Below are 57,671 nucleotides of genomic sequence, written 5' to 3'. Positions count from 1 at the left end.
TTGGGCGTGGCGCTGGAACAGCCGCCATCGGCGCAACTGCTGCCGCCCGCCGCCGGCCATTGCGATATCGAACGGTCGGCGGTGCTGACGCCTTCCTGCTTTACATAATTGCCGCCGACGACCACCGACACCCGGTCGCTCTGGAAACCATAGCTGGCGTTGAGGTCATAGGTATGGCCGTCGCCCTGACGGTAGGTGCCGAACTGGGCCGACATGTCGAGGCCCTTTTGCGACTGGCGGGTGATGATGTTGACCACGCCCGCGACCGCATCCGACCCGTAAAGCGGGGAGGCGCCCGATTGCAGCACTTCCACCCGCTCGATCATGCTCTGCGGAATGGTGTTGAGGTCGACCGAGGCCGGGATGCCGCCTGCCGCCGATCCGTTGACGTAGCGCATGCCATCGACCAGCACGAGCGTGCGCTTGGCGCCCAGATAGCGCAGGTCGATTTCGGCCGAACCCGATGACACGCCGGTGCCGTCCGGCGGCCCGCCGATATTGCCGGCATTGTTGGTCTTAGTGTTGAGGCCGCCGGCCGCGCTGGGGATGCGTTGCAGCACGTCGGCGACGGAGGTCAGGCCGGTGCGGGCGATCGCCTGTTGATCGACCGTGACGATCGGCTTGTCCTGATCGAGTGGATCGCGGCGGATGCGTGACCCGGTGACAATGATCGCGGTGCCATCTTCGGCTTGCGGTTCGACGGATTGGGCGAAGGCGGGAACGGTCCAGGCGACGACGGACAGCATGACGCCGCATTGCAAGGCACTTTTAAAGCGCATGTTACACCCCTTATTTCAGCGACCTGTCTGGCACAGGTTCTGAAAAAGGAGTGTTTGCGCTTTACAACAGTATAGCAATCGGGGCGGCGGCTGACCGGACAGAATGTAGCGCTAATATTGCAAGTTGTTGCTGCTCTGCAACAAAATGCAACCATTCGTCTCTGCTCAGGCTCTATTTGTCGGACGGCGCGCCGTCGCCTTCCGTCACCTCGATGATGCAATCGCCGGTCTGGAGCCGCTGCGCGCCTTCTTCCCAGAAGCCGATCGGGCGATCGTCGCGATAGATGCGCAGGCCAAGCCCGGTCCTGATCGCCGACAGCGGTCCGCCAATCTCCTGTGGCAGCACCGCGCGCTCGTTCAGCTTGATGCGCCCGCCGGCCGCCGCCAGATCCGTCATATAATCGGCGAGATGCCGCCCGCTGGTACTGCCTGCCAGCAACAGGCCGGCAAAACTGACCGGGTTGATGACGGTGGTGGCGCCTGCCTGCCGCGCGGGCAGTTCATTATCCTCGTTCCGCACGACGATGCTGATCGGCAGGCGCGGGGCCAGATGCCGCGCGGTCAGGGTGATGAGGATGGAGGTATCGTCCCGCCCCGCCGACACGATCATGATGCGGGCGCGGTGGATGGCGACGTCCTTCAACGTCTTGTCCCGCGTGGAATCGCCGCACAAGATGTTGCACCCCTGCGCCTCCGCCAGTTCCAGCGCCTTCTCGCTGCCGTCGATGACGACGATCTCGCGCGGGTCGGTGCCACGCGCCAGCAGCTCGTTCACCGCCTCCTGCCCGCTGGTGCCGAAGCCGGTGACGACGATATGGTTGTGCAGATCGGCCTGAATTCGCGCCATGCGCCACCTGTAGAGGATGTTGCGGAGAAAGAGATTATAGGCCGTGCCAAGGAAGATCAGCCAGACGAACAATCGGATCGGCGTCACGAAGATGGATTCGAACAGCCGCGCTTCCGGCGTGACCGGCACGATATCGCCATAGCCTACCGTCGTAACCGTTACGGTAGTGAAATAAAGAACGTCGATGAAGCTGATCTGATTGTCGTAATTATCTTTGAGGCCATCGCGACCGACCCAGTGGAGCAGCAGCACCAGCGCGATCAGGCCGAACACCAGCCCCAGCCGCCAGACCAGATCGGCCCAGAGCGGCATGGACGATCGCCGCCGCAGGAAACCGGCTGTGGCCGAAGAGGCGGCCGACGACGGGATCGGCGGCTTGATCCTCATGCCGGGGGCAACTGGGCGATCGGGTTCACCGGCACGCGATCCTTGCGCAGTTCGAAATGCAGCTTGGGCTTGCTGGCATAGCCGGTGTCGCCGGTCAGGCCGATCACCTGCCCCTTCGTGACCTTCTGTCCGCGCACCACATCGACGCGGCTGGCATGGCCATAGGCGCTGACCCAGCTACTGCCATGGTTGATGAGGACGAGGCCGCCGAACACCGCCACCTTGTCCCCCGCATAAGCGACGACGCCATCGGCGGTCGCGCGGATCGGCGTGCCCATGGGGGTCGCGATGTCGATGCCATTATTCTTCGCGCCGCTCTCGCCGGGGCCGAAGCGCGACAGGATCATGCCCTTGACCGGCCAGGCGAAGCTGCCGGCGAAGCGCGCGGGCTGGGCCGCCGGGACATTGGAGGGCAGGGGCTTTGGCGCGCTCGACGCCACCGCCTTGGGGGCATTGTCTGCCGTGGCGGGCTGGCCGCCGGTCAGCACATCGTCAATGTCGATGCGGAAGGCGGCGGCGCGCTGCTCGATGCTGCTGGGCGCGCGGGCAGGGGTGCCGCCGGGCAGCAACAGCCTTTGGCCCCGCCGCAGGATGTAAGGCTCATCCAGCCCGTTGACGTCCACAATCTGCCGCCATGGCACACCATAGGCCGCGGCGATGGCGATGCCCGTCTCACCCTCCGCCACCAAATGGTATCGGCCGCCGGGGATTTGCAGCCTCTGTCCGGCGCGCACGCCATAGGGCGCCGCCAGTCCATTGGCCCGCGCGATCGCTTCCGATCCGGCACCGGTGCGATTGCCGATGCCGCGCAGCGTGTCACCCGGCTGGACGACATAGGTGGATGCGGGGACGGTCCGGGCGCCGGGCACCACCTGCTGCGCGGTCCAGACAGGCTGCGGTTCGGCCAGCTTCACGGTGGCTGCATCGGCATCCATGCGCGGCGGTGGGGTGGGCGCGGGGTCGGCTCGCTCCGCCTGATTGGGAATACAGGCCGCCAGCAAGAGCGGACCAAGCGGCAGGATCAGGAGGGACGGGCGCTGCATCGGCATTCATTTACCGTATCGCGCAATGGTTTCCACTCCTTAACCAACCGCCCTTTGGTTCTTTTACCAAGTTCCGTTCGGTTCGAGCCTGTCGAGAACCCGTGCGCATGGTTCTCGACAGGCTCGAACCGAACGGCAACAGGAGCAAATTCGTTAGCCTGCTAACGAATTTGCTCTGCGCGTTTACCTGTCCAACTCGCTGTCGCACAGTACGTGGACTGCCCTGTCAGCGCGGCTCCAGCGTGGTGATGCCGCCCATATAAGGCGCCAGCGCGGCCGGCACGATCACGCTGCCATCAGCCTGCTGGTAATTTTCCAGCACCGCCACCAAAGTCCGGCCCACGGCCAGCCCCGACCCGTTCAGCGTATGCAGGAAGCGAGTCTGCTTCTCGCCCTCCGGTTTGTAGCGGGCGTTCATCCGCCGCGCCTGAAAATCGCCGCAGTTGGAAACGGAGCTGATCTCGCGATAGGTCTGCTGGCTCGGCAGCCAGACTTCCAGATCCCATGTCTTGCGCGCGCCAAAACCCATGTCGCCGGTGCAGAGCAGCATCTTGCGATAGGGCAGCTCCAGCGCCTGCAAGATACCCTCGGCCGCCGCGACCATGCGTTCATGCTCGGCGTCCGACTCTTCGGGCGCGCAGATCGCGACCAGTTCGACCTTCTCGAACTGATGCTGGCGGATGAAGCCGCGCGTGTCGCGCCCGGCCGACCCGGCCTCGGACCGGAAGCAGGGCGTCAGCGCGGTCAGCCGGATCGGCAGGCTGTCGGTCGGCACGATCTGCTCCGCCACCAGATTGGTCAGCGAGACTTCGGCGGTCGGGATCAGCCATCGGCCATCGGTGGTCTTGAATAAGTCTTCAGCGAACTTCGGCAATTGCCCGGTACCGAACAGCGCGTCGTCCTTCACCAGCAGCGGCGGATTGGTTTCTTCATAGCCGTTGGTGCCGCTCTGGGTGTCGAGCATGAACTGCGCCAGCGCCCGGTGCAGCCGCGCCATCTGCCCGCGCAGCGCGGTGAAGCGCGCGCCGGACAGCTTCGCGCCACCCTCGAAATCCAGCCCCAGCGCCGGGCCGAAATCGGCATGGTCCTGCGGCGCAAAGTCGAAGCTGCGCGGCGTGCCCCAGCGGCTCACCTCGACATTGTCCGCCTCGTCCGCCCCTTGCGGGACATCGTCGCCCGGCAGGTTGGGGATGGCGGCCAGCATCGCGGTCAGCGCCTCGCCGACTTCCTTGTCCTGCGCTTCCAGCGCGGGCGTGCCTTCCTTCAGCGCTGCGACTTCCGCCTTCAGCGCCTCGGCTTTATCCATGTCCTTGGCCGCCATGGCCTGACCGATCGCCTTGCTGGCCTCGTTGCGGCGGGCCTGGCCCTGCTGCAATTCGGTCTTGATCGCCCGGCTCTTCTCATCAAGCGCCAATATGTCGGTGGACAGGGGCGCCAGCCCGCGCCGGGCAAGGCCGGCGTCGAAAGCGGCGGGGTTTTCGCGGATGAAGCGGATGTCGTGCATGGGGCCGTCCTATGCCGCCGTGCGACGAACCGCGCAACCCTGCGCGCTGCCGTCCGTTGGTCCTGCATCCATGAAAAAGCACAGGAGACAGCGATGCAGATCGACCATGATGCAATGATATTGGTGGCGGACGGCCGCAAGCTGCTCTTTTTTCGCAACAAGGGCGATAGCGCTTACCCGCAACTGGAGGCGGAAACGGTCGAGGTGCAGGATAATCCATCCCATCTGGAACAGGCGTCCGACCGGGCCGGTCAATCCTCCTCCACCGGCACCGCGTCCGGCACGATGGGCGAGAATAATTTCCACGAATTGGAGGAGCAGCGCTTCGCCGCCCATGCCGCCGACCTGCTGAAACGCCGCGCCTTCGCGCAGGATTATGAAAAGCTGATCATCGTCGCGCCGCCGTCGGCGCTGGGCGAAATGCGCAAGCATCTGCACAAGGAAGTGCAAAATCGGCTGGTGGGGGAGATCGCCAAGGATCTGACCAATCACCCGGTCACGGAAATCGAGAAGCTGATCGCGGCCAACTGAGTGATGCGGGATTAGACCGAAAATATTTTACATCCGTTCGGGCTGTCCTTGTCGAAGCCCGCTCTTTTTTATTCGCCACGTTGAGATGGCGACGGCCCTTCGACAGGCTCAGGGCGAACGGATCATGTAGACAGGGTCATTTCCAGATCGCCGGACATGAAAAAGGGGCGGTCCCGTTGCCGGGGCCGCCCCTTTTTCATGCAGCTTGGCGCCCGTTACGCGGCGGCTTGCGCCTTGCGCTCGGCAAAGCGGCGGCGGGCGACGAGCGCCACAGCGGCCGCGCCGAACAGGAGCACCATCGGCGGCGCCGGAACATCCGTGCCACCAGTGCTGCCGCCCGAGCCCCCGCTCGAGCTGCTGGATGACGAACTGCTCGACGAAGAGCTGCTCGAAGAAGAACTGCTGCTGGATCCCGTGCTGCCGAAGCTGGACGAACCGCCCGACGACGAGGAACTGCTCGAAGAGGAACTGGACGACGACGAGGAGCCGGACGAACCCGAACTGCCGCCCGACGAACCGGGATGGTCCGGTTTGCCCGGATGGTCGGGCTTGCCGGGGTGATCCGGCTTGCCGCCGCTCGAACTGCTCGATGAGGAACTGGAGGACGAGGAAGAGGACGAACTCGAACTCGACGAAGACGAACTGCTGCTGACATTGCCCGACGAGGTCGAGACGTTGCCGGAGGATGTGGACACGTTACCCGAAGAGGTCGAGACGCCACCGGTTGAGGTCGAAACCCCGCCCGTGGACGTGGACACGCCGCCGGTCGACGTCGAAACGCCACCCGTGGTCGAGCTGGTCGAGCTGCTGATGCCGCCGGTCGAGCTGCTGGTCGAGGAGATGACGACCGAGCCGCCACCGCTGCCACCACCGCCGCCGCCGAAGAAGCCGCCGATGAAGCCACCGCCGCCAAAGCCGCCGCCGCCGCCCATCACGACCGGCACGGCGCCACCGCCGCCCGACATCATCGGCATTTCCGCCATCGGCATCGGCGCGGGCAGGGGTATGGGTGCCGGCTGCGTCGTAACTGTCACGACTTGCGGCGCTGCGGCCACGCGGACGGTCTTGACGACCTTGCGCTTCAAGGTGCGGACGGCCAGGCGCTTCTTGGGCGCCGCCTTCATGCTCTTGGTGCTGTGAACCACGGCCGGGCGCGCATTCTCTGCGACATGGACAGCGCCGCCGCCGATGATCGCCCCGCCACAGGTGCAGGCGCACAATTTTGCCAAAGCCATCCGAACCGACATAGGATCTACTCTTTTCTCATTACCCCTGCACCTTTTGCCGAATCCCCTTCAGCGCCAGGTTTCACGGGAACTTCCTATGCGTATAGAACGCAAAAAAAAGGGTTAACTGCAATCCCGTTAACCCTCAATATCATGTTCAAGGTGCAGGAAAAGCTACTGTTTGCTGAAAGCAAATGGTTAACGTCCCACTATGGAACGGTCAAAGGCGCAGGTCTGAACGTGCGGGCAGGGCAGTTCATCGCAACATGGCGCAAAAGCACGGTTCATGACAACTCCTGTCATCCATTGGGAAAAATGGACTAAACCATGATCCCGACCGTTGATTGCCCGCTTGTGTCGGTCTGCGCCGATGGCTATGAGGCCCGCACAATCAATATTTGGGCGCCCGGAACATTCAAGCGCCGGGGCCTGACGAGTCGGAGAGCCAGATGGCATCGGTCCTGAATTCCGATAAAGACGGCGAAAAGCCGCCCAAATCGACTGTGACGCTTCCCGCCGATTACCGCCCGTCGGCTGACGAAGAATTTATGAATCCGTTCCAGCAGGAATATTTCCGGCAGCGTCTGTGGGACTGGAAGAAGCAGATCCTGGCCGAAGCGGAAGGCACGCTGGCGGTGCTGCAAAATGAACCGCTGCGCGAACCCGACCTCAACGACCGCGCGTCGAGTGAAACCGACTGGTCGATCGAACTGCGCACCCGCGACCGCCAGCGCAAGCTGATCTCCAAGATCGACGCCGCCCTGCGCCGCATCGACGATGGCGAATATGGCTATTGCGAAGTGACCGGCGAACCCATCTCGCTCGGCCGGCTGGAAGCGCGTCCGATCGCGACCATGACGGTCGAGGCGCAGGAACGTCACGAGCGTCAGGAAAAGATCTCGCGCGACGATTAACGGTTTTTCCATCACCCCACGGCTAGGATGCCGGCATCACCGCTATCTTAACCGTGGGTTTGTGCATGGACGACGAACAGGATATTTCGGACCGGGGACCGGCGCGCGCCGCGCCGCGTGACAGCCTGTTCCTGCTGACCACGCTCAGCACGCCTGATGGCGCGCAACTGGGCAAGGCCCGCGTGCGCAATCTGTCGGCCACAGGTCTGATGGCGGATTGCGAGCGAGCTGTTCCGTCGGGAATTCAGATCATCTGCGAATTGCGCGGTATCGGGCCGGTTACCGGATCGGTCGCCTGGTCGCGGGAGGAAAAGATCGGCATCGCCTTTGACGAGCCCATCGATCCGCAACTGGCGCGCAAGCCGGTGGGCAATGGCGCAGGTAAAGCGAATGTCCCCGACTATCTGCGGATGCACCAGCGCGGCGCGACCCGCCGCTAATCGCATCTTCATAAGATAATAAAATGCCCCGCAAGCCTGCCGGCTCCGGGGCTTTTTGCGATCCTGAAGCCGTCTGTTGCGCGGCTGGGCGGAGGGAGGACCGGCGATCGGCATCGCCCGGCCCCAGCCTCCTTTACGGACTTTGCCAGCGTCTCAGTGCTGCGCCGCCAACTCTTCCTTCAACCGCAATTTCTGCTTCTTGAGCGAGGCCACGAGGATGGCGTCGGGCATGGGCCGACTCGACTCGGCCTTGATTCGGGCTTCAAGGCCGGCATGCTTGGCTGAAAGTGCTGAGATGTGGCTATTTTCCATGACATTCTCCTTACGAGGGGTGATGGATGATCAAATAAATCATGATTCGTCCCGCTTGTCTCGCGGTGATTCGGCCTTTGCGACGGGCCGCGCGTAAATTTGCGATGGTCCGCACCGCCCGCCCGCGTTATCAGGCATGGCTTAGGTAGCGAAGTGAAGGGCAGGGAGGCGCAGTGAGCCGGGAAGACATCATGCGCCGACTGGAATTGCTGCGGGTCGAGCATCGCGATCTCGACAGCGCGATCGCCGCGCTGGTCGATGCAGGCGGTGGCGACCAGATGCAGATCGCGCGTCTCAAGAAGCGCAAGCTGCGCCTGCGCGACGAAATTTCCACACTGGAAGATGCGCTGGTCCCCGACATCATCGCCTGAACAAAGTTTTTCGGTTAACGCCGCGCTAACCGATCCCAAATGGGACAAAGGGCGCCGACAGCCCGGCAATGGGCCTGACAAGGTTGCGAAAATATGGCAGCAACGGGTGATGCAGAACCCCGCTTTCCTTGATCCTGGCCTCCATCGCCGGTTGGTGGACGGACTCTATCTGGAAGCCATGGTGATGGCGGATGAGGCGCGCGCCTATTTCGACGGCAGCGCCTCGCTGGACGATGGAGTGGACGATCCGATGCGCCGGGTCGCCTTCGCCTGCGAATCGCTCAAGGTGACAACCCGGCTGATGCACATCATCGCCTGGCTGCTCAGCCAGCGCGCCTGGCAGCGCGGCGAGATCGAGCAGATCGACCTGAGCGACGAAAAATACCGGCTGGGCCGCGCGTCTCAGACGGATCGGGATCTGGCGGCCAGTTTCCCCTTTGCCGCGCGCGCGCTGATCGATGCCAGCCAGGAACTGTATGAGCGCGTCGCCCGGTTGCAGGATCGGATCGACGTGATGAGCAGTGCGGCCGCGACGGCGCTGGCCAGTCCTGCGCGTGCGCTGCTCGACCGGTTGAATACCGCATTCTGACGATTGGCCCGTAAAGTAAGGCGATTCCCGTCTTCTAGGGCTGGCCTTCGCGCCCGTTTCTGGTCTAGACCGACCCTATGACCGATGGTTTGCGGACCCAACGCCGCTTTTCAGGCCGCCCGCAAGCCGTCCGGCTCCTGCTCGCGCCGCTTCTGCTGGCCGCGCCTGCTTCGGTGCGCGCACAGGAAACGCCGCCATCCGTTAAGCCCGAACCCGCCCAGAGTGCCGATCCGGCGCTCAGCCAGACGCTGGATGCCATGCCCGATATCGGCGTCGACTGGCCGGACATGGGCCAGCCCGACAGCATCACGCCATTGCCCGATGATCCGGTGGACGCACAGGCGACCGCCCGGTCATCTGCGGATCCTGCCGCACCGGCCGATCCCACGGCGCCGGCCCAGCCGGAAGCGCCCGTGCTCGCTTTCCCCGACGACGATGCCGATGCGAGCGCCGATCCGGTCGATGACAGCGCGAGCTTCGCCGACGCCAGCGAGGAACGCCGCTACACGGTGCAGTTGAGCGGACTGGACGCGATCGCCGATGACCAGTTTACCCTGCGCTTCGATGAACTGTCCGTCTTGCGCCAAGGGCAGGGCAAGTCCGCCAACCTCGCCCAGATCAACCGGCGCATGAAGGAGGATGGCGAACTGCTCGACCGGCTGTTGCGGGCGAAGGGCTATTATGCCGCGCGCATCCGCAGCGCCGTAGCCGCGCCGCCGCCGGGCAGCGACCGTCTGTCCGTTACCTTCGATATCGTGCCGGGCACCCAATATCTGCTAGAATCCGTCGATGTCACCGGCCTCATCGAAACCGCCGGGCAGGAAGCGCGGCTGCGCGCGGCCTTCCCGCCCAAGGCCGGCGATCCGGTGGATGCGGACAAGATATTGGCGGGCCGCGACGCGCTCAGCACGGCGCTGGCGGAAAGCGGCTTTCCCTTTGCCCGCGTCGATGAACCGGAAGTGCGGATCGATCATGAAGAGCGCAACGGCGATCTCGACATCATCGTCGCGCCTGGCGGCTTCCGTCGCTTCGGCGCGATCCAGATGGACGACACGAAACTGTTCGACGCCCACCATGTGCAGGAAATCGCCCGCTTCGATCCGGGTGACACCTATATGGCGTCCGATGTCGAGGATCTGCGCCGCGCCATCGTCGCGACCGGCCTCGTCTCCTCGGTCAGCCTGAAACCGGTCGATGCCGGCGATGGCGAGCATGTCAATCTGGACGTCGATCTGCGTCCCGCGCCGTTGCGCACTATTGCCGGCGAACTGGGCTATGGCACGGGCGAAGGCTATCGCGCTGAAGTCAGCTGGCAGCATCGCAACCTCTTCCCGCCCGAAGGCGCGGTGACGCTGCGCGGCGTGTTGGGTACGCAGGAGCAGACCGCCTCCTTCACCTATCGCCGCAACAATTTCAAACGACGCGACAATGTGCTGACCGGGCTGGTGTCGATCAGCAATATCCGGCGTGACGCCTATGACGCCCGCACCATTAATCTGTCCGGCGCAATCGAGCGGCAGAGCAACATATTGTTCCAGAAGAAATGGGTCTGGCGTTTCGGCGGCGAACTGATCGCGTCGGACGAAGCCGATGCGTTCAGCGGCGGCGCCCGCCGCACCTTCCTGATCGCCGCCGTGCCGGTCAGCCTGACCTATGACGGTAGCGACGACCTGCTGAACCCATCCAAAGGCTTCCGTCTCGGTGCGCGCGTCAGCCCCGAACTCTCCTTCCAGAACACGACCTTCGGCTATGCCCGCGTCCAGGTGGACGGCAGCGTTTATCAGCCGATGAGCGACCGGGTGGTGGTCGCTGCCCGCGCCCGTTTCGGCACTATCTTCGGATCGACCGTGGAACAGATCGCGCCGTCCCGCCGCTTCTATGCCGGCGGCGGCGCGTCGGTGCGCGGCTATGGCTATCAGGCGATCGGCCCGCGCTATGGCGAGGATGACGATCCGGTCGGCGGCAAGAGTCTGGCCGAATTTTCGCTCGAAAGCCGCATCCGCTTCGGCAATTTCGGTGTCGTACCCTTTGTTGACGCCGGCAATATCTCGACCAGCTTCCTGCCGCGCTTCCGCGACCTGCGCATCGGCGCGGGCATGGGCCTGCGCTATTACAGCAATTTCGGCCCGATCCGCGTCGATGTCGGCACGCCGCTCAATCCGCAGACGGGCGATCCCAAGGTTGCGGTCTATGTCTCGCTGGGGCAGGCCTTCTGATGGCCGACGACGCAGCCCCGCCCATTCCGCCGCCACCGGCTCCCGCGCCGCGCCGCCGCGCCTGGGACGGCCGCTGGCAACGCTGGCTGGCCGGGTTGCTGCTGACGCTGGTGCTGATCGTCGCGGCGGCGGTGGCGTGGCTGGACACCAGCGGCGGGCATCGTTTCCTCGCCACCCGCATCGCCACCATCAAATCTTCCTCGGGCCTGCGCATTCATGTCGGCGCGATCGAGGGCAGCATCTATCGCAAGGCTGTGCTGCGCGACCTGATCCTGTCCGATCCCAGGGGCAAGTTTCTGGAAGCGCCCCGCGTCGAGCTGGACTGGTGGCCCTTCGCCTGGCTGTCCAACCGGCTGGATATCGACCGGCTGGTGATCCCGCGCGCCACGCTGCACAAATTGCCCAAGCTCAACCCGACGGAGCGGCGCGGGCCGATCCTGCCCGGTTTCGACATCCGCCTGATGCAATTTTCGGTCGGCCAGCTCGATATCGCCCCCGGCGTCACCGGCCGGGTGCAGCGCGCCACCATGTCCGGCGACGCGGATATTCGCGGTGGCCGTGCGATCATCGACCTGTCGGCTCGCACCCTCGACGGCAGTGACGCGCTGACCATCGCGCTCGACAGCCGGCCGGACAAGGATCGCTTCGCCCTCGACGTCACCGTCAACGCGCCCAAGACCGGCGTGCTGGCGGCCATGGCGGGCCTGAAGCAGGACGCCAATCTGCGCATCGGCGGCAAGGGCAGCTGGAGCAAATGGGACGGCCGCCTCGCCGCCACGCTCGATGCCGTGCCGGTCGCCGACTTCACCCTTGCCGCCCGCAGCGGGGCCTATTCGGCGCGCGGCACGGTGGAGGGGGACGCGATCGCCGGCAACGGGCTGCTCCGCCGCATCGCCGCGCCGCGCCTGACCGTGCGCGCCGACGGCACGATGGTCGATCGGGTGATCGACGGCCGCCTTTCGCTCCGGTCCGCCGCGTTGGATATGACCGCCGATGGTGCGATCGACCTGCGCAACAATGCGCTCGACAACATGCGCGTCGATGTGAAGCTGGCCCGGCCCGAAGCGCTGATCAAGACCATGCGCGGCAAGGATATCGCTGCGAAGATTCGGCTGGACGGCGCCTTCACTGCGCTTGGCTATGAATATCTGCTCACCGCGCGGCAGATCGCCGTTGAAAAGGCGATCATCAACGATGTCCGGGCAGAGGGCAAAGGCCGCGCCACCGGCAAGGGGCCGACGCTGATTCCGCTGCGCCTGCGCGCCCGCAGCCTGGACGGGCAGGGCGATCTGGTCGGCGGGATCGTCCGCAATTTCCAGCTTGATGGCGTGCTGCAACTCGACGGGCAGCAGATCGTCAGTAATCCGATGCAGCTGCGATCGGACAAGCTGCGCGGCAGGTTGACGGTGATCGCCGACCTGGCGACCGGCCGCTATGACGCGGGACTGGATGGCCAGATCAACGGCCTGTTCATTCGTGGTCTTGGTGTCGTCGACCTGACGTCCAAACTGCGCGCCGTGCCGCGCGCCGATGGTGGCTTCGGCCTCAGCGGCAATGCGCTGGCGCGTGTGCGGCGGCTGGACAATGATTTCCTGCGGACGCTGGGCGGCGGCCTGCCGACATTGCGCAGCAAGCTGGACCTGCTGAAGGACGGCCAGTTCGCCCTGTCCGACATGCAGCTGACATCGCCCCTGCTCAACCTGATGGCGCACGGCATACGCCATCGCGATGGATCGCTCCATCTGGAGGGCAGCGGCCGGCATGGGCGCTATGGTCCTGTCACGCTGACGCTGGACGGCATGATCGAACGGCCGACCGTCGACCTGCTGCTCGCTCGGCCGATGGACGCGCTGGGCCTGCGCGATGTGCGGGCGAAGCTGATCCCGGACGCCAATGGCTACAGCTATACCGCCAATGGCGGATCGACGCTGGGCGCCTTTACCGGTCGGGGCGTGATCCTGTTGCCGCAGGGCGGGCAGGCGGTGGTGCGGGTCGCCAACCTGTCCGTATCGGGCGTGACCGCCAGCGGCGATATTCGCCCGATCGCCGGCGGCCTCGAAGGCCAGCTCAGCGTCATGGGGCCGGTCACCGGTTATATCAATTTCAAGCCGGTCGACGCCAACCAGCAGGTCCAGCTGAAACTGACCGCAAATGATGCCAGTTTTGAAGGGCCGACCGTCATAGAAGTCCGTCGCGGCACGCTGGACGGCACGATCCTGCTCGATCCGTCGGGCACCACCGTTACCGCCACGGCGCAGGCGCGCGGCCTGCGCGTTGGTGGCGTACTGCTCGGCCGCTTCGCTGCCAATGCCGAACTGGTCGATGGCAAGGGCAAGATACGCGGCAGCCTGTCGGGCCAGCGCGGGCGGCTGTTCGATCTTCAGGGCGAGGCGCAGGTCGAACCCGACCGCATCCGCCTCACTGCTGCCGGTACGATCGACAAGCGCCCCATTCGCCTGACCCGCGCCGCACTGCTGACGCGGGCGGAGGATGGCTGGCGCCTGTCGCCCGCCACGATCAGCTATGCCGGCGGATCGCTGCAACTGGCCGGCGAACTGGGCGGCACGTCGACCCATATCGAGGCGCGGATGCAGAAGCTGCCGCTGGCGCTGCTCGACATCGCTTATGACAATCTGGGCCTGGGCGGTATGGCCACCGGATCGCTCAGCTACGTCCAGCCGCGCGGCGGCTTGCCCACCGGCAAGGCGGAACTGCGCATCCGGAGCCTGTCCCGCTCCGGCCTTTCGCTCAGCAGCCGCCCGGTCGATGTCGGCGTCAACGCCGTGTTGACCGGGGAGCGGCTCGCCACCCGCATGGTCTTCGTCGCCGATGGCAAGACGATCGGCCAGGCGCAGGGGCTGCTCAACCCGCTTGGGACGGAAGGGGGAATTGCCAGCCGCCTCAACAGCGCCCCCTTCTTCGGCCAGTTGCGCTTCAATGGTACAGCGGACACGCTCTGGCGCCTGACCGGCGTGGAGATTGTCGATATCGCCGGCATGGTCGGCGTGTCGGCGGACATGCGCGGCACGCTGGGCGCGCCGGTCATCACCGGCAATTTCACGACCGACAATGCCGCCATCACCAGCCCCGTTACCGGTATGCGGCTGCGCGGCGTCAAGGCGCGCGGCCGCTTCTCCGGTGCGCAACTGGTCATTTCCAGTTTCGCCGCGACCGCGCAAAATGGCGGCACCGTCAATGGCACCGGCCGCTTCACCTTCAACGGTATCGCCGGCGTCGGCATGGACCTGAACCTTCAAGCCGACAATGCGGCCCTGCTGGAGCGGGACGATATCGCCGCGACCGTTACCGGCCCCATCACCCTGCGGTCCGACGGGGTAGGGGGCACGATCGGCGGCGATCTGGTCCTCAACAAGAGCCGCTTCACCATGGGCCGCGCCGCCGCCGTGGCGCAGATCCCCGAACTCAAGGTGGTCGAAGTCAATCGGCGCGGCGACGAGATTGAACGGCCGCGTACCAATGTCCCCTGGGCGCTGGCGATCAAGGCGCGGGCGCGCAATCGCCTGACCGTCACCGGCCTCGGCCTCGACAGCGAATGGCGCGCGGACCTCGATATCGGCGGTACCGTCACCAACCCTGCCATCGCGGGTCGCGCGCAACTGGTGCGCGGCGGCTATGAATTTGCCGGTCGCCGCTTCGAACTGCGCGAAGGCAATATCCAGTTCGATGGCAAGGTGCCGGTCAACCCCACGCTGGACATCAGCGCTGAAGCGGACGTCAGCGACCTCAGCGCCACCATCCATGTCGGCGGCACGGGCCTGAAACCCGACATCACCTTCACCAGCATCCCCGCACTACCGCAGGACGAACTGCTCTCGCGCATCCTGTTCGGCACATCCATCACCAACCTGTCCGCGCCCGAAGCGCTGCAACTCGCCTCCGCCGTTGGCTCGCTTCAGGGCAATGGCGGCCTCGACCCGATCAACGCGGTGCGCAAGGCGGCGGGCCTCGACCGGTTGCGCATCATCGCCGCCGACCCGACGCAGGGGCAGGGCACCTCGATCGCGGCGGGCAAATATCTGACCCGCAAAACCTATGTCGAACTGATCACCGATGGGCAGGGCTACAGCGCCACCCGCATGGAATATCAGGTCACGCGCTGGCTATCCCTGCTGGCGGCCATCTCCACCCTCGGGCGCGAAAGCGCCAACGTGCGTATTTCCAAGGATTATTGACGTGACGAAAAGCGCGATCGACGCCGCCACCGCGATCAGCGTGATGGACCTGTTCACCATCGGCATCGGCCCGTCCAGCTCGCACACGGTGGGGCCGATGCGCGCCGCGCTCATGTTCATGGACACGCTGCCGGCCACGCCGGTTCGGGTGCAGTGCGAGTTGTTCGGGTCATTAGCGCTCACCGGCCGGGGCCATGCCACGGACAGCGCCATCCTGCTCGGCCTGTCGGGCTATCGCCCCGAAAGCGTCGATCCCGATGCGATCGGAGCCATCCTGTCCGCGATCCGCACCGATGGCCGCATCCGGGCGGGCAGCGCCGTCGATCACTGGCTGCCGTTCGAGGAAGCCCGCGACCTCCTCTTCCGCATGGGCGAGTTTCTGGAGGCGCACAGCAATGGCATGCGCTTCACCGCCTGGCTGGACGGGCGTGACGAACCGATCGTGCGCGATTATTATTCCATCGGCGGCGGCGCAGTCCTTCCGGGCGTGGTGCCGGTCAGCGATGACGCGCCGCTCGGTCATAATGTCGTCCAGCCCTGGCCTTTCTCCTCCGGCGCGGAAATGCTGGCGCAGGGCGACGTGAGCGGCTTGTCGATCGCGACCTTGGTGCTCCGCAACGAGGGCGCCTGGCGGGTGCAGACGGAAACCGAAGCTTTTCTGGACAATGTCATCGACGCCATGAGCGCCTCGATCGACCGGGGCCTGATGCAGGAAGGGCTGCTGCCCGGCGGCCTCAAGGTCCGCCGCCGCGCCCGCGCCATTCACCAGCGGCTGCGCTTGCAGCAGGACGCCCTCGGCCCGGCGCAGATATTCGAATGGGTCAGCCTGTTCGCGCTGGCCGTGAATGAGGAGAATGCAGCCGGCGGCCGCGTCGTCACCGCGCCCACCAACGGGGCGGCGGGCGTCATCCCGGCGGTGCTGCATTATTATCGCCGCTTCGTGCCCGGCGCGGACCGGGACGGGGAACGCCGCTTCCTGCTCACCGCCGCTGCGATCGGCTTCCTTTACAAGAAGCGCGCCTCCATCTCCGCGGCCGAAATGGGCTGTCAGGGCGAAGTCGGCGTCGCCTGCTCCATGGCCGCCGCCGGCCTCGCCGCTGTCTTGGGCGGCACCAACACCCAGGTCGAAAATGCCGCGGAAATCGGCATGGAACATAATCTCGGCCTCACCTGCGACCCGATCGGCGGGCTGGTCCAGATTCCTTGTATCGAGCGCAATACGATGGGCGCAGTGAAGGCGATCAACGCCGCCTATCTCGCCCTGCAAGGCGACGGCCGCCACATCGTCAGTCTGGACGCCGTGATCGAAACCATGCGCCAGACCGGCGAGGACATGGCCAGTCGCTACAAGGAAACATCGCTTGGCGGTCTGGCCGTCAATGTCGTGGAATGTTGAAAATCGTTCCGTCGCTTCATCGTCCAAAGCGCACGCTTGCACGGTGAATGGAGGTGGTTCCGTGACATTAATGGCACATAATCAAGTGTTTATCTGAGGTTCATGAAACAAACACGGCCGCTCCGGCTTCTGCGTCTCACCCCCTTGAGAGGGTGAATGAATGACGAACGGAGTATCTGTTATGCGTAAGTTGATGGTCGCAACCCTCTTGGCCGGCGCCACTGTCGCCACCCCCGCACTGGCGCAGGATGTCGGCCCGCCCTTCACCGGCCCGCGCGTCGAAGCCATCCTCGGCTATGACCGCACTGGCGCCGGCAGCGATGTCGACAATGACAATGGTAATGATGATCAGAAGATCGACGGTCTGCTCTACGGTGTCGGCGCCGGCTATGACATCAACCTGGGCAGCGCGGTCGTCGGTGCGGAGGGCGAATGGACCAATTCGACCTCCAAGAGCAGCCGCCGCGACTATAGCGACCAGTTCGGCTTTGGCCGCGTCAAGCAGGGCCGCGACCTCTATATCGGTGCCCGCGCCGGTATACTGGCAGATCCCGCGACGCTGGTTTACGTCAAGGGCGGCTACACCAACACGAAGCTGAACGTGCTGGCCGGCAACACCAACGAAAGCACCGACGAAGCCTTCAAGCTGGATGGCTGGCGCATCGGCGCGGGCGTGGAACGGGCGATCAATGCCAACACCTTCGCCAAGGTCGAATATCGCTATTCCAAATATGAAGATGCCAAGCTGCGTTTCGCTGATGGCGCGACCACCAGCGAGTTCGGCATCGACACCGACCGTCATCAGGTGGTCGGCAGCGTCGGCTGGCGTTTCTAAAGCTAAGGATCAATCCAACGCCCGTTCGCTTCGAGCGTGTCGAGAAGCGGATAGCGCAGTCCTGTCCGGTTTCTCGACTTCGCTCGAAACGAACGGAGTTGGCTGAAAAAGGGGCCGGTCTTCGGATCGGCCCCTTTTTCCCTGCACCCGCCTATCCCCTCTATCGGGGTGCGTGCAGGCCTGTTATTGACATTCATGTGAGTAACGCGATTCCCCACCGCTTCCCGATCGGCATCGATCCGACCGACATCGACTTCATGGGTCATGTCAACAATGCCAGCTACCTCAAATGGGTGCAGGAGGCTGTGCTGGACCACTGGCGCGCGCTGGCTCCGTCCGAAGCGGTCGCCCAGCATCTCTGGGTCGCGCTCAAGCATGAAATCACCTATCGCAAACCCACCTTCCTCGACGACGACGTCATCGCGACCGTGCTGCTGGAAAAGGTGCAGGGCGCCCGCGCCTTCTACGAAACGGTGATCCGCCGTGGCGAGGAAGTGCTGGCCGAAGTCAAGTCAAGCTGGTGCTGCATCGACGCCAGCAGCCTGCGTCCGGCCCGCCTGACCCGCGAAGTGATCGACCGGTTTTTCGCTTCGGATGATGGTGACGAGCGGGGTTGATCAGGAGGCGGCTTTGTCCGAGGTGGGTGGATTGCGGACGGGCCACTTTCCGTTTGCGCCATGGCTAAAGCTGACATTGCCGACCGTCATGGCTCAAATGCCGATATGCTCGGTGAAAGTGCCCGCTATCCCAGCGAAGCACGATCCAATTAGGGTGAACCCAGCCATCGAAGCTATCGACAGATCAGCACCAAAAATCGCGTTGATGACTGCTGTGATTGGAAAAATGACAAACCCGGCAAGGAAGCAAAATGCGCCGCGTCGAGGGTTGAAATCAAAGGCTTTTGCCTTCGGATCAGGCGGGTCACGGAGCACCCACAGCGATCCTAATCCAATCACCAGCAGCGGAAGCCAAACCCACATCGGCCAATGCTGCCCTTCCTTAAAGACCCACGCTTGCACGAGGCCAGCGAGGCAGAGGAGGGCAATGCCAAAATATGCCAACGACTTTCTATTGAACATACGATCACGCGACCCTTTCGCCATAAACCTGATCGTGCCATCAACCAAGCACGTCAGCAACGGCGACCAACGAACGCTACTCTGAACGGCAGTTTCTGGTCGGTGGCGGACTTGTCCCTTCTTTTGATCTTCAACCGTCATCCCAGCGAAGGCTGGGATCTCAGGCGGGCGCACGCTGCATTGACGGATAGCGCAAGACGGCCAGCCTCCTTCTATTGTCGCCTGAGACCCGAGCCTTCGCTGGGGTGACGGCTATTGGGTAAGTGGGAAGGAGCACAATAAGTCCGTCATTGGTCGCTACCCGCCGTCCCTACAGCGTCGCCTCAATCTCCCGCGCCGCCATGTCCGGATCGTCCGCCTGGCTGATCGGCCGCCCGATGACCAGCATCGACGCGCCCCGGTCCAGCGCCTCGCGCGGGGTGACGGCGCGCTTCTGGTCGCCCATGGCGCCGCCGGTCGGACGCACGCCGGGCACCACGAAATAGCCGTCATGCCAGGCCGCCTTGGCGATCGCCACTTCCGCGCCCGAACAGACGATACCGTCCAGCCCGGCGCTCTGGGCGAGGTCGGCGAGGCGACGGACCTGATCCTCCGCCTTGCCGCCGACGCCGATGTCCAGCAGGTCGCCATCGTCCAGGCTGGTCAGCACGGTCACGGCCACCACCTTGGTGTTGATGCCGGCCGCCGCCTTGGCATCCTCCAGCATGGCGCGGCCGCCGGCGGCATGGACGGTCAGCACCGCCGGCTCCAGCATGTGCAGCGCCTGCACCGCCTTCGCCACCGTATTGGGAATGTCGTGCAGCTTGAGGTCGAGGAAGATCGGCAGGCCGAACTTCATCATTTCATGCACGCCATGATGGCCATTGGCGCAGAAAAATTCGAGGCCCAGCTTCAGCCCGCCGACATGATGCTTCACCTGCCCGGCAAGCATTTGCGCCTTGCTCAGGTCGGGCGTGTCGATGGCGACATAGATGGGGCTGCTCATGCTGGTCCTGTAATGGTTGGCGTGGGGGCGGGGGAGTCCGCGAGGGTCGTCAGGCTGGGTGCATCGGAAAAGGCGGGCGGCGGCGGGGGCGCGGCGGCGGCGGTGGCGGCCGCCAGCGCGCGCTCGCTGCTGTCGAGCCGGCGCTTCAACCGCCAGCGCGTCGCCCGCGCCATCACCCAGAAAGGCAGCGCGCCGAGCAGGAACGCGACGATCAGCAGCACGGGCAGCTTGGTTTCCATCACCATGTCGCCCCACAAGCGCACGGTCACGGGGACGTAGTTCGCCATGCAGAAGAAGGCGAGCGCTACGGCGATGACGACCCAAAAGGCTGTCCGCAAAAACTGCATAGGCTAGACCCTCTTGCTGTTGGTGAAGGGCAGCTTAGGCGATTGCGGCGGATTTCGGAAGCGCTCCATCAATTTTGTCGATGGCAATGGTCATGGACAGGCTTGCCGTCTCGCCCGGCGCCAGGATCGGCATGCCGTCGCGGTTGATCGCGTCGGGCATATGGCTGACCGGCTCCAGACAGAAATCGACGCTGTCGGGAGGGCGATAGACGTGCAAGCAGTCGGCGCCGGTGGCCGTCACGGTCAGCCGCACCCCGTCGCCGCGCTGCACGACCGCCGTGCCGTCCCAGCCCGTATAGGCATTATCGACCAGACTGGTGCCGCGCACGATGGCGGGGCTGGACCAGTCGCCCAACGCATCGGCGGGGGCCTGCGCGTCGGGCAGCATATCCGGCGTGGACAGCCACAGGCCCTGCGCACCGAAGGTCAGCGTGGTCGCTTCATCGGCGAGGAAATAGGGATGGAAGCCCAGCCCGATCGGTATCGCCACATAGCCGATATTGGTTGCGGACAACGAGATGGACAGCTGCGACGGGGTCAGCGTAACCCTCTGCTCGGCCCGGTAGGCGGACGGCCAATGGGCCTCGCCGCGATGCTCATGGATCAGCCGCGTGGACGTTTCACCTGTCTCACTCGCTGTCCAACTAGCCTGCCAGCCAAAGCCATGGATGCTATGCGGATGGTCGCCGAAATTGAGCGGCAGCTGATAATCTGCGCCCTTAAAGGCGAAGCGCCCGTCGGCAATCCGGTTGGCATAGGGCACCAGCGGAAAGCTGGCCATGGCGAGCGGATCGCCGGCCCCGTCCGGCGCGCGCCGCAGCAGGTCGACGCCGTCCAGTGCCAGCCCCAGCAGCGAACCGCCGATAGCGGGCGAGAGGGCAGCTTCCAGCCCTCCCGCGCGCAATATGATGCTATCGTCGCTCAGCCGACCATATCCTCAAGCTCGCGGCCCTTCGTTTCATGCACCATGGCGCGGACGAAGAAGAAGGAGATGGCGGCGAACAGGGCGTAGCCGACATAGGCGGTCGCCAGGCCCGGCCATGTCACCAGCGAGGGGAAGCTGACCGACACGACGGCATTGGCGATCCACTGGGCGAAGCCAGCAACGGCAAGGCCCGATCCGCGAATCTGGTTCGGGAACATTTCGCCCAGCATGACCCACATGATCGGGCCCCAGCTCATGTTGAAGAAGATCACATAGAGATTGGCGGCCACCAGCGCGATCACGCCATTATGGCCGGGCAGGCTCACCGCGCCATCCGCACCCGTGATCGCGGTCGAAAAGGCATAGGCCACCGTCGCCAGCGTCAGCGCCATGCCAGCGGAACCGACCAGCAGCAGCGGCTTGCGACCGATCCTGTCCACCAGCGCAATCGTGCCAAGGCATGCGCCGATCGACAGCAACCCGGACAGGATGTTGATCTGGAGCGCATAATCTTCCGAAAAGCCGACGGCTTCCCACAAGGTCGCGCCATAATAGAAGACGACGTTGATGCCGACCAGCTGCTGGAACACGGCCAGACCGATGCCGGTCCATACGATCGGCCGCACTTTGCCGCTGACCTTGTCGATCAGGTCGGACAATTTCGGGCGATGATGGTCGGCGGCCAGGCTGGCGCGGATGTCGGCGACCTTGCGCGCGGCCTCCTGCGGCCCGAACAGGCGGGTCAGTACAGCCAGCGCGCGATCGTCATGTCCGCGCGCGACGAGGTAGCGGGGGCTTTCCGGAATGACGAGAAGCGCCAGGAAATAGATGGCGGCCGGGATCGCCTGCAACCAGAACATCCAGCGCCAGGCCGGGAAGTCGAGCCACAGCGGGGCGGTCGAGCCACCGGCGTAACGGGCCAGCACGAAATTGGCGACAAAGGCGCCGGTCAGGCCGGAAATGATCATCACCTGCTGCACCGAAGACAGCCGGCCGCGTACATTGGCGGGGGTCACTTCGGAGATATAGACGGGCGAAATGACGCTCGCCGCGCCGACGCCCAAGCCGCCGATGATGCGGGCAAAGATGAAGATGGCAGAGGAACCGGCAGCGCCCGCCAGCAGCGCACTGACGAGAAAGAGGATGGCGGCGGCCATCATCACGCCGCGCCGGCCGATGAGGTCGGCCATGCGCCCGGCGCCGAACGCACCGATCGACGACCCGACCAGAATCGCGCCGACATTGATGCCGATGCCCAGCTTGCCGAGGTCGAAGGCGCTTTCCAGCCCCTTTTGCGTGCCGTTGATGACGCCGCTGTCATAGCCGAACATGAACCCGCCGATCGTCGCCACCGCCACGATCGCGGCGATAAAGGCCATATTGACCTTTTCCGCGCTCCCCTCACTCATCCGTCTTCATCCTTCCAATTCTTATATCGTTGCGACTTACACTGTGGCGGTATGGCCAGGCAGCCCGGCGACGCCGGGGTCGAAGGCGAACAGATCGCCTGCCAGGGGCTGTTTTGTCAACGCTGTCACATCTAGCCCCTTGCGCGCCGTCGTCGCATAGGCGGTGGCCAGCCCCTCGCCGCCAAAGGCGATCTTGGTGATGTTGGCGACGGGGAAACGGACTTCACGCATCAACTTGCCGGCCGGATCGTAACGGCGCACCGCCCATCCGCCGAACAGGCCGGTCCACAGGCAACCTTCCGCGTCCACGGTCGGCCCGTCGGGATAGCCGGCATCCGCCTCGATCTTCGTAAACAGGCTGGTATTGCCGACCGATCCGTCGTCGTTCAGGTCCGTGCGCCAGATACGCTTGCCCAGCGTGTCGGTATGATAGAGTGTCCGGCCATCGGGCGACAAGGCAGGGCCGTTGGTGATCGACACGGCGGGCAGGCCGCTTTCGACGCACACGCCCTTGTGGAAACGATAGAAATAGCCGCTATCGGCTTCCTCCGCATCATCCATCGATCCGAACCACAACGCACCATCGGGCGCGACGCAGGCGTCATTCTGCCGATTGCCGGGCAGATGGGTTTCGGGCGCGTGGAGCAGCGCAAAACTGCCCTGCGCCGGATCGAAACGATGCACCCCGGTCTGCAAACCGACCGCAAACAGCCCGTCGTCGGTGGGCAGGATCCAGCCCACCTGACAGGGCGCCGCCCAGCTGCGCCCGACGTCGAGCGCCGGGTCGTAACGGTGGATGCGATGCCCCTTGATATCGACGAACCACAGGGCGGCGTCGCGCGCCACCCACACCGGCCCTTCGCCCAGCGTCGCGCCGACGGACAGCACGCTCTGCGGATCGGCGCTCATGCTATCAGCGCCAGCCGGCATCGATGAAATAGTCATGCGCGGTGCAATAGCGCGCATCGTCCGACGCCAGGAACATCGCCAGCGCGGCGACGTCTTCGGGCAGGATACGGCCGTCCAGACATTGCGCCGCGACGATTTCCGCCTCGCCTTCGGGCGTGTACCATTTTTCCTGTCGCAGCGTTTTCACGTTGCCGGGGATGATGGTGTTGACGCGGATATTGTCCCGGCCAAGGTCGCGGGCGAGGCTGCGGGTCAGCCCCTCGATCGCTGCCTTGGCGGTCTGGTAGAGCGTCAGTTCGGGCAGAGCGAGGTGCCAGCTGATCGACCCGAAATTCAGGATCACGCCACCGCCCGCGCGCTTCAGCGCCGGCACCGCCGCCTGCGCCGCGAAGAAGAGGTGGCGCAGATTGACCGCCATCCGCTCGTCCCAATAGGCGGGCGTCACTTCCTCAATCGTGTGGCGATCGTCATTGGCGGCATTGTTGATCAGGATGTCGATCCCGCCCAACTGCTGCTCGACCGTACCGATCATCGCCTGCACGGCTTCGATGTCGCGCAGGTCCACGGCATGGAAGATCGGCGTGAAGGCTGCGTCGCCAGACAGACGGGCGACCAGCGCCTCGCTGGCTTCGACGGCAATGTCGCAGAAGGCGACATGCGCGCCCTGCGCCACGAACCCTTCGACCAGTCCTTCGCCGATGCCGCTGCCGCCGCCACTGATAAAGACCCGCTTGCCCTTCAGGCTGGGGTAGATGGCGCGGCTCATGCGGTTTCTTTCAGCAGGCCGCGTGCGGCCAGATTGGTGAACAGGGCGGTCAGGCCAAAGCTCCAGGGCGCGGCGTCCTTCGACCTCACGACCGTGTTGACCAGCTTGCCGAGGCGCGGGGTGGAAATAGCCACCACGTCGCCGACCTTGTGGGTGAAGCCACGGCCCGGCTCGTCCCGATCCTGCACCGGCGCGAACAACGTGCCCAGGAACAGGGTGAAGCCATCGGGATATTGATGCTCCGACAGCGTCTGACGCACCAGTTCCAGCGGATCGCGACTGATCTGGTTCATGCTGCTATGCCCTTCCAGTCGATAGCCTTCCGGCCCGTCGATGGTCAGTTCCAGTTCGGCATTGCGCACATCGTCGATGGTGAAATCGCCGTCGAACAGGCGGACGAGCGGGCCGAGCGAGCAGGAGGCATTATTGTCCTTCGCCTTGCCCAGCAGCAGGGCGGACCGCCCTTCGAAATCGCGCAGGTTGACGTCATTGCCCAGCGTCGCGCCGATAGCGCTCCCAGCGGCATTGACCAGCAACACGACTTCCGGTTCCGGGTTGTTCCAGGTGGAATCCGACCGGATGCCGATTTCCGCGCCCAGACCCACGGTCGACAGCACCGGCGATTTGGTGAAGACTTCCGCATCCGGGCCGATCGCGACTTCCAGATATTGCGACCACAGGCCATCCTCGATCAGTGCGGCCTTCAGCGCGGCGGCTTCGGGCGATCCGGGCACTACGGCGCGGATGGAACCGCCGACGCGCTCTTCCAGACGGCCGCGAATCTCGGCGGCGGCACCAGCGTCACCACGGGCGCGTTCCTCGATCACGCGCTCCAGCGCGGACAGAGCGAAAGTCACGCCGCACGCCTTGACGCATTGCAGATCAACCGGGCTGAGCAGCGGTAAAGCGAGCGTGTCGAGCGCGCCGAGTTCTTCGCCGGCCGAGGCATCAAGCGGCAGTTTTTCGACCAGTTGTGCCACGGTCGGCGCAATGCGGCTCATGTCATAGGCGACGCCCTTGTCCACCAGGATCGGGCTGGGGCCATCGACGGTCAGGACGCGGCCGATAAACAGGCCTTCACGCCAGTCGGCGGGCAGGTGGTCAGCCAGATTCGTGGCAAGCAAGGAGATTTCCCCCGGCATCATCAACTCCTAAAAGGCGGTTCTAAATTGATAGCGCTACCAACATCGAACCGCCGGCGAAGTCAAGGGGTGTTGCGCAAAAGGCGCGTCAGCAGAAAGTCGTAGGGCAGTGGCGCGTAACGGCTTTTCCCAACGCCGGCTTTGCGGCATAGCTGCAAGGACCATGAGCAAGACCGAAGACTCGGCGCCAGAGACTGGCGCAGCCGCCGCTTCCGAAACGCCCGCAGCCGACAAGGCCAAGGACAAGACCAGGGTCGATCTCGCCACTGCGGCGATTAAGTCGGCGGGCAAAGGGGTATGGGCTGGCGCCGCCGTCGGCATCGGTTCCGCCGCGATCGTGGCGGCACTGCTCTACAGCCGCAAGAAGGGCTGAGGCACCATATTGTCTTAATCGTCATGCTGAACTTGTTTCAGGCATCCATTGTGCCGCCATGCAGCCTTCACTCGTGAAGCAAAATAGATACTGAAACGAGTTCAGCATGGCGTTGCTATAATCTGAAACGGATATCTCCGGACGCACTCATAAAAAAGAGGCGGCATGGCCTTCGTTCCATGCCGCCTCCGGGTGCGACCCTTCAGGCTCTTATGTCCCCGCCTTCGTGACAGAGTGGGGAACGGTTATATCGTCAGGCGGCACCACCGCTCAGATAGTTGACCAGTTCGGTCTTGCTGACCGATATACTCTTGTCCTTGTCGGCCGTGGTAAAAGCGCCATTGGCCCAGGCCGAAACCTGATCGGCCGGCAGGGTGGAACCGGTCGCCTTCATCTCCTGGCTTTTGAGTGCGACCATCCAGCGCGTAAATTCCGACTGGTCGAGCTGGCCATCCTTATTCGCGTCATAGGCCGGAAATTCGGCATCGACGATCGAGGCGACCGACGCGGCAGGGTTGGCTGGCGCGGCGGGCGTCGCCGTCTGTGGCGAGGCTGGCGCGGTGGGGGCAGGCGCAGCCGGAGTCGCGGGTGCCGTACCTTCGACCGGCGCCTGCTGCGCCATAGCGGGGGCCGCTAAAGCGATGGCGGCTGTGAATAGGACCGTGCGGACCATGGCAATCTCCTGTTACCTTGAATGTGTCGGGCCAGAATATGTTCCGGAAAACCCGATTATGCTGGTGTAATAATGAACGGGGACTGGCTAATGTTCCTGAACATCCATTCATGTCACTTCATTCGTCTTGAAAATATAGTCGGCTCGTCGGTCTTTGCTGTCTGCCGGATACAAAGGAGAGACTTCTCGCCGTTCTGCCTTTCCCGATTTGCCCCGGTCGGCCGACGCTGCTAGGCGCGCGGCACGTTTTCCTCCCTTCAGACGCTAAGGATTCGCGCCATGGTCCCACGCTACGCCCGCCCCGCAATGACCGCCCTCTGGGAACCGGAAGCCCGCTTCAAGATCTGGTTCGAGATCGAGGCGCACGCGACTGAGAAGCTGGGCGAACTGGGCGTCGTTCCGCCTTCGGCCGCCAAGGCGCTGTGGGACTGGTGGGCGACCAACCCCGCGATCGACGTGCCGGCGATCGACGCGATCGAAGCCGTCACCAAGCATGACGTCATCGCCTTCCTGACCTGGGTGGCCGAACAGGTGGGCGACGAAGCCCGCTTCATGCATCAGGGCATGACCTCGTCCGACGTTCTGGACACCTGCCTCGCCGTGCAACTGGCCCGCGCCGCCGACATCCTGATCGAAGATCTCGACAAGTTGCTCGAAGTCATCAAGCGTCGCGCCTTCGAACATAAGCTGACCCCGACCATCGGCCGCAGCCATGGCATCCATGCCGAACCGGTGACGTTCGGCCTGAAGATGGCGGAAGCCTATGCCGAGTTCAGCCGCTGCAAGACCCGCCTGATCGCGGCGCGCGAGGAAATCGCCACCTGCGCCATTTCGGGTGCGGTCGGCACCTTCGCCAATATCGATCCGCGCGTCGAGGAACATGTCGCCGAAAAGCTGGGCCTCGCCATCGAGCCGGTGTCGACGCAGGTCATCCCGCGCGATCGCCATGCGATGTTCTTCGCGACGCTGGGCGTCATCGCCTCGTCCATCGAGCGTCTCGCCGTCGAAGTCCGCCACCTCCAGCGCACCGAAGTCCTGGAAGCCGAGGAATATTTCTCACCCGGCCAGAAGGGCTCGTCGGCGATGCCGCACAAGCGCAACCCGGTGCTGACCGAAAACCTCACCGGCCTTGCCCGCGTGGTGCGCGCCGCCGTGGTTCCGGCGCTGGAAAATGTGGCGCTCTGGCATGAGCGCGACATCAGCCATTCCTCGGTCGAGCGCTTCTTCGGCCCTGACGCGACCATCACGCTCGACTTCGCGCTGGCCCGCCTGACCGGCGTGATCGACAAGCTGCTCATCTACCCTGAGCGGATGATGAAGAATTTGGACAAGATGGGCGGCCTGGTCCACTCGCAGCGCGTGCTGCTGGCGCTGACCCAGGCGGGCGTCAGCCGCGAGGACAGCTATCGCTACGTCCAGCGCAACGCCATGAAGGTGTGGGAATCGGACGGCCAGCTTTCACTGCTCGAACTGCTCAAGGCTGACGAGGATGTCACAGCCGCCCTGTCTGCACAGGAAATCGAGGACAAGTTCAACCTCGACTATCATTTCCGTCAGGTCGACACGATCTTCAAACGCGTCTTCGGCGAGGCGTAAGCCTGATTTTTCAAGCCCGTTCGGGCTGAGCCTGTCGAAGCCCCTCTCTTCTTCTGGAAGTAGGGCCCTTCGACAAGCTTAGGGCGAACGGGCTGGATCTTATCTGGACCCCAATCGCGGCCGCATCCTTGGCGCGGCGTCCGACTGTCGCCGGATCAGTGCATGGTCCAGCACCAGATGCTCGACCTCCGCGCCGCTGCCGCGCCGACCCTTCAACTGCCGCACCAGCACTTCCACTGCCGCGCGGGCCATGGCGCTGATCGGCTGGCGAATAGTCGTCAGTTCCGGCCAGATGGTGGTGGCAAGCGATGTATCATCGAACCCGCACACCGTCAGGTCGCCCGGCACGTCCAGCCCGGTACGATGGGCGATCGCGACCGTCGCGGCGGCCATGTCATCATTGCTGGCGAAGATGGCGGTGGGCGGGTCAAGCAGCGACAAGATATGTTCGGCCGCATCCAGCCCGGACCTGTAGGTAAAGAAGCCCTGCGCAATCAGTTCGTCCTGCACGCTCAGGCCGGCTTCGCCCAGCGCCTCGACATAGCCCTCGAACCGTTTCGCGCTGGCGCTCTGGTTGGGATTGCCCCTGATGAAGCCGATGCGGCTATGGCCCAGCGCGATCAGGTGGCGGGTCATTTCATAGGCGGCCAGCCTGTCGTCGATGCTGACGGCGGCCAGTTCGCCCGGTGCGCGTCCGGTCGCCACGGCGACGGCAGGGATGCCCGCTTCGTCCAGCGCGTTCACCAGTTCGGGCAGGTCGCACAAGGGCGGCGGCAGGATCACGCCGTCGATCCGCCCGCGTTTCAGATGGGCGACGACCGATGCGACGGATGTGTCCTCGTCCCATTTTTCCACCACCAGATCGACGCTGCTGCGGCTGGCCTGATCCAGGCTGCCGACCAGAAATTCGCTGAGATAGGAGGAGGAGGGGTTGGAATAGAGCAGCCCGATCCGCGTTTCTTCTCCTCCCGCCAGAGTTCGCGCGGCGGCGCTGGGGGCATAGTTGAGCGCAGCGATTGCCGCCTCGACCTTCTCCCGCGTGGCGGCGCGCACCACCTGTTCGCCGTTGATGACGCGCGACACCGTCATCGGCGACACGCCGGCATGGACGGCGACGTCATTGATGGTAGGCGCGTTGCGCTGTCGGCGGGAGCTTCTGGTATCGGTCAAATGCGGCGCCCTTCCCCTCGGGAGCGAATGATGTGGTGACCGCGATGGTAACGGCATCATCCGCCCTATTTAAAGCAAAATATCAGTTATGCCCCGGCGCATAGGGGAATTTGAGCGCCTTGTACCAGTCCAGATCATGGGCCGGCGCTACCGACCCGGCGGGAAGGGGGCGTTTCGACACCGACTGGAAATAGGCGATGCTGGCGTCCCGCCACCATAATGCCTCGCGATGCTGGATGGTCAGGAAGGCTTCCGTTTCCGCAAAGCGATCCGCATCGACATAGGGTTTGAGCGACGCCCATGTCGTCTGCATATCCGCGACATAGCGCACGCCCCGGTCATAGCGATGGACCAGCCCATCCCACAGATTTTCGCCCGATTGCAGGCGATACTCCCATGGCACATGATGGAACCACAGCAGGTCGCGCTCCGGGGTGGTTTTCGCATTGGCCAGTTGCTTCGCGACCGGCACGGCATATTGACCCACGGCATTGCTGCCGCTTTTCGTCCGGTCAAAGCCGATGCCGTTCGCATCCGCCTTATGATAATAGACCGGGTTCCATTCGGGCCGGGCGAGGTCCGACACCCACGGTCCCGGACCATAATGATGGCCGGTGTCCATGACATGGGCGAGGCCGAGCGGCGTCATATAATCGACGGCAGCTTCGCGCGATCCCATCATCATCTTCACGACCGGCTGCACCAGCTTCGGATCGGGGGAGAAGGTCATCTCCGCCCATTCTTTCGCGATCGCTTCCGCCGACAGGCTGGTGTCCCACGCCAGACGACCGAACGCATACCAGTCTGCCTGGTTGAAGATCGACCCGCTCCAGTCGCGATCGACGCCGATATTGGCGACCCCGGCGATGCCGGTCAGCTTGTGGCCCTCCAGCGATCCGTCGATCACCTTGGCGACGGTCGATCCTTTGCCTTTGGCAAAGGTGTCGGCGTCCAGCGTTTCCTCGAATAGCGGGCCAAGGTAAGTGAGGTGCGTCGACTGGCCCAGATATTCCTTGGTGATCTGAAATTCCATCATCAGCGGCGTTTTCGGCATCGCGCCGAATAAGGGATGGAAGGGTTCGCGCGGCTGGAAGTCGATCGCGCCATTCTTTACCTGTACGATCACATTGTCGGCGAACTTGCCGTCCAGCGGCTTGAAGTCGGTATAGGCCTGCTTCGCCCGATCGTCGGGATTGTCATGCGCGTAGACGAAGGCGCGCCACATCACGATGCCGCCATGCGGCTTCACCGCCGCTGCCAGCATATTCGCGCCATCGGCATGGGTGCGGTTATAATCCTGCGGTCCTGGCTGGCCTTCGCTGTTCGCCTTTACGAGGAAGCCGCCGAAATCGGGGATCGCCTTGTATATTTCATCCGCCTTGGCCTTCCACCAGGCGGCGACAGCGGGATCGAGCGGATCAGCGGTCTTCAACCCGTCCAGTTCCATCGGCGCGGTCCATTTGACAGACAGATAGACCTTGATGCCATAGGGGCGGAATATGTCCGCCAGCGCCGCGGCTTTTTCGATATAGGGCGCGGTCAGGCTGTCCGCCTTCGCATTCACATTGTTGAGGACGGTGCCATTGATGCCGATCGAGGCGTTGGCGCGGGCATAGTCGCTATAGCGCGGCCCTTTCCAGTCGGGCAGCCGCCACCAGTCCCAGATGGATTGGCCGGCATAGCCGCGCTCCACCGTGCCATTCAGATTATCCCAATGGTTGAGCAGCCGCAGCCCGATCTTCGGCGCGCTGCGAATGTCGAGATTGTCGAGGCCCTCCCCGGCCTGCGCCAGCCGTAGCCAGTGATAGGCGCCATGGAGCAGGCCTACATCGCTGTTCGCGGCGATGATCGTCACCGCCTTGCCGTCAATGGCAGTGGTGCGAATCGCATAGCCTTCCGTGCCCAGCCCGTCCGTCTTCACCGGCAGGGCAGGGGTGGACGCCGGCGTCGCCAGTAGCAGCGCACCTTGCTGCACTGTTGCTGTCACGGCGGGCGTGGTGCCGGTCATGCCGGCAATACCGCGCTGCAATTCGGCGGTCGCGATGGCCAGCGTCGGGCTGGTCCCGGCGGCCACGATAGCGGTCGCATGCGCGGCTAAAACCGGTACGCGCGCCTGATCGGCGGGCGCATAGCGCAGCCACAGATCATAGCCGTCCTCGGCCTGTGCCACGGGCGCCATCACCGGCGTCAGCGCGGTTCCGGCCATGGCAATCATCCAGCAAAACAGGCGCGATTTCACTTTCATCCTCTCCCTAGTCCCCGAACGTCAAAGCCCATTGATCGGGCATTGACAAGTCTCTCTTGTCGAAGCAATGGTAACGCTATCAGTTTGGTCGCGGCAAGCGGAAAGATTGTCGTGCAATAAAATGGAGAGGGGCATCGTGATCCGTAACCGCAAAATCTTGTGCGCCGCATCGGCGCTGGCCTTCTGTGTCGCCTTGCCGATGGCGGCGGCTGTGCAGGCAGCGCCTGCCACAGCATCGAGCAAGACCGTCTACAAGGATGCCAGCGCCCCGATCGAGGTGCGCGTCGATGACCTGCTTTCGCGCATGACGCTGGATGAGAAGATCGCCCAGATCACCACCGTTTGGCTCGACAAGGTCAAGATTTTCGACGGCCAACTGCAACTCGATCCCGCCAAGCTGGCCGCCCAATACCCCAACGGCCTTGGCCATTTCACGCGCCCTTCCGATGCGAAGGGTGCCGTCAGTCCTCGGGTCGCACCAGGACGCAATCCGCGCCAGACGGTCGCACTCGTCAACGCCCTGCAAAAATGGGCGACGACGCAGACGCGGTTGGGCATCCCGATCCTCTTTCATGAAGAAGGGCTGCATGGCTATGCGGCCGTCGGCGCGACCAGCTTCCCCCAGTCGATCGCTATGGCTTCCTCCTTCGACACGGACATGCTGCGCGACGTCAACAGTGTGATCGCCCGCGAAATCCGCTCGCGCGGCGTGCCGATGATCCTGTCGCCGGTGGTCGATATCGCCCGCGATCCGCGCTGGGGCCGGATCGAGGAAACCTATGGTGAAGACCCGTATCTGGTCGGCGAAATGGGCGTCGCCGCGGTCGAGGGTCTGCAAGGCGTCGGCCGCGAACGCAATCTGCGCGATGGCAAAGTGTTCGCCACATTGAAGCATCTGACCGGCCATGGTCAGCCCGAAAGCGGCACCAATGTCGGCCCCGCGCCAGTCAGCGAACGCGAACTGCGCGAGAATTTCTTCCCGCCCTTCGAGCAGGTGGTGAAGCGCACCGGCATCGAAGCGGTCATGGCCAGCTATAATGAAATCGACGGCGTCCCCAGCCATGCCAATCGCTGGCTGCTGGAAGGCGTGCTGCGCGAAGAATGGGGCTTCAAGGGCGCGGTCGTGTCCGACTATTCGGCGGTCGACCAGTTGATGAGCATCCACCATATCGCCGCCAATCTGGAGGAAGCCGCGATCCGCGCATTGGATGCCGGCGTCGACGCGGACCTGCCCGATGGCCTGTCCTATGCGACGCTGGGCAAACTGGTGCGCGAGGGTAAGGTGAGCGAGGCGAAGGTCGATCTCGCCACTCGCCGCATGCTGGACCTGAAGTTCCGTGCCGGCCTGTTCGAACATCCCTATGCCGATGCTGCCGCGTCGGAAAAGATCACCAACAATGCCGAAGCCCGCGCATTGGCGCTGAAATCGGCGCAGCGGTCGATCACCCTGCTCAAGAATGACGGCATGCTGCCGCTGAAGCCCGAAGGCACGATCGCCGTCATTGGGCCGAGCGCCGCCGTCGCGCGTCTGGGCGGCTATTATGGTCAGCCGCCGCACACGGTATCGATCCTCGACGGGATCAAGGCGAAGGTCGGCGCGCGCGCGAACATCGTCTTCGCGCAGGGTGTGAAGATCACCGAAAATGACGACTGGTGGGAAGACAGCGTCACCAAGTCCGACCCCGCAGAAAACCGCAAGCTGATCGCGCAGGCGGTCGAGGCGGCGAAGAATGTGGACCGCATCGTCCTGACGCTGGGCGACACCGAACAGTCGAGCCGCGAAGGCTGGGCTGACAATCATCTGGGCGACCGCCCGTCGCTCGATCTGGTCGGCGAGCAGCAGGAACTGTTCGATGCCTTGAAGGCATTGGGCAAGCCGATCACCGTCGTCCTGATCAACGGCCGCCCGGCCTCGACCGTGAAGGTCAGCGAGCAGGCCAACGCCATCCTCGAAGGCTGGTATCTGGGCGAGCAGGGCGGCAATGCCGTTGCAGACGTCCTGTTCGGTGATGTGAACCCCGGCGCGAAACTGCCCGTCACCGTGCCGCGCTCGGTCGGTCAGTTGCCGATGTTCTACAATGCCAAGCCTTCGGCGCGTCGTGGATATCTGTTCGATACCACTGACCCGCTCTACCCCTTCGGTTTCGGCCTCAGCTACACGACGTTCGATCTGTCGGCCCCGCGTCTGGCGGCGACCAGCATCGGCACCGGCGGCAAGACGACTGTCTCGGTCGATGTCCGCAACACCGGCGCGCGCGAAGGCGACGAGGTTGTCCAGCTCTATATCCGCGACAAGGTCAGCAGCGTCACCCGCCCGATCAAGGAATTGAAGGGCTTCCGGCGCGTTACGCTCAAGCCGGGCGAAACCCGCACCGTCACCTTCACGATCAGCCCCGAAAGCCTCCAGATGTGGGATGCCGACATGCACCGCGTGGTCGAGCCGGGCGATTTCGAGATCATGACCGGCAACAGCTCGGTCGCCCTCAAATCGGCCACGCTGACGGTGAAGCCATGAGCGCCGGTATCGCACCCAAGGTCGCCCGCCGGCAGGCACTCGGCCTGCTCGCCTCCACCTCCTTCTTCGCGGCGGCGCCTGCCGTTGCGGCAAAGGCGAAGGGCCCGCTCTACAAGGATGCCTCCGCCCCCATCGACCTGCGCGTGCGCGACTTGCTCGGCCGCATGACGCTGGAGGAGAAGGTCGGCCAGATCATCGCGCTCTGGGCGACCAAGGCGGATATCATGGATGACCTGACCTTCTCGCCGACGAAGGCGAGCAAGGCCTATCCCAACAGTTTCGGCCAGATCACCCGCCCCTCCGACCGGCGCGGCGCCCCTGATGGATCGCAGCAGGCCGGCGGCGTCGGCGCGCGCTGGCGCACGCCGGCCGATACGGTCGCCTTCATCAACGCCGTCCAGAAATGGGCCACGCAAGAAACGCGCCTCGGCATCCCGGTGCTGTTCCATGAGGAATCGCTCCATGGCTATATGGCGACCGACGCCACCATGTTCCCGATGGCGATCGGTATGGCCGGCGCCTTCGACCGCGACCTGATGCGCGACGTCCAATCCGTCATCGCCCGCGAAGTCCGCGCGCGCGGCGTCCATCTGGCGCTCTCGCCGGTGGTGGACATCGCCCGCGACCCGCGCTGGGGCCGGATCGAGGAAACTTTTGGCGAAGACCCCTATCTCTGTGGCGAAATGGGTGTCGCGGCGGTGCTGGGCCTGCAAGGCGAAAGCAAGCAGCTCGGCCCGGACAAGGTTATGGCCACGCTCAAGCATATGACCGGCCATGGCCAGCCCCAGAGCGGCGAGAATATCGCGCCAGCCCCGATCAGCCAGCGGGAGTTGCGGGAGAATTTCTTCCCGCCCTTCCGTCAGGTCGTGAAGCGCACCGGCATCGCCGCCGTCATGCCATCCTATAACGAGATTGACGGCGTCCCGTCGCACCAGAATAAGTGGCTGCTCGGCGACATTTTGCGCGGCGAATGGCATTTCGACGGCGCGGTGGTCAGCGATTATGGCGCGGTCCACGAACTCGACACCATCCACCATGTCCAGCCCGACCCGGAGGCATCGGCTCGCGCCGCCCTCCGCGCCGGCGTCGATTGCGAGTTGCCCGATGGGATGACCTATCGGACGCTCGTGGAACAGGTCCGCGCGGGCAAGGTGCCCTCCGAAGCGGTCGACATCGCCTGCACGCGCATGTTGACGCTCAAATTCCGCGCGGGCCTGTTCGAAAATCCCTGGCCGCGCAAAGATTATGACGCGCTGACCGGCAATGCCGAAGCCCGCGCGCTGGCGTTGAAGGCCGCGCACAAGTCGATCGCGCTGCTCAAGAATGACGGTACGCTGCCGCTCGCCGCCGGTGCACACAAGCGCGTCGCGGTGATCGGCCCCAATGCCGCCATTGCGCGGTTGGGCGGCTATTCTTCCATCCCGCGTCAGGACGTGTCCCTGCTGGAAGGCGTGAAGGCGAAGCTCAAGGGCAAGGCGGAGGTCGTCCATGCCCAGGGCGTCTTCATTACCCAGAGCGAGGATCGTTCAGTAGATGACGTGTTCCTGGCCGACCCGGTCAAGAACCGCGCGCTGATCGCCGAAGCGGTCGAGGTGGTGAAGGGCGCAGATATCGTCCTGCTCGCCATCGGCGACACCGAACAGACCAGCCGCGAAGGTTTCGCCAAAAACCATCTGGGCGACCGCACCAGCCTCGATCTGGTCGGCGAGCAGAATGAATTGTTCGCGGCGATCAAGGCAACCGGCAAGCCCATCGTGGTGTGCGCCATCAACGGCCGTCCGCCCAGCTACCCCGCCGTGGTCGATGGCGCGAACGCCCTGCTGGAATGTTGGTATCCGGGGCAGGAGGGCGGCACTGCGATGGCCGATATCCTGTTCGGCGACGTCAACCCCGGCGCCAAGCTGCCCGTCACAGTCGCGCGCGACGAAGGGCAGATCCCGATCTTCTACAATCGCAAGCCCAGCGCCCGGCGCGGCTATGTGTTCGAGGATATCAGTCCGCTCTTCCCGTTCGGATATGGCCTCAGCTACACGAAGTTCGAGTTTGGAAAACCACGACTTTCCTCGCCGCGCATCGGCGTGGGCGGCAGCGTCACGGTCGAAGTCGATGTGCGCAATGTGGGGACAAGGGCAGGGGACGAGGTCGTCCAACTCTACGTCCATGACCAGGTCGCCAGCGTCACCCGCCCGATCAAGGAATTGAAGGGTTTCGAGCGCGTCACGCTCGCGCCGGGTGAAACGAAGACTGTGCGCCTGCCGCTCGGCCCCGACGCCTTCACCCTGTGGAATCTGGACATGGAGGAAGTGGTCGAACCCGGCCTCTTCGACATCATGGTCGGACCCGACAGCCAGAATATTCAGACCATCACGCTCGAAATCATCTGAACAGGACCGTCCACATGCCTAAAATCATTGACGCCAAGGTCATCGTCACCTGCCCCGGCCGCAACTTCGTCACGTTGAAGATCATCACCGAAGACGGTGTTTACGGTCTGGGCGACGCCACGCTCAACGGCCGTGAACTGTCGGTCGCCAGCTATTTGCAGGACCATGTCGTCCCCTGCCTTATCGGCCGCGACGCGCACCGGATCGAGGATATCTGGCAGTATCTCTACAAGGGCGCCTATTGGCGTCGCGGTCCCGTCACCATGTCGGCGATCGCTGCCGTCGATACCGCGCTCTGGGATATCAAGGGCAAGCTGGCCGGTCTGCCCGTCTATCAGCTGCTGGGCGGCGCCAGCCGTGAAAGCGTCATGGTCTATGGCCATGCCAACGGCACGACGATCGAGGATACGGTCAAGGTCGCGCTGGAATATCAGGCGCAGGGTTACAAGGCGATCCGTATCCAGTGCGGCGTGCCCGGCATGGCCAGCACCTATGGCGTGTCGAAGGACAAATATTTCTACGAACCGGCCGATGCCGACCTGCCGACCGAAAATGTGTGGAACACCAGCAAATATCTGCGCGTCGTGCCCGAACTGTTCAAGGCGGCGCGCGAGGCACTGGGCTGGGACGTTCACCTGCTGCACGATATCCATCACCGCCTGACCCCGATCGAAGCGGGCCGTCTGGGCAAGGATCTGGAGCAATATCGTCCCTTCTGGCTGGAAGATGCGACCCCGGCGGAAAATCAGGAAGCGTTCAAGCTGATCCGCCAGCACACCACGACGCCGCTGGCGGTGGGCGAGATTTTCAATTCGATCCACGACTGCCGCGAACTGATCGAAAACCAGCTGATCGACTATATCCGCGCCACCGTGGTCCATGCCGGCGGCATCAGCCACCTGCGCAAGATCGCGAACCTTGCCGACCTCTATCAGGTCCGCACCGGCTGCCATGGCGCGACCGACCTGTCGCCGGTCTGCATGGCCGCTGCGCTGCATTTCGACCTGTCGATCCCGAACTTCGGCGTGCAGGAATATATGCGCCACACGCCGGAAACCGACGCGGTCTTCCCGCACGCCTACACCTTCGCGGACGGGGCGATGCATCCGGGCGAAGCGCCCGGCCTGGGCGTCGACATCGACGAGGAACTGGCCGCCAAATATGAATATAATCGCGCCTTCCTGCCGGTAAACCGGCTGGAAGACGGCACCATGTTCAACTGGTGATCGACATGCTCGGCTCATCTTCCCAGTCCCGAACTTCCACGGCACCCATTTCCGTTCGTGCTGAGCTTGTCGAAGCACGCGCGCGCGCCCTTCGACAAGCTCAGGGTGAACGGATGTGGCAGGTGTCAGGCGAGAAAGTGAGCCGATGAGTACCGCCATCCCCAAACCATCCGGCAAAGTCCGCTGGATCGTCTGCGGCCTGCTGTTCGCGGCTGTCGTGCTCAGCTATATCGACCGGCTGGTCCTGCCGACGCTCAAGCCCGACCTTCAGGCCCGCTATGGCTGGAGCGAGAGCGGCTATGCCAGCCTCGCCATCTGGTTCCAGGCGGGTTACGGCATCGCCTATGTCATTTTCGGCCGACTGATCGACCGGATCGGCGCGCGCGCGGGCTATGCGCTCGCCGTGACGCTGTGGACGATCGGCCATGTCGCGCACATTTTCTTCACCTCGACCGCCGGGATGCTGCTCGCGCGCATTCCGCTGGCCATCGGGGAGGCGGGGACATTTCCCGCCGCCATCGCCGCGACCAATGAATGGTTCCCCAAGAAGGAACGCGCGCTCGCCATCGGCATCTTCAATGCCGGGTCCAATGTCGGCGCGATCCTGACGCCGCTGGTGGTGCCGATCATCGCCGTCACGCTGGGCTGGCGCTGGGCCTTCATCCTGACCGGCTTGCTGACGGTGGTTTGGCTGGCGGCATGGCTGAGCTTCTACCGCCGCCCGCGCGACAAGAAGAGCCTCAGCGCGGAAGAACTGGCGTGGATCGAAACCGATCCTGTCGAGGAAAAGCGCCCGGTCAAATGGGCGACCCTGTTTCGCCATCGCCAGACCTGGGCCTATATGTCGGGCCGCTTCCTGATCGACCCGGTGTGGTGGACCTTCCTCTTCTGGCTGCCGGACTTCTTCAACAAGCAATATGGCGTGAAGATGCTGGACTTTGGTCCGCCGCTGATCGCCGTCTATCTGCTGGCGGATGTCGGCTCGATCGCCGGCGGCTGGGCCTCGTCCCGCTTCATGGGTCGGGGCTGGAGCCTCAACCGGTCGCGCAAGTCCGCCATGTTCCTCGCCGCGCTCTGTGCGGTGCCGATCGCCTTTGCCGCGCATGCGCCGTCCATGTGGATAGCGGTGGGCCTGATCGGGCTCGCCTGCGCCGGGCATCAGGGCTTTTCCGCCAATCTCTATGCGCTGCCAGGGGACGTCTTCCCGCGCTGGATGGCCGGATCGGTCGTCGGCCTGGGCGGCCTGTCCGGCGCGGTCGGTGGCATGCTGATGGCCAAGTTCGCCGGCGTGATCCTCGAAACCATCGGCAGCTTCGGCCCGATCTTCGCGGTCGCCTCCATCGCCTATCTGATCGCGCTGGCGGTCATCCATCTCCTGCTGCCCCGCTATCAGCCGGTGGTCGCCTCCGTTCCCGAAAGTGCCGCATGACCAAGACGCTCAGCCTGCACCCCGATCGCCTCTTCCCGTCCGATCCCGCGACCCGCGACATCGCACGGCGTCTCTATGCGAGCGTGAAGGATCTGCCGATCGTATCGCCGCACGGCCATACCGATCCGCGCTGGTTCGCCTATGACGAGCCGTTCGCCAATCCCGCCGACTTGCTGATCGTGCCCGATCATTATGCCTTCCGCATGTTGATGAGCCAGGGCGTCAAACTGGAGGATCTGGGCATCCCGACCGTGGATGGCAGCGCGACCGAAAGCGATCCACGCGCGATCTGGCGCCGCTTTGCCGAACGCTATTATCTGTTCCGCGGCACGCCCACGCGCATGTGGATGGACTGGGTCTTCGCCGAAGCCTTCGGCATCGACGTGCAGTTGAACGCCGACACCGCCGATCATTATTATGACGTCATCGACGCCGCGCTGAAGACCGAATCCTTCCGCCCCCGCGCTTTGTTCGAACGCTATAATATCGAAGTGATCGCCACGACCGAAGGGCCGCTTGACCCGCTCGACCATCACCGCGCCCTCCGTGCGTCGGGCTGGGCCGGCAAGGTGGTGACCGCCTATCGCCCCGATCCGGTGCTCGACCCGGACGACCCGCGCTTCATCGCCAATGTCCAGCGCTTCTGCGCGATGGCGGGTGAAGACCCCGCCAGCTTCGCCGGTTACCTCCGTGCCCATGAAAAGCGCCGCGCCGATTTCCGCGAAGCCGGTGCCACTTCCACCGATCATGGCCATCCGTCGGCTTTCACCGCTAACCTTGCGCGCGATGAGATCGAAGCGCTCTACACCAAAGTCACGACCGGCCCCGCGACGGCCAAGGAGGCGGAACTGTTCCGCGGCCATATGCTGACCGAAATGGCGCGCATGTCGATCGAGGACGGCATGGTGATGCAGTTGCACCCCGGCGTTCACCGCAGCCATAATGCCGCTGTGCTGGCCCGCTTCGGCAAGGATAAGGGCGGCGATATCCCGACATCGGGCGAATTCGTGCAGGCACTGAAACCTTTGCTCGACGCCTATGGCAATGACCCGCGTCTGACGCTGATCCTCTTCACCCTGGACGAGGATGTCTATGCCCGCGAACTCGCCCCGCTCGCCGGTCACTATCCTGCACTGAAGCTGGGGCCGCCCTGGTGGTTCCATGATAGCCCGGAAGGCATGCGTCGCTTTCGCGAGCGTACCACCGAAACCGCCGGCTTTTACAACACCGTCGGCTTCAACGACGACACCCGCGCCTTCCTGTCGATCCCGGCGCGGCATGATGTCGCCCGCCGCATGGACTGCGCCTGGCTCGCCCAACTGGTCGCCGAACATCGGCTGGAGGAGGATGAGGCGCTCGAACTGGCCCGCGCGCTGGCTTATGACCTTGCCAAGGCGGCGTACAAGCTGTGAGCCGCCTGTCCTCCGACACGCTGGCGCAGTTGCCCGCCGACGTCACGCTGCCGACCTACGACCGTGCCGCCGTCACCTGCGGCGCCGTCCATATCGGCATCGGTGCCTTCCACCGCGCCCATCAGGCAGTGGTGTTCGACGACGCCCTCAACGCCGGCGACCTGCGCTGGGGCATCATCGCCGCGTCTCTGCGATCGCCCGGCGTGCGCGACCAGATGCAGCCGCAGGACGGCCTCTACACCATGCTGGTGCGCGATGGTGCGGCCGAACAGGCGCGCATCATCGGCGCTGTGCAGCAGGTGATCGTCGCCCCGGAAGACCCGCAGGCGTTGCTCGCCGTGCTGGCTTCCCCCGACACCCATATCGTGACGCTGACCATCACGGAGAAGGGCTATAAGCTCGATCCGTCGTCCGGCGACCTGATCGCGGACGATCCGCAACTCGCCGCCGACCTCGCCGCGCTGGACAGTCCGCAGACCGCGCCGGGCTATCTGGTCGCTGCGCTCGGCCGGCGCCGCGCCGCCGGCCTGCCGCCCTTCACCGCGATCAGTTGCGACAATCTGCCGCATAATGGCGCGCGCTTGCGCAATGCCGTGCTGGAACTGGCGCGCTGCCATGACGCCGACCTTGCTGACTGGATCGCCACCCATGGCGCCTTCCCCGAAACCATGGTCGATCGTATCGTCCCCGCTACCACGCCGGATGATATTGCTGCGCTTGCCGCCCGCATCGGGGTTGAAGATCAGGCGATGGTCAAGACCGAACCCTTCCTGCAATGGGTGATCGAGGACCGTTTCTGCGGCCCCCGCCCGGATTTCGGCGCCGGCGTGCAATTGACGCAGGCCGTCGCGCCCTGGGAGGAAGCCAAGCTGCGGCTGCTCAACGGCGCGCATAGCGGGATCGCCTATCTGGGTGGCCTCGCCGCCATCGACCATGTCCATGAAGTGCTGGCCCTGTCCGAAGCGCGCACCTTCGTGGAAGCGCTGTGGGACGAGGCGGGAACGACGCTGTCGCCGCCGCCCGAACTGGACGTTGCCGCCTATCGCCGCGCATTGATGGCCCGATTCGACAATCCGACGCTGCGCCATCGCACGCGTCAGATCGCGATGGACGGGTCGCAGAAGCTGCCCCAACGCCTGCTCGCGCCCATCGCCGCGCGACTGACGGCGGGGCAGGGGATCGACGCGCTGTCGCTCGCCGTCGCCGCATGGATCAGATGGCAGGCGGGCCGGGATGATCTCGACCAGACGCATCAGGTGGACGATCCGCTCGCCGCACCGATCGCCGTCGCCCTCGCTGATGCCGGGACTCCAAAGGCGCGCGTTGCCGCAATCCTCGCTTTCGACGCGGTGATTCCCGCCGCGCTCACCGCCGATGACCGCTTCAGTGCCGCTCTGACCCACTGGCTGACCCTATTGGAAGAAAAGGGTGCCCTTGGCGCACTGGCAGCTTTCCGCCACTGACAACCTTGTCACCTATATCGTTACCATTGTTGCCCTCGGATGTCTTGACAAAGCAGATGACGGGGTTATTGAAGCTTTAGTGATAGCGCTACCAGTTTACGCCCACCGGAGAGTCGGGGGCGGCGCTCAGGAGAGGGGATTGTTCATGTCTTCACGCACCCAGATTTTTCGTATCGCGTTGTTCGCCGCGTCCGCCATCGGTTCGCTGAGCCTTGCCCAGGCCGCGTCGGCGCAGGACGCCGCGCCCCAGGCCGACGCCGTCGCGCCCCAGGATGGCGACGTCGCCGACATCGTCGTGACCGGCATCCGCGGCTCGTTGCAGAGCGCTACCAACGCCAAGAAGGACGCGGTTGCCTTCGGTGACTCGATCTTCGCCGAAGATATCGGCAAGCTGCCCGCTACCAATCTCGCCGAAACGCTGAACCGCATGCCGGGTGTGCGTCTGCGCCGCGACAATAATGGCGAAGGCACCCAAGTCGCCATTCGCGGCCTCGGCCCCAGCTTCACCCGCGTGCTGCTGAACGGCTCGCAGATTCAGGTTGCTTCTGACGGCGGCACCAACGGCGGCAGCGCCAACCGCGAAGTCGATCTCGACTTCTTCCCATCGGAACTCTTCACCCGCCTCGACCTTGCCAAGTCCCCGTCGCCCTCGACGCTGGAAGGCGGCATCGCCGGCACCGTCAACCTGCGCAATGCCCGTCCCTTCGACAAGGAAGGCACGCATGTCACCGTCGTGGCGCAGGGCCAGTATACCAGCCCCAATGACAAGGTCAGCCCGCGCGGCGCGATCGTCGCCAGCCACACCACCGACACGTTCGGCATTCTGGTCGGCGTCGCCGGCGTGAAGACCAAGACTCGGATCAAGGGCTTTGAATCGGTCGGCTGGACCGACGGCAATCTTGGTGCTGTCAACGGCGTCAACGATGCTGGCGGCAACAACTTCTCCTGGGCCTCGGTCGTCCCAGCCAATGCCGGCCATGGGCTGGTCGCTGGCGATCCGGTCGATGTCGTGGCGACGTCGGGCCTGACCCGTTCGCAGCTCAGCACGGCGCTGCTGCCGCGCCTTGGTCGCGAAAGTCTGACCGAGGGGACGCGCTCGCGCATCTCGGCGTTGGCTTCGCTCGAATGGCGCCCCAGCGACACGCTGCATTTTGCGATCGACGGCCTGTGGGCCAAGTCGACCCGCGACTATACCAAGGTCAACATGAACTGGCAGGTCCGCAACTCCGGTCCGGGCACCAGCGCCCAGTCGACCGGCGGCATGATCCCGATCGACCTGACCGTGGACGACAATAATGTCGTGACCAGCGGCACCTTCGCCAACTCGTCCTATTTCCTTGAAGCCAGTCTGTTCAAGCAGACGACGAAATTCTGGAACATCAACCCCAGCGTTAGCTGGGAGCCGACAGACAATCTGAAGGTCAACCTCAGCGCGAACTGGTCGAAGAGCCGCTTCTTCCGTGAACAGCCTACGTGGGCGTTCCAGACCACGCCGAACTCCGGTGTCGACACTTATTATGACAATACGGGTGGCGATTATCCGTCGATCACCAGCAATCTGGACCTGAACGATCCCAACAATGGCAGCTGGCAATGGTATCGCCAGAATATCCAGCTGGTGCGCCGCCATACCGAAACCAAAGGCGCGCATTTCGACGTTACATATGGCGACGATCAGTTCAATGTGAAGGTCGGCGCAGCCTATGATCAGGCGACCCGCTCGATCCGCGCCTATGACAACAGCTCCGCCTATCAGTTGTCGGTCTGCGGCACGGGTTGCACCGGCGCCACCGGCTCGATCACGACCAGCCAGATCGCCCAATATCTGAAAAGCTCTTCGGTAGCAGGCTTCGTGGTACCGGACTTCGACGCCATCAAGCAGGCGACCAACTATGCCAGCTATCGTGATAGCGCACCTGAAACGCGCGGGGCAGTGACTGGCGGCGCGACGGGCGACATGGACGAAAAGGTGATGGGCGCCTATTTCGAAGTGAACGGTGTCACCGAAATCGCCGGTCGTGACCTGCATATCAATGCGGGTATGCGCTATGCCCATACCGACCAGGAAGTGACTGGCCCCAGCCAGGTCGGCACCACGATTGTCGACATTACTTCGCGCTCGAAATACGAAAATTTCCTGCCGTCGATCAACCTTACCTATGATGTCGCCGATAACATTAAGCTGCGTGCATCTGCCTCGCGTACCATGACGCGTCCTGACGCGGGCCAGATTCTGCCGGGAATCACTTTCTCCGATCCTTCGGCCCTGATCGCGACCGCCGGCAACCCGGACCTGAAGCCTTACACCTCGGACAATTATGACCTCGGTGGCGAATTCTACACCGGCGGCATCGGTTATGTCGGCGTTTCGGCTTTCATGAAGAATGTTCAGGGCTTCACCACGACGGTGCCGACGCAGGCGACCTTCGGTTCGCTGAACATCCCCTATGCCAGCTTGCTGTCGACGCAGCAGAATGCGTTGACCGATCGTTCTGCGGCAACCGGCGTGGCGATCAACGACCTGCCGATCACCGTGAACCGTCCGGTCAACCTTTCCGATCTCAAGATCAAGGGTCTGGAAGCGACCTGGGTGCAGCCGCTCGACTTCTTCGTGAAGGGCCTCGGCTTTTCGGCCAACGGTACCTATCTGAAGCAGTCGTCGTCTTCGGGGCTGGTGGCAGAAGGCGTGTCTAAATATTCGTATAACCTTCAGGGCTTCTACGAAAATCACGGCCTGTCGGTCAGCCTGAACTATGTCTGGAACGGCAAGTCCATCGCGCTCAACGGACCGCAGAACGGTATCACCGGCGCGGATCTGAAGGCGGACGCCCGTGGTCAGCTCGACCTGTCGGCCGGCTATGAACTGCCCTTCTTCAACAAGGCGATGCGCCTGACGCTCGATGTGCTTAACATCACCAACGAGCCGATCCGCACCACCTTCGAATATTCCAACGCCGCCTATTCGGTCTATTATCCGGGCACCTCGGTTCTGGCCGGCATCCGGGCGAACTTCTGATCCTCCCCAAGGAAAACTCGACAGGGCCGGCCGCAACGCCGGCCCTTTTTCTTGCAGGGCAATGTGCGTCTCATCCTTCCAATGTTGGATTTTATCTGATCTATCCGGGCGGTGTTCCGAAGGCGCACCGGCCCCGTGTAGGATGTGACGCTTCGCGAGCGCCTGACGAGCGCGTCGCGAACGCTTCGGCCCCGAAAAGGGCGACAACGGTGTGAACTTCGACTGTCGCGTCGGTGGCGCGTCATAGGGTCAAAAGGCAAGGCGATGATGCGTCTCTCTCTCCTCTTCGGTCTTCCGCTCGCCCTGATCGCAACGCCGATCGAGGCAAAGACCTGCACCCCAATCTGGGTCGCTGGCTGGGCCTCCGCACAATTCCGTCCCACCGGCGACGCCGAACTGGCCGCCGGCACGCTGCGCGACCAGACGTTGCGTCAGATCGTCCGTCCCTCCGTGTCCGGCGACCGGTTGCGCGTCCGCTTCTCAAACCTCGCCGGCACGCAATCGCTCCGCATCGCCGGCGCCAGCATCGCCCGCGCACTGGGCAGCGCATCACCGACCGTCGATCCCGGCACGCTCATCTCGCTCCGCTTCGACGGCGCCCCCGAAGTCGTCATCCCCGCCGGCGCCGACTATCTCTCCGACCCGGTATCGCTGTCGGCGAAGGCGCTGGACAATATCGCCGTCTCGATCCGTTATGAGGGCGAACCGGAACAGACCGCCCATCCCGGATCGCGCGCCACATCCTGGCATCTGCCCGGCAATCATCTGACTGCCGAAGGGATGTCCGGCGCCGCCAGTTTCGACCATTGGTTCAACCTCGCCGCGCTGGAAGTGGAGCGCTGCGCGCCCGCCAAACTCATCGTTGCGCTGGGCGATTCCATCACCGACGGCAAAGGCTCCACCACTAACGGCAATGACCGCTGGACGGATATACTGGCGCAGCGGCTTCAGGCGGATCCGAAGCGCCGCCACATCGCCATCGTCAATCAGGGCATCGGTGGCAACCGCTTGCTGAACGACGGCCTTGGCCCGAACGCTCTGGCGCGGCTAGACCGTGACGTACTGGCCCAGCCCGGCGTGAAGTACATGATCCTGCTGGAAGGCATCAACGACCTGGGCACCCTGACCCGCGACGCCCCGGTCGGCGTGGCTGAGCATCAGGCCCATGTCGCCCGCATCATCGGCGCCTATCGCCAGATCATTGCGCGCGCTCGCGCAAAGGGAATCAAGGTGATCGGCGCGACCGTCATGCCCTTTGTCGGCAATGATTATTATCATGCCGACGCGCAGAATGAGGCCGATCGGCAGGCGGTGAATGCGTGGATCAGGAAAGCAGGCAATTTCGACGGCCTGATCGATTTCGACCGCGTCACCCGCGATCCCGCCCATTCCGACCGGCTGCTGCCCGCCTATGACGATGGCGACGCGCTCCATCCCTCGCCCAACGGTTACAAGGCGATGGGGGAAGCGATCCCGCTCAGCCTTTTCGACTGATCCGCTTGTGCCCCGCCTCCAGCACTGTTTCCATCGCCACGAAGGTCGATGTGCTGGCGACATGGGGCAGGGCGCTGATCTTTTCGCCCAGCACGACCCGATATCGCCGAATATCGGATGTCCGCACCTTCAGGAGATAGTCGAAATTGCTCGCCAGCATGTGACATTCCTCCACTTCCGGAATGCGCCGCACCGCCGCATTGAACTCGCGCAGCGCCGCCTCCCGCGTGTCGGACAGCTTCACTTCGGTAAAGGCGATATGATCCATCCCCAGCTTGGCGGGGTCCACGATCGCCCGAAAGCCGCGAATGACACCGGCTTCCTGCAACCGCTTCAGCCGCACCTGGCAGGGCGTCTTGGAAAGGCCAACAAAAGCAGCCAGATCGGTGACGGTCATCCGCCCATCTTCGACCAAAGCGGCTATGATCCGCCGGTCAAACTCATCCATTTCGACTGTGATGGGCTTGTTCTCCATCCAATCTGCCTAACATAGGCCATTTAATAAGTCACTCCGACCATGTTGGAGCCATTCATAAGACGGAACGAAAATCTGATCTGGATTATTCTTGTCCAATGACCGACCAGTTCCCCTTCGCCGCCTTCGCCCCCGTCCTCCGCCAGCCCACCCCGTTGCGCGAAGCGATCACCGCCGCCTACCGCCGCGATGAGGCGCAAGCGCTCGCCCCGCTGATCGCCGCCGCGACCCTTCCGGCCGAGACAAAGGCGGCGGTCGCCGACACCGCCCATACCCTCGTCACCGCACTGCGCGCCAATCACAAAGGCACCGGCGTCGAAGGACTGGTGCAGGAATATGCGCTCTCCAGCCAGGAAGGCGTGGCGCTGATGTGCCTCGCCGAAGCGCTGTTGCGCATCCCCGATACCGCCACGCGTGACGCGCTGATCCGCGACAAGATCGCCGATGGCGACTGGGGTTCGCATCTGGGCGGCGACAAGTCGCTGTTCGTCAACGCCGCGACCTGGGGGCTGGTCGTGACCGGCAAGCTGGTCGGCAGCGTGGACGATCGCGGCCTTGGCGCGGCGCTCACCCGCCTCGTCGCCCGCGCCGGCGAACCTGTCATTCGTCGCGGCGTGGACCTTGCCATGCGCATGATGGGCGAACAGTTCGTCACTGGCGAAACCATCAAGGAAGCCCTGAAACGCGCGAAGGAGTTGGAAGCGAAGGGCTTCGCCTACAGCTACGACATGCTCGGCGAAGCGGCGACCACGGCCGCCGACGCCAAACGCTACTTCGCCGATTATGAACAGGCGATCCATGCCATCGGCAAGGCATCGGCCGGACGCGGCATCTATGCCGGCCCCGGCATCTCGATCAAGCTGTCGGCGCTCCATCCCCGCTATGTCCGCGCGCAGGCTGATCGCGTCATGGGCGAACTGCTGCCGGCGGTGAAGAAGCTGGCGCTGCTGTCCAAGGGCTATGACATCGGCCTCAATATCGACGCGGAGGAGGCCGACCGGCTCGAATTGTCGCTCGACCTGCTCGAAAGCCTGGCGACCGATCCCGACCTTGCCGGCTGGAACGGCCTGGGCTTCGTGGTGCAGGGCTATGGCAAGCGCTGTCCTTTCGTCATCGACTGGATCATCGATCTGGCCCGCCGCGCCGACCGCCGGATCATGGTTCGTCTCGTCAAGGGTGCCTATTGGGACGCGGAAATCAAGCGGGCGCAGGTCGATGGCCTCACCGACTTCCCGGTCTATACCAGGAAGGTCCATACCGACGTCGCCTATGTTGCCTGCGCGCAAAAGCTGCTCGCAGCGCCCGACGCCGTCTTCCCGCAATTCGCGACGCATAATGCCCAGACGCTGGCGACCATCTATCAGCTTGCCGGGCCGGACTTCAGCATCGGCAAATATGAGTTCCAGTGCCTGCACGGCATGGGCGAACCACTCTATGAGCAGGTCGTCGGCGCAGGCAAGCTGAACCGGCCCTGCCGCATCTATGCGCCGGTCGGTACGCATGAAACGCTGCTGGCCTATCTGGTTCGTCGCTTGCTGGAAAATGGCGCCAACAGCAGCTTCGTCAACCGCATCGCCGACCCCAATGTCTCGATCGAGGAGATGATCGCCGATCCGGTCGATGTGGTGAACGCCATGGCCCATCCCGGCCACCGTCACGACCAGATTGCGCTGCCGGCCAATCTCTATCCCGAACGCCGCAATTCGGATGGTCTGGACCTCAGCAGTGAAACTACGCTGGCCGCGCTGAGTGAGGCGCTGCGGCATAGTGCGACGATCAACTGGACTGCGGAACCCGAAGGCGGGGCAGGGCCATCACGCACCGTCTTCAACCCGGCCGATCATCGCGACGTAGTGGGCCGCGTCACCGAAGCCGCACCGGAGGAAGCCCGCGCCGCCGCCATCCGCGCCGCTGCGTCGCGCTGGCCGAACAGCCCGGTCGCCGACCGCGCCATCGCGCTGGATCGTGCCGCCGATGCGATGCAGGCACGCATGCCGATCCTGCTGGGCCTCATCATCCGCGAAGCCGGCAAGTCGCTGCCCAACGCCATCGCCGAAGTGCGGGAGGCGATCGACTTCCTGCGCTATTATGCGGCGCAGGCGCGCAGCACCTTCGGCCCCGCACAGGTCGCGCTCGGCCCCGTCACCTGCATCAGCCCGTGGAATTTCCCGCTCGCCATCTTCACCGGACAGGTTGCCGCCGCGCTGGTCGCGGGCAACCCGGTGCTGGCCAAGCCGGCCGAGGAAACCCCGCTGATCGCCGCCGAAGCGGTTCGCCTGCTTCATGAAGCAGGTGTCCCCACCGACGCCCTTCAACTGCTGCCCGGTGACGGCCGGATCGGCGCCGCGCTGGTCGCCGCACCTGAAACCGCTGCCGTCATGTTCACCGGATCGACCGAAGTCGCCCGCCTGATCCAGCGGCAACTCGCGACGCGCCTGTCGCCGGCCGGCCGGCCCATTCCGCTGATCGCCGAAACCGGCGGCCAGAATGCGATGATCGTGGACAGCAGCGCGCTTGCCGAACAGGTGGTGGCGGACGTCGTCGCCTCCGCCTTCGACAGCGCGGGCCAGCGCTGCTCGGCGCTGCGCATCCTGTGCCTTCAGGAAGATGTCGCCGACCGCACGCTGACGATGCTCAAGGGCGCGCTGGCGGAATTGCGGATCGGCCGCACCGATGCACTCAAGGTCGACATCGGCCCAGTCATCACCGCCGAGGCGCGCGATGGCATCAACACGCATATCGACGCCATGGCGGCCCTGGGTCGCAAGGTGGAGCAGAGCCTACTGCCGGTCGAAGCTGCGCACGGCACCTTCGTTCCGCCGACGATCATCGAGATCGAGTCCATCGCCGACCTCAGTCGCGAAGTCTTCGGCCCGGTGCTGCACGTATTGCGCTTCAAGCGGGACCGGCTGGATGCGCTGGTCGATCAGATCAACGACACCGGCTATGGCCTGACCTTCGGCCTGCATACCCGGCTCGACGAAACCGTCGCTCGCGTCACTAGCCGGGTCAAAGTCGGCAACATCTATGTGAACCGTAACGTTATCGGCGCCATCGTGGGGGTTCAACCCTTTGGCGGCTGCGGCCTTTCGGGCACCGGTCCCAAGGCGGGCGGGCCGCTCTATCTCGGCCGGCTGGTCGCTACGCCGCCGGTCTTCGCCGCGCGCGTCAGCCATCTTCGCTCGCCGCTCCATGCCTTCGCCGACTGGCTCGACCAGCAGGGTGAAGGAGAGGCCGCTGCGCAGGCCCGTCGCACCGGCGATGCCTCGGCGCTCGGCACTGAACTGGCGCTGCCCGGCCCGGTGGGGGAACGCAATCTCTACGCCCTCCATCCGCGCGGTCGCATCCTGCTGCGCCCGGCCACCCGTCAGGGCCTGTTCCGCCAGATGGCGGCCGTGCTTGCGACCGGCAACCATGGCGTGGTGCAGGGCATGACGGTTCCGCCCGGCCTGCCGGCCGATGTCGCCGCCTGTTTCTGCACCGACGCGACCGGTCATTATGCCGCCGCGCTGGTCGAGGGCGACGCCGCCAAAATCGCCGCGACCGCCCAGTGCGTCGCGGATCTGCCCGGCCCGATCGTGTCGGTGCATGCCGACAATCATGGCCATGGCTATTGCCTCGACTGGCTGCTGGAAGAGCAATCGACGTCAGTGAACACGACGGCGGCGGGCGGCAATGCCAGCCTTATGATGATCGGCTGAGGCGCGCCGCCTCAACTCAGGTCATGGAAAGGGCGGATTTCGATCTCGCTCGGTCCGGGCATGGGGTTGGGGCAGCGCTTCACCCAGGCGACAGCCTCCTCCATGTCCTTGACTTCCCAGAGCCAGAATCCGGCAACCAGTTGGCCCGGCTCCGGGAACGGGCCATCGATGACCCTGCGGTCCGGCCCGTCGAAGGCGACCCGCTTACCCGCGGAAGAGGGCATCAACCCATCGGCCATGATCAGGATGCCGGCGTCGCGCAGCGCATCGTTGAAGCGGCCCATCGCCTCCATCATTGCCTCGGTTTCGGGTGTGGGATGGTAGCCCTTCTCGCTATCCTCGGTCGCCTTCACCAGCACCATCACGCGCATCGCCAACCTCCTGACTTATCGACGCGGCAATGTCCCGATTTCCTCGCCGGTGCGCAAATCTTTTCGCTTATCCGTCCAGCCGGCGCCTGCGGTAGCTGGACGGGGTTTCGCCGGTCATGTTGCGGAAAGCGCGGTTGAAGCTGCTCTGGCTGGCAAAGCCCAGAAATTCGGCGATATAATTCATCGAGGCATCCGACTGGCTCAGCATCTCCTGCGCCCGTTCCAGCCGGGTCTTCAGCACATATTGGTGCGGGCTGACGCCGGTCGCCTTCTTGAACACGCGGCAAAGGTGCGAGGGCGTGATACCGATCTGCGCCGCCATTTCTTCCAGCCCATGCTCTGCCTCCGGCCGCTCCCGGATCCCATTCATGATATGGTGGATACGATAGGCCGAAAAGGCGGATGTCGGAAATTCCTGCGCTGCCGCCTTCACCGGGCCGCGCAGCATATGGGCCTTGAGCGCGTCGATCAGGGCTGAGACATACAGGTCGCGCGCGCCATCGGAGGGCGTGTAGAGTTCGGCCAAAATCTGACGGGCGAGTGCGGCACCAAGCTGATCGTTAAAGGCAAAGCGCATGCGCGAGAACTGGTCCAGCACCGACGCCGAACGCAGATCGTCCGCGTCGACACTGAGTGTCACGACGTCCAGTTCGCCATCCACCAGCCATTTTGTGCCCATAGTTGCGGGCACGATCGTTGCCGCGCCGGGGTAGGATGTCGTCTCGCTCCACCCGTCACGATCCCAGGTGCGCACATTGGTCTTGCCGGCCAGTTGCACGACGAACAGCGGATCGGGCAGGGCAGGCAGGGCATAGCTGCCGACGAACTGGCGCCAGCGGCTGAAGCGCCAGCGACCGTCGGAGGATTCCAGCTTCACCTCAGGGCCGCGCTTCAGCGTATCGGCGATGATCGCCTCGCCATGCCATGTGCCGTCCCGATGCGCGGCGGTCCTCATGACGCGATGGCTCCGGCGGATGGACCCGTCATCTTCACTCTCCTTGTTATTTTTACAGCTTAGCGCCTGATCCGCGAAATTCATCCATCAGTTTGCGCTTCATCAATTTACCGGTGGGCTCGCGGGGCAACTGGTCGCGCCAGACGAAAGCGCGGGGCGTTTTCACGCTGCCCAGTGCGGCGCGGACGAAGTGCATGAGTTCTTCCTTCAGGGTGGTGTCGCCCGTGACGCCTTCGACCGGCTGGATCACAGCCAGCACGCTTTCGCCCATTTCCTCGTCCGGCACGCCGATGACGGCGACGTCGGCGACCTGCGGGTGGGTTATCAGGCAATTTTCGATTTCCTGCGGATAGATGTTCACCCCTCCGGAGATGATCATGAAGCTGCGCCGGTCGGTAAGGAACAGATAGCCGTCCGGATCAAGGTGCCCCACATCGCCCAGTGTGGCCCAGCCCCGGTCATTATATGCGGCGGCGGTCTTGTCCGGGTCGTTATGATAGGTGAAGGCCGGGCCGTCCGAGAAGAAGACGTCGCCCGTTTCGCCGGCCGGAACCTCCTGTCCATCTTCCCCGACGATCCGGACCCTTCCCAGCACCGCGCGGCCGACCGATCCGGGCCGCGCCAGCCATTCGGGCGACGACAAGGCGGTGATGCCGCAACACTCCGTGCCGGAATAATATTCGTGAATAATCGGCCCCCACCAGTCGATCATCGCCTGCTTGACCGGCACGGGGCAGGGCGCGGCGGCGTGGATGACGGCCTTGAGCGATCCATGATCGTAGCGTGCGCGCGCATCGTCCGGCAATTTCAGCAAGCGCACGAAATGGGTCGGCACCCAGGTCGCATGGGTGACGCGGTAGCGCTCGATCAGCGCCAGCGAGTCTTCCGCGTCGAAGCGGTCCATCACCACCACCGTGCCGCCGAGCCGATGGATGGTCATCGCCCAGCGCAAGGGCGCTGCATGATAAAGGGGGGAGGTGGACAGGTAGATGCAGTCCTGCCCCATGCCGTAGAGGGCGGTGCCCATGCCCTCCAGCGCGGTCTGCGCGTCCAGCGGGCCGTTGGGCAGCGGGGGCTTCACGCCCTTGGGTCGGCCGGTGGTGCCGGAGGAATAGAGCATGTCGGTGCCGGCGCTTTCGTCCGGGACGGGCGTGTCGGGGTAAGGGGCGGCGCTGGCGGACCAGTTTTTGAGCGGGCCGATGGCGCTGTCGACCAGATAGCCCTGTACGCCGTCCGCCTCCGCGAGGGCCGCTTGCGCCAATGTGGCGAGCCGGTCGGATGCGACCAGGATGCGCGCGCCCGAATCCCGCAGGATATAGGCGATGTCGGCGGCGGACAATTTGGTCGATATGCTGGTGAGATAAAGGCCGATGCGCTGCGCCGCCCAGCTGAGTTCAAAGATCGCCGCTTCATTGTCCATCAACAGCGCGATAACGTCACCCCGCACGCAACCCAGCGCGCGCAGCAGATGGGCGCCGCGATTGGCGGCGGCCTCCATCTGGCCGTAGCTGATGGTCTGGTCGGTCGCCGGCAGGATGATCGCCGGTCGATCCGGATCGCTGATCGCAAATGGCCTGGGGTGCATGGGTGAGCCTCTCCAAAAATCATGCAACATGATGCGCGGCGCATGGTCGGCCGGGGCCGCTATCGCTCGCGTCTTGCGCTTGATGGCTACAGAGGCCCGGTTTGCGCGCGAGTTCAAGGCAAGCGCAAGAAATGCCAAATCTGGCATCAACTCTGGGTAAAGCCTTCCCGGTTCGGCTCGGCTAGGTCTGCTTCATCATAACCGCATCCCCCGCCAAAAAGGGGGAAGATGGAGGAGAGGGTATAATGAGGTTCATCACGACCAAGGCTTTGGCGATTCTGCTGTGCAGCGGCGTGTCGCAGGTTGCGTTGGCGCAGGAGGCGGCAAACGCCCCCCAGCCGGCAGCGGATAATGGAGACATCATCGTCACCGCGCAGCGCCGGTCGCAATCCATGCTGGCCGTGCCGCTGGCCATTTCGGCGCTGGGCGGCGAAACGCTCCAGAACAAAGGGATTTCCAATTCCGCCGCGCTGGCGACGGCGGTGCCCAATTTGCAGGTCAGCAGCCCCTATGGCAGCACCCAGCCCAATTTCTCGCTGCGCGGCATCAGCGTCGCGAACGAATATAACAGCAATCAGGCTTCGCCGGTCGGCGTCTATATCGACGACGTCTATATCGCCGCGCGGACCAGCCATGGCATGGGCCTGTTCGATCTGGATCGGGTGGAAGTGCTGCGCGGACCGCAGGGCACCTTGTTCGGCCGCAACACGACCGGTGGTGCGATCAATTTCATCACCCGCGCGCCTAAGCTGTCGGGCACCAACGGCTATGCCGAGGTCGGATATGGCAATTTCAACACGTTCAAGGCGCAGGCCGCGATCGAAACCACGATGGTCGAGGATGAATTGGGCATCCGCGTCGCCGGCAATTATGAAAAGGGCGACGGCATGCTGCACAATGTCGCGCCGGGCGGCCGGGATTCCAACAGCGTCGATACGGCGCAGGGCCGCGTCTATCTGCGCATGAAGCCCGGCAATGGTCCGCTGGATATCAAGATCCGCGCCTATGCCGGGCGCGATCGCGGGGCGCAGGCGGCCATCCATGGCCTGACCGGTCCCAACACGCCGGGGCAGGGCTTTTTCGACATCAACGAAAATGACGTCGGCGAAAATCGCACCGACGCTTGGGGCGTGGCGGCCAATGTCGCGCTGGAGTTGAGCCCCACGGTCACGTTGACGTCGATCACTTCCTATGATGGCGGCAAGCAGAATTTGCAGCAGGCGGCGGACGGATCGCCGCTTGATGTGCTCAACATCAACTGGCGCTCCAATTTCCGCCAGTTCAGTGAGGAAGCGCGCCTGAATTATGAAGGTGACAGGCTTAAGCTGGTGGGCGGCGCCTTCTATGGCTGGGATCGCACGATCACCGACAATCGCTTCAATATCGGCAGCGCTCTGGCGCCCGGTGTCGATGGCGGTTTCTTCCAGCATTATCGCCAGACGCGGCGATCCTATGCCGCCTTTCTTCAGGGCGATTATGACCTGACCGATAAGCTGGTGCTGACTTTGGGCGCGCGCTACACTTGGGACAAGGCGAAATATGGCGACGCCTATGCCTATCTGTTCGCCGGTCCCTTCGGCGGTGCGGGGACGCCCATCGCCAGCACCGTGCCCTGCGCCGGGGTGGCGGGCACCTGCGCCTATGATCCGGCGGCGCGCTACGCGATCGACGGCAGCAACAAGGCGCTGACCGGCCGAGCGGCATTGAGCTATACCTTCGACGGCGGCACTCTGGTCTATGCCAGCTATAGCCGGGGCTATCGGTCCGGCGCGTTCAACGGCGGCGGCTATACCTCCTCGGTCGGCATCACCTATATCGACCCCGAACGGGTCAATGCCTATGAAGTGGGCGTCAAGGGTCGCTTCCTCGATAATAAGCTGACGCTGTCGGCGGCCGGCTTCTATTATGACTATAGCAACCAACAGGTGCAGGATACGCGGCCCGGCCCGGTGTCCTTCCTGGTCAATGCGCCCAAATCGCAAGTCTATGGCGGCGAAGTGGAAGCCAGCCTGCGGCCGTTCGATGGGCTGGTCATCAACCTGTCGGGCGGATATCTCCACGCCACCTACAAGGATCTGACGTTGCAGGACACGGACCTGTCGGGCAACGACCTGCCCTTCGCGCCGCGCTGGACGGGAACGGCCGGGTTCGACTGGACGATCTTTGACACGGGCAGCGATAGCCTGACCTTCTCCCCCACGGTCAATTATTTCAGCAGGCAGTATTTCTCGCCCTTCAACGGTACCGACGCGGTCGGCACGGCGCAGAATAATGCGGAATTGCAGCAGAAGGGCTATGCCAAGGTCAACGCCACGCTGGCCTGGGCGCATGGGCCGTTCCAGCTGCGCGGCTGGATCAACAATGCCTTCAATCGCAAGACCTACAGCTATGGTCTGGACCTGCGTGGCGCGGGCTTCCCCTACAACTTCTTGGTTCCGGCCATGCCGCGTACGTTCGGCGTGACGGGCCGGTTCAGCTTCTGACGCCGGGAGAGCGCCCCATGACCGCGACCATAACCGCCCCGGACCTCAAAGACCCGGACCTTTATTTCGACCGGGCGCCGCACGACCTTTTCGCACGGCTCCGGGCGAAGCAGCCCGTCTACTGGAACCCGGAAAGCGACGGGGCGGGGTTCTGGGCGCTCACCCGCTATGCTGACATTGTCGAAGTGTCGCGCAATCCGGGCCTCTTCTCCTCGGCCTATGACAATGGCGGCCACCGCATCTTCAACGAGAATGAGGTCGGGCTGACCGGGGCGGGGGAGGCGGCGATCGGCATTCCCTTCATCTCGGTCGATCCGCCGGTCCATACCCAATATCGCAAGTTTATCATGCCGGCGCTGTCGCCTGCGCGGTTGGCTGGGATCGAGGAACGCATCCGGGAACGCTGCCTGTCGCTGATCGAGAAGATTCCGTTGGGTGAGACGGTCGATCTCGTGCCGTTGCTGTCGGCGCCGCTGCCGCTGCTGACGCTGTGCGAGCTGCTCGACCTGCCGACCGACATGTGGGTGAAGCTGTACGACTGGACCAATGCCTTTGTCGGCGAGGACGATCCCGATTTCCGCCAGTCTCCGCAAGCGATGGCGGCGATATTGGGCGAGTTCATGGCCTTTTCCCAACAGCTGTACGAGCAACGGCGGGCGACGCCGGGGCAGGATCTGGCCACGTTGCTGGCGACCATGGAGGTGAATGGCCAGCCGGTGATGTTCCAGGAATTTGTCGGCAACCTGATCCTGGCGCTGGTCGGCGCGAACGAGACGACGCGCAATTCGCTGAGCCACAGCGTCGCGGCCTTTGCCGCCAATCCCGATCAGTGGGATCTGGTCCGTGCCGATCCGACGCGGCTGAAAAATGGCGTGCGCGAAATGGTGCGCTATGCCAGCCCGGTCATGCACATGCGGCGGACGGCGACGGCGGACACGGAGATTGGCGGGCAGGCGATCGCGAAAGGCGACAAGGTCGTGCTGTGGTATATCGCCGCCAATCGCGACGAGAGCGTCTTTCCCGACCCCGACCGGTTCGACATCAGCCGGGGCAATATCCAGCATCTGGGCTTTGGCACCGGCCAGCATGTGTGCGTGGGATCGCGCCTCGCCGAAATGCAGTTGAGGGTGGCTTTCAGTCTATTGGCGGAGCGCGTCGGCCGGTTCAAGGTGATGGCGGCGCCACGCCGATTCAGGTCCAACTTCATCAACGGGCTGAAGAATCTGGACGTGCAGATGGTCGCTGCATGAGGAGAGGATGATGGACCTGGTCCGGGGATCGACCGACGAGGAAATCATTTCGGACGCGCTCGGCCGTGCGCCCGATATCCAGTTGGGCGCCGATCATGGCCGCTGGCGCCTGTGCCGGTGGCGGCAGTTCGTGGGCAGTTATACCTTGCCGGCGCTGCCCGACCCGATGTTCGTTGTGCACATTGCGGGCAAGCCCAATGTGCGCACCTGGGAAAGGGACGGGTGGAGTGAGACGAGTTCGCTGCCGGGATGCGCCACCATCGTGCCGTCGGGGCATCCGACCGGATGGCTGGTCGATGGCGAGCTGGACGTCGTGACGCTGAGCGTAGCGTCGACCGATCTGCAACGCGCGCCCGCGCTCGACCAGTTCCGGCGGATGCGCTTTGCCTTTTCCGATCCGCTGGGCGTCGCGCTGACGCGGCAGGTGCTGGGCGAGCTTTACGCGCCGCAGACGAAGGAGCGGGACGTTTATGTCGGCGCGCTGGTCGATGCGCTGAAAGCGCATATGATGCGCGGGCCGGTGAGCGCCAGCAGCACCGACATCCCGACCGCCGCCTTCTCCTCCTATCGCATCCATGCCATCATGAACGCCATATTGGAACGGCCGGAAGCGAGCCATAATCTGGAGGAACTGGCGGCGCAGGCGGGCATCACCCCGACCCATTTCTGCCGCGTGTTCAAGAAGGCGACGGGCGTGTCGCCGCACCAAT

At 64.1% G+C, this 57,671-nt stretch carries 47 protein-coding genes (2 of these 47 cut by a window edge); 27 read left to right on the top strand and 20 right to left on the bottom strand.

Translation table 11 applies throughout. The features are described 5' to 3' along the window. The 4 genes from RQH62_RS08070 to serS all read right to left on the bottom strand — a co-directional run. Window positions 1-779: the start of a TonB-dependent receptor domain-containing protein gene (locus tag RQH62_RS08070; RefSeq protein WP_311268255.1), read on the bottom strand. Its footprint begins 2,047 nt before the window's first position; only the first 779 of its 2,826 coding nucleotides appear in the window; the start codon lies at window positions 777-779; the stop codon falls past the left edge of the window. A 172-nt stretch (window positions 780-951) separates the two neighbouring features. After that, a complete protein-coding gene (locus tag RQH62_RS08065; protein ID WP_311268254.1) occupies window positions 952-2,013 on the bottom strand; it encodes a potassium channel family protein in 1,062 nt (353 codons plus the stop codon). Next, window positions 2,010-3,056 (bottom strand): M23 family metallopeptidase, encoded by a 1,047-nt coding sequence (locus tag RQH62_RS08060; protein ID WP_311268253.1) that lies wholly within the window; start codon window positions 3,054-3,056, stop codon window positions 2,010-2,012. The genes RQH62_RS08065 and RQH62_RS08060 overlap by 4 nt, the downstream gene beginning before the upstream one ends. 226 nt (window positions 3,057-3,282) lie before the next feature. Then, window positions 3,283-4,560, bottom strand: coding sequence for a serine--tRNA ligase (gene serS, locus RQH62_RS08055; RefSeq protein WP_311268252.1), 1,278 nt, complete (start codon window positions 4,558-4,560; stop codon window positions 3,283-3,285). Between the two features lie 93 nt (window positions 4,561-4,653). Here serS and RQH62_RS08050 point away from each other — a divergent pair, with 93 nt between their 5' ends. The 6 genes from RQH62_RS08050 (at window position 4,654) to RQH62_RS08025 (ending at window position 7,671) form a co-directional block, all read left to right on the top strand. Then, a complete protein-coding gene (locus RQH62_RS08050) occupies window positions 4,654-5,091 on the top strand; it encodes a host attachment family protein (RefSeq protein WP_311268251.1) in 438 nt (145 codons plus the stop codon). 156 nt (window positions 5,092-5,247) lie between these two features. Continuing rightward, complete coding sequence (locus tag RQH62_RS08045) at window positions 5,248-5,652, top strand: hypothetical protein (RefSeq protein ID WP_311268250.1); 405 nt, start codon at window positions 5,248-5,250, stop codon at window positions 5,650-5,652. 6 nt (window positions 5,653-5,658) lie between these two features. Next, the gene (locus tag RQH62_RS08040; protein ID WP_311268249.1) at window positions 5,659-6,231 is read left to right on the top strand and encodes a hypothetical protein; all 573 of its coding nucleotides are present in this window, start codon (window positions 5,659-5,661) and stop codon (window positions 6,229-6,231) included. A gap of 29 nt (window positions 6,232-6,260) precedes the next feature. Beyond that, window positions 6,261-6,641 carry a hypothetical protein gene (locus RQH62_RS08035; protein ID WP_311268248.1) on the top strand — a complete coding sequence of 127 codons (381 nt, stop codon included), beginning with the start codon at window positions 6,261-6,263 and terminating at the stop codon, window positions 6,639-6,641. Window positions 6,642-6,766: 125 nt separating this feature from the next. Next, the gene (gene dksA, locus RQH62_RS08030) at window positions 6,767-7,231 is read left to right on the top strand and encodes an RNA polymerase-binding protein DksA (RefSeq protein ID WP_311268247.1); all 465 of its coding nucleotides are present in this window, start codon (window positions 6,767-6,769) and stop codon (window positions 7,229-7,231) included. A 65-nt stretch (window positions 7,232-7,296) separates the two neighbouring features. Further along, entirely contained in the window at window positions 7,297-7,671 is a 375-nt protein-coding gene (locus RQH62_RS08025; RefSeq protein WP_311268246.1) for a PilZ domain-containing protein, read from the top strand. A 153-nt stretch (window positions 7,672-7,824) separates the two neighbouring features. Here the strand turns inward: RQH62_RS08025 and RQH62_RS08020 are convergent, their stop codons facing one another. Next, window positions 7,825-7,983 (bottom strand): YdcH family protein, encoded by a 159-nt coding sequence (locus RQH62_RS08020; RefSeq protein ID WP_082679101.1) that lies wholly within the window; start codon window positions 7,981-7,983, stop codon window positions 7,825-7,827. Window positions 7,984-8,174: 191 nt separating this feature from the next. Here RQH62_RS08020 and RQH62_RS08015 point away from each other — a divergent pair, with 191 nt between their 5' ends. The 7 genes from RQH62_RS08015 to RQH62_RS07985 all read left to right on the top strand — a co-directional run bounded on the left by RQH62_RS08015 (window position 8,175) and on the right by RQH62_RS07985 (window position 18,200). Next, on the top strand, window positions 8,175-8,354 hold the full coding sequence (locus tag RQH62_RS08015; protein ID WP_120253267.1) for a YdcH family protein: 180 nt from the start codon (window positions 8,175-8,177) through the stop codon (window positions 8,352-8,354). 109 nt (window positions 8,355-8,463) lie between these two features. Then, window positions 8,464-8,943: a DUF1465 family protein gene (locus tag RQH62_RS08010; protein WP_311268245.1), complete on the top strand. Its 480-nt coding sequence runs from the start codon at window positions 8,464-8,466 to the stop codon at window positions 8,941-8,943. A gap of 77 nt (window positions 8,944-9,020) precedes the next feature. Beyond that, complete coding sequence (locus tag RQH62_RS08005) at window positions 9,021-11,159, top strand: BamA/TamA family outer membrane protein (protein ID WP_311268244.1); 2,139 nt, start codon at window positions 9,021-9,023, stop codon at window positions 11,157-11,159. Continuing rightward, complete coding sequence (locus RQH62_RS08000; RefSeq protein WP_311268243.1) at window positions 11,159-15,352, top strand: translocation/assembly module TamB domain-containing protein; 4,194 nt, start codon at window positions 11,159-11,161, stop codon at window positions 15,350-15,352. The genes RQH62_RS08005 and RQH62_RS08000 overlap by 1 nt, the downstream gene beginning before the upstream one ends. A gap of 1 nt (window position 15,353) precedes the next feature. Then, window positions 15,354-16,748 carry an L-serine ammonia-lyase gene (locus tag RQH62_RS07995; RefSeq protein WP_311268242.1) on the top strand — a complete coding sequence of 465 codons (1,395 nt, stop codon included), beginning with the start codon at window positions 15,354-15,356 and terminating at the stop codon, window positions 16,746-16,748. Window positions 16,749-16,929: 181 nt separating this feature from the next. Next, window positions 16,930-17,583: an outer membrane beta-barrel protein gene (locus RQH62_RS07990; RefSeq protein ID WP_311268241.1), complete on the top strand. Its 654-nt coding sequence runs from the start codon at window positions 16,930-16,932 to the stop codon at window positions 17,581-17,583. Window positions 17,584-17,780: 197 nt separating this feature from the next. Continuing rightward, window positions 17,781-18,200, top strand: a complete 420-nt coding sequence (locus tag RQH62_RS07985) for a thioesterase family protein (protein WP_311268240.1) — start codon at window positions 17,781-17,783, stop codon at window positions 18,198-18,200. 93 nt (window positions 18,201-18,293) lie between these two features. On the opposite strand, the gene RQH62_RS07980 is transcribed toward RQH62_RS07985, so the two are convergent. The 8 genes from RQH62_RS07980 to RQH62_RS07945 all read right to left on the bottom strand — a co-directional run bounded on the left by RQH62_RS07980 (window position 18,294) and on the right by RQH62_RS07945 (window position 25,148). Beyond that, window positions 18,294-18,803 carry a hypothetical protein gene (locus tag RQH62_RS07980; RefSeq protein WP_311268239.1) on the bottom strand — a complete coding sequence of 170 codons (510 nt, stop codon included), beginning with the start codon at window positions 18,801-18,803 and terminating at the stop codon, window positions 18,294-18,296. Between the two features lie 169 nt (window positions 18,804-18,972). After that, window positions 18,973-19,647: an orotidine-5'-phosphate decarboxylase gene (gene pyrF, locus RQH62_RS07975; RefSeq protein WP_311268238.1), complete on the bottom strand. Its 675-nt coding sequence runs from the start codon at window positions 19,645-19,647 to the stop codon at window positions 18,973-18,975. Then, window positions 19,644-19,994, bottom strand: coding sequence for a LapA family protein (locus RQH62_RS07970; RefSeq protein WP_311268237.1), 351 nt, complete (start codon window positions 19,992-19,994; stop codon window positions 19,644-19,646). The genes pyrF and RQH62_RS07970 overlap by 4 nt, the downstream gene beginning before the upstream one ends. Window positions 19,995-20,028: 34 nt before the next feature. After that, complete coding sequence (locus tag RQH62_RS07965) at window positions 20,029-20,898, bottom strand: aldose 1-epimerase (protein ID WP_311268236.1); 870 nt, start codon at window positions 20,896-20,898, stop codon at window positions 20,029-20,031. A gap of 17 nt (window positions 20,899-20,915) precedes the next feature. Then, a complete protein-coding gene (locus tag RQH62_RS07960) occupies window positions 20,916-22,328 on the bottom strand; it encodes a sugar porter family MFS transporter (RefSeq protein WP_311268235.1) in 1,413 nt (470 codons plus the stop codon). A gap of 36 nt (window positions 22,329-22,364) precedes the next feature. Continuing rightward, entirely contained in the window at window positions 22,365-23,237 is an 873-nt protein-coding gene (locus RQH62_RS07955) for an SMP-30/gluconolactonase/LRE family protein (protein ID WP_311268234.1), read from the bottom strand. Window positions 23,238-23,241: 4 nt separating this feature from the next. Then, entirely contained in the window at window positions 23,242-24,003 is a 762-nt protein-coding gene (locus RQH62_RS07950; protein WP_311268233.1) for an SDR family oxidoreductase, read from the bottom strand. Further along, the gene (locus tag RQH62_RS07945; protein WP_405053529.1) at window positions 24,000-25,148 is read right to left on the bottom strand and encodes a fumarylacetoacetate hydrolase family protein; all 1,149 of its coding nucleotides are present in this window, start codon (window positions 25,146-25,148) and stop codon (window positions 24,000-24,002) included. The genes RQH62_RS07950 and RQH62_RS07945 overlap by 4 nt, the downstream gene beginning before the upstream one ends. 160 nt (window positions 25,149-25,308) lie before the next feature. Between RQH62_RS07945 and RQH62_RS07940 the strand changes: the two genes are divergently transcribed. After that, window positions 25,309-25,518, top strand: coding sequence for a hypothetical protein (locus RQH62_RS07940; RefSeq protein WP_311268231.1), 210 nt, complete (start codon window positions 25,309-25,311; stop codon window positions 25,516-25,518). Window positions 25,519-25,771: 253 nt separating this feature from the next. On the opposite strand, the gene RQH62_RS07935 is transcribed toward RQH62_RS07940, so the two are convergent. After that, on the bottom strand, window positions 25,772-26,191 hold the full coding sequence (locus RQH62_RS07935; RefSeq protein ID WP_311268230.1) for an EF-hand domain-containing protein: 420 nt from the start codon (window positions 26,189-26,191) through the stop codon (window positions 25,772-25,774). A 279-nt stretch (window positions 26,192-26,470) separates the two neighbouring features. Between RQH62_RS07935 and purB the strand changes: the two genes are divergently transcribed. Continuing rightward, window positions 26,471-27,787: an adenylosuccinate lyase gene (gene purB / locus RQH62_RS07930; RefSeq protein ID WP_311268229.1), complete on the top strand. Its 1,317-nt coding sequence runs from the start codon at window positions 26,471-26,473 to the stop codon at window positions 27,785-27,787. 99 nt (window positions 27,788-27,886) lie between these two features. Here purB and RQH62_RS07925 read toward each other — a convergent pair whose 3' ends face one another. Continuing rightward, a complete protein-coding gene (locus RQH62_RS07925) occupies window positions 27,887-28,957 on the bottom strand; it encodes a LacI family DNA-binding transcriptional regulator (protein ID WP_311268228.1) in 1,071 nt (356 codons plus the stop codon). 82 nt (window positions 28,958-29,039) lie between these two features. After that, window positions 29,040-31,163 (bottom strand): alpha-glucuronidase family glycosyl hydrolase, encoded by a 2,124-nt coding sequence (locus RQH62_RS07920; protein WP_405053528.1) that lies wholly within the window; start codon window positions 31,161-31,163, stop codon window positions 29,040-29,042. 175 nt (window positions 31,164-31,338) lie between these two features. Here RQH62_RS07920 and RQH62_RS07915 point away from each other — a divergent pair, with 175 nt between their 5' ends. The 8 genes from RQH62_RS07915 to RQH62_RS07880 all read left to right on the top strand — a co-directional run bounded on the left by RQH62_RS07915 (window position 31,339) and on the right by RQH62_RS07880 (window position 46,141). After that, window positions 31,339-33,717, top strand: coding sequence for a glycoside hydrolase family 3 N-terminal domain-containing protein (locus tag RQH62_RS07915; protein WP_311268226.1), 2,379 nt, complete (start codon window positions 31,339-31,341; stop codon window positions 33,715-33,717). After that, a complete protein-coding gene (locus tag RQH62_RS07910) occupies window positions 33,714-36,101 on the top strand; it encodes a glycoside hydrolase family 3 N-terminal domain-containing protein (protein ID WP_311268225.1) in 2,388 nt (795 codons plus the stop codon). Before RQH62_RS07915 ends, RQH62_RS07910 begins: the two co-directional genes overlap by 4 nt. A 14-nt stretch (window positions 36,102-36,115) precedes the next feature. Continuing rightward, on the top strand, window positions 36,116-37,327 hold the full coding sequence (manD, locus tag RQH62_RS07905) for a D-mannonate dehydratase ManD (protein ID WP_311268224.1): 1,212 nt from the start codon (window positions 36,116-36,118) through the stop codon (window positions 37,325-37,327). Window positions 37,328-37,472: 145 nt separating this feature from the next. Continuing rightward, entirely contained in the window at window positions 37,473-38,756 is a 1,284-nt protein-coding gene (locus RQH62_RS07900; protein WP_311268223.1) for an MFS transporter, read from the top strand. After that, on the top strand, window positions 38,753-40,168 hold the full coding sequence (gene uxaC, locus RQH62_RS07895; protein ID WP_311268222.1) for a glucuronate isomerase: 1,416 nt from the start codon (window positions 38,753-38,755) through the stop codon (window positions 40,166-40,168). Before RQH62_RS07900 ends, uxaC begins: the two co-directional genes overlap by 4 nt. Next, complete coding sequence (locus RQH62_RS07890) at window positions 40,165-41,631, top strand: mannitol dehydrogenase family protein (RefSeq protein WP_311268221.1); 1,467 nt, start codon at window positions 40,165-40,167, stop codon at window positions 41,629-41,631. The genes uxaC and RQH62_RS07890 overlap by 4 nt, the downstream gene beginning before the upstream one ends. Before the next feature lie 145 nt (window positions 41,632-41,776). Continuing rightward, window positions 41,777-44,647 carry a TonB-dependent receptor gene (locus RQH62_RS07885; RefSeq protein ID WP_311268220.1) on the top strand — a complete coding sequence of 957 codons (2,871 nt, stop codon included), beginning with the start codon at window positions 41,777-41,779 and terminating at the stop codon, window positions 44,645-44,647. 267 nt (window positions 44,648-44,914) lie between these two features. Further along, complete coding sequence (locus RQH62_RS07880) at window positions 44,915-46,141, top strand: SGNH/GDSL hydrolase family protein (protein WP_311268371.1); 1,227 nt, start codon at window positions 44,915-44,917, stop codon at window positions 46,139-46,141. Here the strand turns inward: RQH62_RS07880 and RQH62_RS07875 are convergent. Then, window positions 46,125-46,616 carry an Lrp/AsnC family transcriptional regulator gene (locus RQH62_RS07875; protein WP_311268219.1) on the bottom strand — a complete coding sequence of 164 codons (492 nt, stop codon included), beginning with the start codon at window positions 46,614-46,616 and terminating at the stop codon, window positions 46,125-46,127. The genes RQH62_RS07880 and RQH62_RS07875 overlap by 17 nt on opposite strands. 98 nt (window positions 46,617-46,714) lie before the next feature. Here RQH62_RS07875 and putA point away from each other — a divergent pair, with 98 nt between their 5' ends. Continuing rightward, window positions 46,715-50,317 carry a trifunctional transcriptional regulator/proline dehydrogenase/L-glutamate gamma-semialdehyde dehydrogenase gene (gene putA, locus RQH62_RS07870; protein WP_405053527.1) on the top strand — a complete coding sequence of 1,201 codons (3,603 nt, stop codon included), beginning with the start codon at window positions 46,715-46,717 and terminating at the stop codon, window positions 50,315-50,317. Window positions 50,318-50,328: 11 nt separating this feature from the next. Here the strand turns inward: putA and RQH62_RS07865 are convergent, their stop codons facing one another. The 3 genes from RQH62_RS07865 to RQH62_RS07855 all read right to left on the bottom strand — a co-directional run bounded on the left by RQH62_RS07865 (window position 50,329) and on the right by RQH62_RS07855 (window position 53,228). Continuing rightward, window positions 50,329-50,688: a YciI family protein gene (locus tag RQH62_RS07865; RefSeq protein WP_311268218.1), complete on the bottom strand. Its 360-nt coding sequence runs from the start codon at window positions 50,686-50,688 to the stop codon at window positions 50,329-50,331. Between the two features lie 67 nt (window positions 50,689-50,755). Continuing rightward, window positions 50,756-51,643, bottom strand: coding sequence for an AraC family transcriptional regulator (locus RQH62_RS07860; RefSeq protein ID WP_311268217.1), 888 nt, complete (start codon window positions 51,641-51,643; stop codon window positions 50,756-50,758). A gap of 52 nt (window positions 51,644-51,695) precedes the next feature. Next, window positions 51,696-53,228 (bottom strand): acyl-CoA synthetase, encoded by a 1,533-nt coding sequence (locus tag RQH62_RS07855; RefSeq protein ID WP_311268216.1) that lies wholly within the window; start codon window positions 53,226-53,228, stop codon window positions 51,696-51,698. A 245-nt stretch (window positions 53,229-53,473) separates the two neighbouring features. Here RQH62_RS07855 and RQH62_RS07850 point away from each other — a divergent pair, with 245 nt between their 5' ends. The 3 genes in view from RQH62_RS07850 to RQH62_RS07840 are tightly spaced (at most 17 nt apart) and all read left to right on the top strand, a layout consistent with a single transcriptional unit that may run on beyond the window. After that, window positions 53,474-55,711, top strand: coding sequence for a TonB-dependent receptor (locus tag RQH62_RS07850; protein WP_311268215.1), 2,238 nt, complete (start codon window positions 53,474-53,476; stop codon window positions 55,709-55,711). Between the two features lie 17 nt (window positions 55,712-55,728). Next, the gene (locus RQH62_RS07845) at window positions 55,729-56,961 is read left to right on the top strand and encodes a cytochrome P450 (protein ID WP_311268214.1); all 1,233 of its coding nucleotides are present in this window, start codon (window positions 55,729-55,731) and stop codon (window positions 56,959-56,961) included. A 7-nt stretch (window positions 56,962-56,968) separates the two neighbouring features. Beyond that, a protein-coding gene (locus tag RQH62_RS07840; protein WP_311268213.1) for an AraC family transcriptional regulator crosses the window boundary here: on the top strand, window positions 56,969-57,671 show its 5' portion. 182 nt of this gene lie beyond the right edge of the window; 703 of the gene's 885 nt are visible here — the first part of the coding sequence; the start codon lies at window positions 56,969-56,971; its stop codon lies off the right edge, out of view.

It is taken from the genome of Sphingobium sp. WCS2017Hpa-17 (genome assembly GCF_031843765.1).
Classification (GTDB): Bacteria; Pseudomonadota; Alphaproteobacteria; order Sphingomonadales; family Sphingomonadaceae; genus Sphingobium.
This window is presented reverse-complemented; position numbering and strand designations above follow the sequence as displayed.

Bases quoted from the DNA above. Each gene is read 5' to 3' on its own strand.
- RQH62_RS08065 (WP_311268254.1), bottom strand. From the start codon at position 2,013: ATGAGGATCAAGCCGCCGATCCCGTCGTCGGCCGCCTCTTCGGCCACA.
- RQH62_RS08060 (WP_311268253.1), bottom strand. From the start codon at position 3,056: ATGCAGCGCCCGTCCCTCCTGATCCTGCCGCTTGGTCCGCTCTTGCTG.
- serS (WP_311268252.1), bottom strand. From the start codon at position 4,560: ATGCACGACATCCGCTTCATCCGCGAAAACCCCGCCGCTTTCGACGCC.
- RQH62_RS08050 (WP_311268251.1), top strand. From the start codon at position 4,654: ATGCAGATCGACCATGATGCAATGATATTGGTGGCGGACGGCCGCAAG.
- RQH62_RS08045 (WP_311268250.1), top strand. From the start codon at position 5,248: ATGAAAAAGGGGCGGTCCCGTTGCCGGGGCCGCCCCTTTTTCATGCAG.
- RQH62_RS08035 (WP_311268248.1), top strand. From the start codon at position 6,261: ATGGACAGCGCCGCCGCCGATGATCGCCCCGCCACAGGTGCAGGCGCA.
- dksA (WP_311268247.1), top strand. From the start codon at position 6,767: ATGGCATCGGTCCTGAATTCCGATAAAGACGGCGAAAAGCCGCCCAAA.
- RQH62_RS08025 (WP_311268246.1), top strand. From the start codon at position 7,297: ATGGACGACGAACAGGATATTTCGGACCGGGGACCGGCGCGCGCCGCG.
- RQH62_RS08020 (WP_082679101.1), bottom strand. From the start codon at position 7,983: ATGGAAAATAGCCACATCTCAGCACTTTCAGCCAAGCATGCCGGCCTT.
- RQH62_RS08015 (WP_120253267.1), top strand. From the start codon at position 8,175: ATGCGCCGACTGGAATTGCTGCGGGTCGAGCATCGCGATCTCGACAGC.
- RQH62_RS08010 (WP_311268245.1), top strand. From the start codon at position 8,464: ATGCAGAACCCCGCTTTCCTTGATCCTGGCCTCCATCGCCGGTTGGTG.
- RQH62_RS08005 (WP_311268244.1), top strand. From the start codon at position 9,021: ATGACCGATGGTTTGCGGACCCAACGCCGCTTTTCAGGCCGCCCGCAA.
- RQH62_RS08000 (WP_311268243.1), top strand. From the start codon at position 11,159: ATGGCCGACGACGCAGCCCCGCCCATTCCGCCGCCACCGGCTCCCGCG.
- RQH62_RS07990 (WP_311268241.1), top strand. From the start codon at position 16,930: ATGCGTAAGTTGATGGTCGCAACCCTCTTGGCCGGCGCCACTGTCGCC.
- RQH62_RS07980 (WP_311268239.1), bottom strand. From the start codon at position 18,803: ATGACGGTTGAAGATCAAAAGAAGGGACAAGTCCGCCACCGACCAGAA.
- pyrF (WP_311268238.1), bottom strand. From the start codon at position 19,647: ATGAGCAGCCCCATCTATGTCGCCATCGACACGCCCGACCTGAGCAAG.
- RQH62_RS07970 (WP_311268237.1), bottom strand. From the start codon at position 19,994: ATGCAGTTTTTGCGGACAGCCTTTTGGGTCGTCATCGCCGTAGCGCTC.
- RQH62_RS07960 (WP_311268235.1), bottom strand. From the start codon at position 22,328: ATGAGTGAGGGGAGCGCGGAAAAGGTCAATATGGCCTTTATCGCCGCG.
- RQH62_RS07955 (WP_311268234.1), bottom strand. From the start codon at position 23,237: ATGAGCGCCGATCCGCAGAGCGTGCTGTCCGTCGGCGCGACGCTGGGC.
- RQH62_RS07950 (WP_311268233.1), bottom strand. From the start codon at position 24,003: ATGAGCCGCGCCATCTACCCCAGCCTGAAGGGCAAGCGGGTCTTTATC.
- RQH62_RS07945 (WP_405053529.1), bottom strand. From the start codon at position 25,148: ATGATGCCGGGGGAAATCTCCTTGCTTGCCACGAATCTGGCTGACCAC.
- RQH62_RS07940 (WP_311268231.1), top strand. From the start codon at position 25,309: ATGAGCAAGACCGAAGACTCGGCGCCAGAGACTGGCGCAGCCGCCGCT.
- RQH62_RS07935 (WP_311268230.1), bottom strand. From the start codon at position 26,191: ATGGTCCGCACGGTCCTATTCACAGCCGCCATCGCTTTAGCGGCCCCC.
- purB (WP_311268229.1), top strand. From the start codon at position 26,471: ATGGTCCCACGCTACGCCCGCCCCGCAATGACCGCCCTCTGGGAACCG.
- RQH62_RS07920 (WP_405053528.1), bottom strand. From the start codon at position 31,163: ATGGCCGGAACCGCGCTGACGCCGGTGATGGCGCCCGTGGCACAGGCC.
- RQH62_RS07910 (WP_311268225.1), top strand. From the start codon at position 33,714: ATGAGCGCCGGTATCGCACCCAAGGTCGCCCGCCGGCAGGCACTCGGC.
- manD (WP_311268224.1), top strand. From the start codon at position 36,116: ATGCCTAAAATCATTGACGCCAAGGTCATCGTCACCTGCCCCGGCCGC.
- RQH62_RS07900 (WP_311268223.1), top strand. From the start codon at position 37,473: ATGAGTACCGCCATCCCCAAACCATCCGGCAAAGTCCGCTGGATCGTC.
- uxaC (WP_311268222.1), top strand. From the start codon at position 38,753: ATGACCAAGACGCTCAGCCTGCACCCCGATCGCCTCTTCCCGTCCGAT.
- RQH62_RS07885 (WP_311268220.1), top strand. From the start codon at position 41,777: ATGTCTTCACGCACCCAGATTTTTCGTATCGCGTTGTTCGCCGCGTCC.
- RQH62_RS07880 (WP_311268371.1), top strand. From the start codon at position 44,915: ATGCGTCTCTCTCTCCTCTTCGGTCTTCCGCTCGCCCTGATCGCAACG.
- RQH62_RS07875 (WP_311268219.1), bottom strand. From the start codon at position 46,616: ATGGAGAACAAGCCCATCACAGTCGAAATGGATGAGTTTGACCGGCGG.
- putA (WP_405053527.1), top strand. From the start codon at position 46,715: ATGACCGACCAGTTCCCCTTCGCCGCCTTCGCCCCCGTCCTCCGCCAG.
- RQH62_RS07865 (WP_311268218.1), bottom strand. From the start codon at position 50,688: ATGCGCGTGATGGTGCTGGTGAAGGCGACCGAGGATAGCGAGAAGGGC.
- RQH62_RS07860 (WP_311268217.1), bottom strand. From the start codon at position 51,643: ATGAGGACCGCCGCGCATCGGGACGGCACATGGCATGGCGAGGCGATC.
- RQH62_RS07855 (WP_311268216.1), bottom strand. From the start codon at position 53,228: ATGCACCCCAGGCCATTTGCGATCAGCGATCCGGATCGACCGGCGATC.
- RQH62_RS07850 (WP_311268215.1), top strand. From the start codon at position 53,474: ATGAGGTTCATCACGACCAAGGCTTTGGCGATTCTGCTGTGCAGCGGC.
- RQH62_RS07845 (WP_311268214.1), top strand. From the start codon at position 55,729: ATGACCGCGACCATAACCGCCCCGGACCTCAAAGACCCGGACCTTTAT.